The organism is Alcaligenes sp., from assembly GCF_050255915.1.
In the GTDB taxonomy this organism is placed as follows: domain Bacteria; phylum Pseudomonadota; class Gammaproteobacteria; order Burkholderiales; family Burkholderiaceae_B; genus Alcaligenes; species Alcaligenes aquatilis.
Genome location: NZ_JBFWIQ010000012.1, coordinates 57672 through 112204, shown reverse-complemented (window position 1 = coordinate 112204; position 54533 = coordinate 57672). Strand labels below are relative to the sequence as shown.

Here is a 54533-nt window from a genome sequence, read left to right as displayed (position 1 = left end):
GGGTTCGGGCGTGATCAGCTCCCTGCCCTGGGCGCAGGCACTGGCCCGCATCCCTGCCGACTCCCATGTCTCCCCCGGCGATGTGGTGCGTCTGTATGAATACAGCCAATGGCAGGCTTGAGCGCTGCCACTCCAGCCTTGGCTTCGCCATAAAAAAAGCCGCCCTGATCCAGGACGGCTTTTTGTGCTGTTTATTTGATGCTATTTACTGGTGCGACGAAAGCACCACAACCGGCTTACCAGCTTTGTGCCTGATCCAGATCCTGCGGCGTATTGATATTGAAAAAAGCATGTTCCGGTGCATCGCGAAAGTCCACTGCCACCGCAGCTATGCTTTCCAACCAGTTCATGACGCGGCGTTCACCGCTCAGCAGATACTGTTTCAGGCTAGCAGCCTGATCGGTACGCAGCAGCAGACAAAGAGGATGGCTGCGTTCAGCTTGCGCGTAAGCAGCCACGGCGCCCTGCTCTTCTACAGCCTTGATCAAGCGCTTGCTCAGATCCTTTGGCACAAAGGGCAAGTCCACGGGACAGGACAAGGCCCACGGGGTAGAAATCTGATTCAGCACACTGGCCAGTCCGGCCAAGGGGCCCAGATAGCCTTCCAGCTCCAGCGCATCGGGCACCACCCGCCCCCAATGGACATACTGTTCAGGATTGCGATTGGCACTGATCAAGATAGTCCCCACCTGCGGGCGCAGGCGACGTACCAGATGCTGAACCAAAGGCTGGCCCTGTAAAAGCAGCAAGCCTTTATCGACCTGGCCCGACAAATCAAAACGCCGGGCCTGTCCGCCTGCCAGCACAATACCGCTGATGTCCTGTGTGCTTATCATCCGCCGATGTAACTCATTTCTATACGGTCACGACTCGTGGTGTGCTCACCCCGAATCTCGGAATATCGGTCTTGCCGCCCCGTCCAAACACCGTGCATATAGGCGGCTAACTGGTCGTCGGAAGCACCCGAGCGCAATTGCGCCCGCACATCATAACCTTGAGAGGCAAACAGACACAGAAACAGACGTCCTTCCGGGGAAAGACGCATGCGTGAACAGTCCCCACAGAAGGGTTGCGTCACGCTGGTAATCACGCCCACTTCTCCTGTGCCATCCTTGAAACGCCAGCGGCTGGCTACTTCGCCACGGTATTGGGCCGCTACCGGCTCCAGCGCGAAACGGGACTGGATACGCTCCACAATCTGCGCACCGCTGACGACCTCTTCCAGATTCCAGCCATTGCTGGTGCCCACGTCCATATATTCAATAAAGCGCAAAATCTGGCCGGAGCCTTTAAAGTGCTCGACCATGGGCAGAATCTGATCGTCGTTCAGGCCTTTACGCACCACCATATTGACCTTCACCGGGCTCAAACCTGCCGCCTGCGCCTTGGCAATGCCATCCAGCACGGTGGACACGGACACGCCGCTGTCGCTGAGTTGCGTAAAGCGGGCATCGTCCAAGGCATCCAGGCTGACAGTGACACGATTCAAGCCCGCGTCTTTCAACACCTGAGCTTTGCGACCCAACAAGGTGCCATTGGTGGTCAAAGTCAGCTCTACCGGATCACCTTCCGGTGTGCGCAGCTTGGCCAGCATGGCAATCAGCACTTCAATATTGCGACGCAAGAGCGGCTCGCCACCTGTCAGGCGCAGCTTGCGCACGCCCAGGGAAACCGCCTGCCGTGCCACGCGCTCGATCTCTTCAAAGCTGAGCAGGGAAGAATGAGGCAGGAACTCGTAGTCCGTGCCAAACACTTCCCTGGGCATACAGTAGGTACAGCGAAAATTGCACTTGTCGGTCAGAGAAATACGCAGATCGTGAAACGGACGGTGGCGCTTGTCCAACGGTTGCTCAGACACCGCCGCCATGCGCACGGTGGGACGGCGCGCAGGTTCAGCAGCACTCGTTTGAATCCCCTGTTCAATGCCTGACAGTACAAGCCCCGATCCAGCAGGCGCCGCGTCAGTCCGCCCCGACGACAAAGCCCCGACGCCTGGAGGAGCCGCTTTTTGATGTGGCCCGGTCGAACCCCCGCCTTCAGGCGGGGATTCAAACGTTGGCCCATGATCATCGCTCATGGTGTTCTCTTTCGTTCAAGGACAGGGTTGGCCCCGTCTCATGGTGTATGTGTGTTTTCGTCAAGCAAAGGGGTCTAACGCCAGAGCATGTCGGCGGCCTGGCCGAATGCCTGTTCCAGCGTCATGATCTGCCCTAAACCACGTGGGTCATAACCCACCAGATCTTGCATGAATTGACTATACGCGGAACCGCCAATCACGTTCATCAGTTGCTGCATAGGAGCCTTATCCAGCGCTTCTTGCTCGACCGCGATGAAGTAACGCTCCTGCGCCAGGGGAATAAACTCCAGCCCGCATCGGCTGGCCGCTGTTTCCACACCCAGGCCAGTATCGGCCATGCCACTGGCAACATGGGCTGCCACCGCCATATGCGTCAATTCTGTTGTTTCAAAGCCCAGGACCGCATTCGTGTTTACCCCTAACTGACTCAACAAGAGGGTCGCCAGAAAGCGTGTACTGGAACCCATCTGACGGTTCACAAAGCGCACATCGGGCCGTAGCAAATCCGCCATGCCCGTGATGTTCTTGGGGTTGCCCTTTTCCACAAACAAGCCCGTTCGGCGCGTGGACAGGAAAATCAGCCGGTGACGCGCCGGTGACAGCCATTGCCCATAACGGCGCATGGCAGCCACCTCGAACTCGCCTACCGGAACCTGGAAACCAGCCAGATCACAGTCTCCACGCTCCAGCGAAGCCAAGGCTTCAATCGCCGTGCGATAGCGCAGTTCCAACGGCAAGCCCTCGTGTTCGTTGGCAAAGCGCATCAAGCCTTCAATCGCAAATCCGTGACTGGCCTGAAAGCGCAAACGGTCCAGAGGCTGAGCATACAAGCGACCCAGCTCCTCTTCCAGTTCGGAGGCCATGCTCTCCAGGGTCGGCGTCAGACGCGCATCCAGACGCCGGTTTGCCCATAGCAAACGCTGGGCAAACTCGGTCAGCTTGGTGCCTTTACGCCGGGACGTTTCCAGCAAGGCGGCATCAAACTGTTGTTCGGCATTGCGCAACAAGCCCCAAGCATGTCTGTAAGAAAACTGGCATTCCTTGCTGGCTCCCGCCAAGTGCCCCAGTCGCTCGATGGCACCCAACAGACGCAGCACATCCCCCATGAGGAGTTCCACGCCGTCTGCATTTTCCAGAATCCATTCAGAGCGCAGCCGGGCTTTGAATTTCTGTTTGGTCATGTGTTTTTGTCGACCAGTGTATTTTCGTATTTATGTTTTGTGCTGCATGTACCAAACATTATATATGCGAAATATTGCTTATTGAAGTTATGGACTTAAGTGGTTAGATTACAAGGGAAAACACTGTCAAATAATATGCACGGCTGTGCATAAAAAAACATGGAGGCGCAGGCTCCCTACTCGGGCACCGCGCACACAGGACATGCAAACAACCCCTCATCACCAGGAGCAGGACCAGTCCGGCCTGACGCCTGAAGAGGTCACCTTACAGGCCGTGCAGGAGCACGCCGGCCAGAAAGGTAACCTATTGCCTATTTTGCACACGATTCAGGACCGGATTGCCTGTATTCCCGAGTCCGTGGTGCCGGTGCTGGCCGAACAACTGGCTCTATCCCGGGCGGAAATCCATGGCGTTATCTCTTTTTACGCCCACTTTCGCACCCAGCCTCACGCGACTCATACCCTGGAAATCTGCCGGGCTGAAGCCTGTCAGGCGCGGGGCGGGCTGGAACTGACGGCTCATGCCCGTCGCCGCCTGAACTGCGACTTCCACGAAAACAGCGACGACGGCCAGTACACACTGGAGCCCGTCTACTGCCTGGGCCTGTGCGCCCAATCCCCCGCTGTCATGCTGGACGGCGTTCCCCATGCCCGCGTCACCCCCGAAAAACTGGACGCCCTGCTAAGCAGTCAGGAGGCCCAGTCATGAGCACCATCACCGTTTACATTCCGCGCGACACCGCGGCGGTCGCCATGGGCGCCCATGAGATTGCCCAGCAACTGGCGGCCCAGGCTCAGGAGCGCGGTCTGGACATACAGATCGTGCGCAATGGCTCGCGCGGCTTGCTCTGGCTGGAACCTCTGGTGGAAGTACAAACGGCAGCAGGCCGCGTCGCTTATGGCCCTGTCCAGACTGAAGATTTGCCCGGTCTGTTTGACGCCGGTTTCCTGCAAGGTGGTACACATAAGTTGTGCCACGGCCTGACGGACGCCATCCCCTACCTGAAGAACCAGGAACGCCTGACATTTGCCCGCGTGGGCATTATTGATCCGGTCAGTGTGGCCGATTATCAGGCCTGTGGTGGCTTTGAGGGTTTGAGCAAAGCACTGGCCATGGAGCCGGCCGCTATTGTGAAAGAAGTGACCGACTCCGGCCTGCGTGGTCGTGGCGGTGCGGCTTTCCCCACCGGCATCAAATGGAACACGGTACTGAACACTCCGGCGCAGCAGAAATACATTGTCTGTAATGCCGACGAAGGCGACTCGGGCACCTTCTCTGACCGCATGCTGATGGAAGGCGACCCACTGTGCCTGATTGAAGGCATGACGATTGCCGGTCTGGCCGTGGGCGCAACCTATGGCTACATCTACGTGCGCTCCGAATATCCGCTGGCCGTGCAAGCGCTGAACGAAGCCATTGAGGCAGCGCGCGCGGCGGGCTGGCTGGGCAAGAATATTCAGGGCAGCGGCTACGAGTTCGACCTGGAAGTGCGCAAAGCAGCCGGCGCCTACATCTGTGGCGAAGAAACCGCCCTGCTCGACAGTCTGGAAGGCAAGCGCGGCATGGTGCGTGTGAAGCCACCTCTGCCCGCCATCAAAGGCTTGTTCGGTCAGCCTACCGTGATCAATAACGTGGTGTCGCTGGCTTCCGTGCCGGTGATTCTGGCCAAGGGCGGTGCTTACTACCAGAACTACGGCATGGGCCGTTCGCGTGGCACCTTGGCGTTCCAGTTGACCGGCAATCTGCAAAACGGTGGCCTGGTGGAAAAAGCCTTTGGCGTCACCTTGCGTGAACTGCTGTACGACTACGGTGGCGGCAGCGCCAGCGGTCGTCCCTTGCGTGCCGTTCAGGTCGGTGGCCCCTTGGGCGCTTACCTGCCTGAACACCAGTGGGATGTCCCGCTGGACTACGAAGCCTACATGAAGATCAATGCCATGGTCGGTCACGGTGGTCTGGTGGCCTTTGACGACACAGTGGACATGGCTCACATGGCGCAGTACGCCATGGAGTTCTGTGCCATCGAATCCTGTGGCAAATGCACGCCCTGTCGAATCGGCTCTACGCGTGGCGTGGAGACCATTCAGAAAATCCGCCGCCGTGAAGATATGGACAACCATGTCGAACTGCTGCGCGACCTGTGCGACACCATGTTCTCCGGGTCTTTGTGCGCCTTGGGCGGCATGACCCCGTATCCCGTCCTGTCCGCGCTGGAACACTTTCCCCAGGATTTTGGACTGGCCCCGCAAACCGAGCAGGACCTGGCCAAGGTCTAAGACGGAGATCACCATGAAAGAAACAGTCGCCGTACGCGAACGTGACCTGGGCACCCCAGCCTCGACCCAGACCGAGATGGTCAACCTGACCATTGACGGCAAATTGATTGAAGTGCCCGTTGGCACATCCGTGATGCATGCGGCCGCCTTGGCCGGCATCAATATTCCCAAACTGTGCGCCACCGACTCGCTGGAAGCGTTTGGCTCCTGCCGTCTGTGCCTGGTGGACATTGAAGGCCGTCGCGGCCACCCTGCTTCCTGCACCACCCTGGTGGAAGAAGGCATGGTCGTCCAGACCGAAAACGACACCCTGCACAAGCTGCGCCGCAACGTGATGGAGCTGTACATCTCCGATCACCCGCTGGACTGTCTGACCTGTCCTGCCAACGGCAATTGCGAACTGCAGGATATGGCCGGTGTTGTGGGCCTGCGCAGCGTGCGCTATGGCTTTGAGGGTGCCAACCATCTGGACGACAGCACCGACAACTCCAACCCTTACTTTGCCTACGACTCCAGCAAGTGCATTGTCTGCAACCGCTGTGTGCGCGCCTGTGAGGAAGTTCAGGGCACCTTTGCACTGACCATCGACAAGCGCGGTTTTGAGTCGCGCGTCACCGCCGGCCAGAACGACGATTTCCTGGGCAGCGACTGCGTGTCCTGTGGTGCTTGTGTCCAGGCCTGCCCGACATCCTCCCTGATGGAAAAATCCGTTATCGATCTGGGCCAGCCCGAGCACGCCGTCATCACCACCTGCGCTTACTGCGGTGTCGGTTGCGGCTTCAAGGCCGAGATGAAGGGCGACAAGGTCATTCGCATGACCCCCTGGAAAGACGGCAAGGCCAACCGTGGCCACGCCTGCGTGAAAGGCCGTTTCGCCTGGGGTTACGCCACTCACCAGGACCGTATCCTGAGCCCCATGATACGCAAGAGCATTACCGATCCCTGGCAGGAAGTGTCATGGGACGAGGCCATCAATTACGCCGCGTCCGAGTTCCGTCGCATTCAGGATCAGCACGGTCGTGACGCCGTGGGCGGTATTACGTCCTCGCGTTGCACCAACGAAGAAACCTATCTGGTGCAAAAGCTGGTTCGCGCCGCCTTTGGTACCAATAACGTGGACACCTGCGCCCGCGTGTGTCACTCCCCTACCGGCTACGGCCTGAAGATGACCCTGGGTGAGTCCGCCGGTACACAAACCTTTGACTCGGTGATGCACACCGACGTGGTGATCGTGATGGGTGCCAACCCCAGCGCCGCCCACCCCGTGTTTGCATCGCGCCTGAAACGCCGCCTGCGCCAAGGTGCGCGCCTGATCGTGATCGACCCGCGCCAGACCGAACTGGTCAGCTCACCACACATCCAGGCCGACTACCACCTGCCCCTGCGCCCCGGCACCAACACCGCCATACTGACTGCCATGGCCCACGTTATCGTCACCGAAAATCTGGTGAACGAAACCTATGTGGCCGAGCGCTGCGATACTGCTGCCTTCAATGAATGGCGCAGCTTTGTCAGCCAGCCCCAGAACTCGCCAGAAGCCATGGCCGAGATTTGCGGCGTGTCCGCCGAGGACATCCGTGGCGCAGCCCGTCTGTACGCCACCGGCGGCAACGGCTCGATTTACTACGGCCTGGGCGTGACTGAACACAGCCAAGGTTCCACCACCGTGATGGCCATTGCCAATCTGGCCATGGCCACCGGCAACGTGGGCCGCGAAGGCGTGGGTGTGAACCCGCTGCGTGGTCAGAACAACGTGCAAGGCTCCTGCGATATGGGTTCCTTCCCGCACGAATTCCCTGGCTACCGTCACGTCTCCGACACCAGCGTACGTCAGCAGTTTGAAGAAGCCTGGGGCGTGTCCCTGCAATCCGAACCCGGCCTGCGCATTCCCAATATGTTTGAGGCCGCCTTGAGTGGCAGCTTCAAGGGGCTGTACTGCCAGGGCGAGGACATTGTTCAATCCGACCCGAACACCCAGCACGTAGCCGCCGCCATGGCCGCCATGGAATGTGTGGTAGTGCAGGATCTGTTCCTGAACGAAACCGCCAAATACGCTCACGTATTCCTGCCCGGTTCGTCCTTCCTGGAAAAAGACGGCACCTTCACCAACGCCGAGCGCCGTATTTCGCGTGTACGCAAAGTGATGGAACCCAAGGCAGGCATGGCCGACTGGGAAGTCACCTGCGCCCTGGCCCGTGCGCTGGGCTACCCCATGAGCTACGAGCATCCCGGCCAGATCATGGACGAGATCGCCCGCCTGACACCGACCTTTACCGGCGTGTCCTACGATCGCATCCAGGAACTGGGTGGCAGCGTGCAATGGCCTTGCAACGAGCAAGCGCCTGAAGGCACCCCCACCATGCACATTGACGAGTTCGTGCGCGGCAAAGGCCGCTTTATGCTGACCCAGTATGTGCCTACCGAAGAGCGCAGCAGCCGCAAGTTCCCCTTGCTGCTGACGACCGGCCGCATCCTGTCGCAATACAACGTGGGCGCACAAACCCGCCGTACCGACAACGTGGCCTGGCATGCCGAAGACTTGCTGGAAATTCACCCGGTGGATGCTGAAGATCGTGGCATTCGTAGTGGCGACAAAGTTTCGGTCAAGAGCCGTGCGGGCGAGACTGCCTTGCGTGCGACGGTGACCGAACGGGTACAACCTGGGGTGGTCTATACTACTTTCCACTTTCCCGAGTCGGGCGCCAACGTGGTCACCACCAACAACTCGGACTGGGCAACCAACTGCCCCGAGTACAAGGTGACGGCCGTGCAAATTCAGCGCGTGACCTCCGAGTCGGCCTGGCAAAATCGCTGGAACCGTTTCCACGATATTCAGCAACGTCTCCTGCAAGGCGAGACCGTCCCGGCCGAGGATTTGGCCCAGGCGGATCATAGCCACTCGCATGAGCCTGCCGAGGCCGTCGCGAAAGTATGATGCGTCTAAACAGGCCCTAAGGAGTTGCCCACGTGAACCAGGCAGATTTTCGTGATGCCAGCGCCCCTGCCACCGTATGGCGGCAGGCGCGTACCCCAGCGCAAACACAAGCGGACACCCTGCCCCAAGAGGATCAGGATGCGCTGGCGCGCGAACAGGCCGTTGCCCTGGAATTCAACGGCATCAGCCATAGTGCCTTGTTGTGCAGCCCCAGCGATCTGGAGGATCTGGCTTACGGATTTTCCATGACCGAGGGCATAATCCGTACGGCTGACGATATACGCGGCGTGGATGTGCTGGAAGGCGAGCGCGGCAGTTTGCTGCAAATCGAAATTGCCAGTGCCTGCCAGCATCAGCTCAAGGCGCGTCGCCGTCAGCTCGCTGGCCGTACGGGCTGTGGCCTGTGTGGTCTGGAAAGCCTGGACGAGGTACGCCGCCAGCTACCCCGTCTGGACGCCCCTGAGCACAGCCCCGATGCCGCCGCCATCTTCCAGGCGCTGGATGCCTTGCGCTCCAGCCAGCCTTTGCATCGCCTGACAGGGGCTACCCACGCCGCTGCCTGGTGCAATCTGCAAGGCGATATCCTGGCCGTGCGTGAGGACGTAGGCCGCCACAACGCGCTGGACAAGCTGCTGGGCCACATGCTTCGCAATGATATTGATCCCCGCTCTGGCATGGTGCTGATCTCCAGCCGTGCCAGCTTCGAGATGGTCCAGAAAGCCGCTGCCATGGGCATCAACTTTGTGGTGGCGGTCTCCGCCCCCACCGCCTATGCCGTGCAGATTGCTGATGAACTGGGTGTCATGCTGGCCGCCTTTGCCCGTGACCGCAGCTTCACGCTGTACAGCCATCCCCACTACCTGAATTCTGCCGAGTCCCGCTCGGCCACATCACCATGAATATTGTTCCTTTGATTCCCATGGCCAACCAGATCGGCCAGTTCTTTGAAACCCTGAGCAATCGGGAGCAAGGCCTGCGCGAGATTGCGGAACATATCCAAAAATTCTGGGACCCGCGCATGCGTCGTTCCCTGCTGGACTTTGTAGAGCACAATCCCAGCGGTAAAAGCGAAGACGGCGAGCTTTTGCCTATTGTCTTGCAGGCGGTCGTCGCCCATAAACAGCAGTTGGAGCCACGCAGCTATTAAAGTGGGCGGCTCTGGCGATCCTGAAGATCAGCCACCGCGAACAGCACGCTTTAAGAGCCAACAAACCCAGTTACGGTCAGCCACTGCCAGACTCACCGCAGACACAAAAAAACCCGCCTAAGCGGGTTTTTTCTTTGGGCTAAAACACGAATTAATCGTGCTCTTTAACGCGATACACCAGCACCGTGTTCTTGGCCATATTCAGCACTTTGATGGTTACGCTACCCAACAACAGGCGGGACAGACCACTACGGCCGTGACTACCGATAAAGATCAGATCGCAGCCTTCTTGCTCGGCGACCTGCACAATACCATCGGCCACGTTAAAGTTGGACACGGATTTACCGGTTGCCTTCACACCGGCAGTTTCGGCACGGTCCAGAATCTGTTGCAGGTATTTCTGCGACTGTTCTTTGGCGGTCTTGTCGTAGTCTTCGTCGGTAATGGCATAGGCAGCAGCCATACCATCAAAACCAACGGTGGCCGCAAAAGGCTGCGTCACGTGCAAAGCCAGAACCTCGGCACCCATTTGACGGGCAAAGGTCACGCCTTTATTGGCAGCTTGGGAAGAGAGCTCGGAACCGTCAGTTGGAATCAGAATTTTCTTGAACATGGCATAACCCCTTTGAATGGAGACAGATAGCTTACCGCTGCATACCGACACAGGACAAGCTGGTATAGACCTGAACCTTGAGCCAGGTCAGGATTCGTTCAATGCACGGAACAATACGGCACAGCGAGTACCGGTGCGGCAATAGGCCAAAGTCGGGCCTGGCAAAACCTCAAGCAACTGACCAAAACGGGCAACATCAGCAGCGGTAATAGCGCTACCCACAACCGGCTGATACTCCACCTGCAAGCCTGCTGCCTGGGCCGCCTTCATGACGTCTGCCGACAAAGGCTGGTCGGGACCGCCTTCCAGATCGGGACGATTGATGATGACACTTTTAAAACCAGCATCGGCCACGGCTTGCATGTCCTCTCCCGATAACTGCGGCGCGACGGCCAATTGCTCGGTCAAAAACTGATGGGGGAAGGACATAAAAACTCCTGAAATCGGAATAAGCAAAAAGCACTGAAAGGAAAAATAGTATGTTCCCCCCCGAGAGTACGCAAGCCCCTTTCTCCCTGGCCTTGCCACAATTCAATTACGCCGGCACCTTAGTAATCCATCACGCCGCGCTGGACGATAGGGCAACGGCGCAATCCATCTTTGCCTATCATGTGCTGCACAGCACAGCGACCTGTACGCCAAGCCCGTCGAATAAACAGGAAATGCGTCCACGTCTTACACACGCCCACCAGCCTGCGTATTGCCTGGGAACGGGTACTCAGGCAATACGCAGACTGTATTGATCCAGCCATTGCTGCATTTGAGCTCCTGCCAGCACCTCGTACTCCGCCAAACGTTGCCCCCCTACAGGATCATCCTGCACACTGCGCAAGGATGGATGGCACATCATACTGTCACCATGCTGCATCACCGCCAGCCAGGCCTGGACCAAGGCGCCATAGCGCTCCTTGCCACCCTGAAAGTCGTACACGCCGGTAAAACTGGTATTCAAGGTAACGCCCTTGGCCCTGGCCAGACGCAGCAAGTCCTTGGACCCTAGCCCGGCGATAATCTGCGCCTTGAATCTATCTTTAAACGCAAAACCCGTGGCCAGACGCTCGGCGCCGGTATAGCGCAGCCAGGGCATGGAAGCGGCATAACGGCGCTCCATTTCAGCCAGCAAGGCCTCGCGTATCATGGGCAGTTGATGCACGTGCTGATGCCCATCTATATAGTCCGGCCCCTGCCCCATCACCTCCTCAAAACGATCCAGTTGGCGGGCCACGCTGTCCTTAACCTTCTGGCTATCCAGACGATGCAACAGGCTACGAATAATCACCTGCTTGAGCGGCATGGCATACACGCCCTTCTGGGAGGCAAACTCGGTAAAATTCAGGTGCAAACCTTTTTGCAGCGTGCTCTGGCGCAGTGCCGGTGCGTTTTGCACAAAGCTGTCCCCATCGACCAGGCAGGATGTTCCTGTCAGGCGTCGGGCCTGGGCCAATGTCAGTATGGCCTCGTCCACGGCAGGGGCCATCCCAAAATCATCCGCGCATATACTGATCTGCCTATCCTTGGCCACTGCTCGCTCCGCTTTATGTCTCGTCAAATCATTCTGTTCATTCTAGTCGGCACCTTGGCCGCCTTCACACACTGGGGCATTGTAATCGCCCTGGTGCAAACGCTCAGTCTATCTCCCTTGCTGGCTAATCTTTTTGGCTGGCTGATTGCATTTCTGGTGTCTTTTGGCGGCCATTATTGGCTGACGTTCCGTTCCCAGAATGCCCGTTTTTTGCCGGCTCTGACGCGTTTTTTTCTGGTGTCTGCCGCTGGCTTCGCGGTGAACGAAGCCAGCTATGCGTTTTTGCTGAATCACTCCGGCCTGCGCTATGACGTGCTGCTGGGCCTGATTCTTATCGGCCTGGCTGTGCTGACGTTTCTGGCTGGGCGGCTTTGGGCGTTTCGCCGCACATAAGCGCAAACTCATCATAATCAAAACGCCACAGCGCGATGCGCTGATCGTCATACAGGCGCTGGGCATAGTTGAGCACCTGACTTTGACGCACGGCATCTGGCGAGCCAATCAGCCAAACTACAGCCTTGCTGTCCCGGCATAGCTGCTGATGCAAGGTTTCCCGGTCTATCAAGGTCATCGCCCCACGCTGCGGCTCAAAACGGGCGGCTTCCAGCAACTCTTTACGCCAGCTATCGGTGCGCATGATCTCCGGATCATCCCAGCGTTCCATGACGCTGATGTTCTGCAGACCTGGAACGTAGAAGCCCAGATCGTAGCGGTAGGTATTCAGAAAGACGACCCGGTCCCCCTGTTGATATTCACTCGCCAGCACGCGCCCCAGGGCCTGACTATTAGCCTGTGGTCGCAATATCATCGCGCCCACCGCAACCGCACAAATAGCGACACAAACACCCAGGCTCCAGACCGCAAAGCGCTCTACCTTTGCTGCCCCATCCCACTGGCTACGACGAATCACCCCATCGGCCAGGAAAAAAGCCCAGGGGCCAATCGCAGGCAAGACATAACCCACCAGCTTGGACGTAGGGATAGAAAAGAAAACCAGCACGGTCAGCAAGGCAGACAGCATCAAGCCCCGTACCGGCCCCAAACCATCTGGACTATTAACAGAGCCACGAAGGCGCTTGAATAAAAATGGCGTCCAGCCCAAGGTGGCGACAGGCATCAGGGCAAAGTAGAACCAGAAAGGCTGAGGGTTGTTGAAACCCGTTTCCAGAAAGCGCTGAAAGTGCTGATAGACGATGTAATAGTCAAAAAAACCGGGGTAACGTGCCTGCATGAGCCACATCCAGGGCGTGGCGACCAGCAACAAGACTCCCAGGCCGGTCAAAGAAAACAGACGCAGCAAGGTACGCCACTGTCCTCGACCCAACAGCCAGAACACCAAGATACCGCCGGGGATCAAAATCCCGATCAAGCCTTTTGCCAGGAAGGCCAAACCTGCGGTGGCATACAGCCCCATCAAGGCCCACCGATAGGGACGCCCCTGCTCCATCTGCAAGGCAGCATGGCCGCCCAATAGCACACAGCTACTGATCAAGGCAGCAACCGTCATGTCCAGATTGGCGTAATGGGAGGCTCCAAACAGCAATGGGCTGCTGACCAGAATCAGAGCCGTCCAGCCCGCATGTTGCTGGCTAGCATGGCGCTTCAGAAAGGCATGCATACCAGCAATCAACAAGGCCGCCATCAAGGCAGGCACCAGACGCGCACCCACAAAATTCACGCCCAGCACTTTCAGGCTCAGCGAAGTGAGCCAGTAATGCAGAGGGGGTTTATGGAAAAACGGCAAGCCGTCCAAACGCGGCACCAGATAATCACCGGATTCCAACATGGACAGAGCCACACCGACATAGCGCCCTTCGTCCGGAATCAGCAGGGGATAGACACCTAGGGTCAGCGCAAACCACAGCAGCGCCAGCAGACCCACAGCCAGGCTAGAGAGGGTGCCCAGGTTTCGTACGCCTTGCCCCAGCCAGTAGGCTGGGCCACGCGCGCGCCCAAGAGGCAAGGTTACGCCAGAAGGGGGAAAAGAATTCTCGATACTCATCGACTGTCGCCAAACCAAAAGGGTTAGGCAGCCACCTTCGTGGCTGTCAAAACAATTCAGAATATCGATGTAGCGTCCAATGACACTTGAAAGCAGAACGGCAATTAAACGACTGGATCAGTCCTGTTGCCGAGCCTGACTTTGGGTGCTGCCTTGATCCTGACTGTGAGCGGGTTCCTGATCCGGAGCCAAGCCTTGCCCCCGGCGACGATGCACCAAATACAAAGGTCGGTTCTTGACCTCGGCAAAGATGCTGGCGACATACTCACCTACCACGCCCAGCGAGAGCATATTCACACCCGCAAAGAACAGCACTACGGTGATCAAGGTGGTCCAGCCCCGTACGGCGTCTCCATAAATCAAATGCTTGAAGATAATGAACAAACCGTAGCTGAAAGACAGCATCGCCAGCACCGCACCCAACAAACTCAACAAACGTAGCGGCCAGGTGGTAAATGCCGTCAAACCATCCACTGCAAAGCGTAGTAGTTTGGCGGGGCGGAATCGACTGACCCCATACAAACGCTCGGCGGGGGAGTAGTAAATAGGCTCGGACGGAAAACCCACCCAGGCAAACAAGCCTTTCATGAAACGACTGCGCTCGGGCAAGGCCATCAGGGCATCGACCACACAACGATCCATCAAGCGAAAATCGCCCGCATCACGAGGTACGCGTAGGCCATTGGATGTACGCATCAACTTGTAGAACACACTGGTGCCCACACGCTTTAGCCAAACTTCGTCCTCGCGGGTTTCCCGTACGGCATAGACCATTTCCAGCCCGGTAGACCAACGCTCCAGCATGGTTTCAATCAAGGCAGGAGGATGCTGCAAATCCGCATCCATACACACGACCACCTGCCCGCGACTGGCTTCCAAGCCTGCCGTCAACGCCGCTTCTTTACCGAAGTTGCGTGATAACTGCAGATAAACCAATTGGGGGTAAGTTTGACGCAATTGCTCTATGACCAAAGGCGTTGCGTCAGTGCTGCCATCGTCAACGAAAATGATTTCAAAAGCCGGAACCAGTTCACGCAACGTTGCCACCAGAACGGGCAACAGTGCGGGCAAGTTTTCTGCTTCATTCAAACCCGGGATAACGCAAGAAAGTGTCTGCGCCTGTCTCTTTGTAATCATTATTCCTTGAGCACCATGCTGTAACAAAATTGAGGGCTAGCCAACAAAAAGTAATCGTAGCCTGCCAGCCCGACTCGTGCAATTTACCCTACGCGCTGCTTGCCTTAGCAAAAAAACGCCGCTCAAGATCATCAAGTCCTCTAAAAACCACCTTTCAAGGAAAAAACACCTGAAACACAACATCCATACTCTGAAACTTGGACTCAGTGTAGGAAGGCAGGCGTTGAATCTGCGTGAAATCCGACGTGAACATATCCCGCATCCGAGCGTTTTCTTTCCGGCTTGACCCCGGTGAGCCCTACCAATAAGATAGATAAAATATATATCTTTAAATTAAAAATATTATGACTCTCAACGCTTTGTGTACCCGCCAGGAAATTCATGACCTGGTCTGGGACTTTTACGATCGCATCCGCATGGACGAAGTCCTTGGCCCGATTTTCTCCGAGCGCATCAAGGATTGGGATACACACCTGGGTGTAATGGAAGAGTTCTGGTCGTCCCTGCTGCTCAAGACCGATGGCTTCAATGGCAACCCCATGGCCAAGCACTTGTCGCTCCAGCACATTCAGGCCAGCCACTTTGAACAATGGCTGCGTCTGTTCAAGGAAACCTGTCAGGAACGCGAAAATCAGGCTATGGCCAAGCTAGCGCTGGAGTACGCCCAGCGTATCGCCCGTAGCTTCTGGTTTGGCTACCAATTCCAGCACAACCCCACCAAAGTAGCCAGCGAACTGCAACTGCCCTGATCATGCGCCTGACCAACCTTACCGACTACGCTCTGCGTCAATTGATGTATCTGGGCCAGAACGAAGACAGGCTTTGCACCATCGCGGAAATTGCCCAGTACCACCAGATTTCCCAAGCCCACCTGATGAAAGTCACCCACCTGCTGTCCAAAGGCGGCTGGATTCAGACGCAGCGCGGGAAAAATGGCGGGATGCGGCTGGCGCGTGCTCCTGAAGATATCAATCTGGGCGAGCTGGTGCGCTATACAGAAACCGATCTGGCCGTGGTGGAGTGCTTGGGCAGTGGCACCCATTGCATCCTGAGCGGTCGCTGCAATCTAAGCAATATCCTTAAACAGGCACTGGTCCAGTTCCTGAGTTATCTGGACAACTACACGTTGCGCGACATTATTGTTCCCGGCAGCAGCCTGGAACAGACCATTTCCTGGCCCACCAAGTCGATGCACTCCGCCTGATAGCAAACGGACGGATAGCAAACGGACGGATAGCAAACGGACGGATAGCAAACGGACGGATAGCAAACGGACGGATAGCAAACGGCCCCGGATTTCAAAGAATCCGGGGCCGTTTGTCGATGGTCTGACTCAGGCCTTACGCCGGAAAAATCAGCTCGCTGCGTACGGTACTCGAGTGAGCACGCACGGCGTCCAGCAACTCCTGTTCTGGTACACGATCCAGATCTGTCATGGCATAACCCAGCTCACCTTGTGTTTGCAACTGCTGACGAGTGATGTTGATGCCGTGTTGGGCCAAAATATTGTTCAAGCCCCCCATTGCACCAGGAACATTGCGATGGACATGCAACAAACGCACGGCGCCTTGAATATCGTAGTACGACACTTCCGGAAAGTTCACTGCGCCCTTGGTGGCACCGCTACGCAAGTAACTAACCAATTTCTCGGCCACTTCACGGCCAATATTTTCCTGCGACTCCTGGGTGCTACCGCCAATATGCGGCGTCAGAATCACATTGGGCATGCCGATCAACGGACTCTTTAAAGGCTCGTCCACACTTTTCGGCTCAGTGGGGAAAACATCCAATGCCGCACCTGCCAAATGACCACTGACCAGGGCCTGATGCAAGGCATCAATGTCCACCACTGTGCCGCGCGACGCGTTGATCAGGATGGAACCTGGCTTCATGGCCGCGATCGTCTCGGCATTCATGATGTTATGCGTGCCCTGCCCGCCTGGGACGTGCAAGGTCACCACATCGGACTCGGCCAGCATTTGTTTGAGGCTGCCGTAGACACGGGCATTGCTCAGCGGCAGTTTGGATTCCACATCATGGTAGAGCACGCGCATACCCAGCGCTTCAGCCAAGGTACCGACCTGAGAACCAATATTGCCGTAGCCAATCACACCCAAAGTCTTGCCACGGATCTCGAAAGCGCCATCGGCACTCTTGTCCCAGAAACCCTGGTGTACGCGCAGGTTCTTCTCGGGGATACGACGCAGCAACAAGATGGCCTCACCCAGCACCAGCTCGGCAACCGAGCGGGTGTTGGAGAACGGCGCATTAAAGACTGGTACGCCGTGGTTCTGGGCCTGGTCCAGATCCACCTGGTTGGTACCAATACAAAAACATCCCAGCACTTTAAGCTGGTCTGCGTGCTCCAGCACCCGGCTGTCAAACTGGGTACGGGAACGAATTCCGACCACTTCGGCGCCTTTGACAGCGTCCAGCAGCTCCTGACCCGACAAGGCTCCCTTGTAGGTCTGAATATCGGTCAAACCAGCAGCCTCAAAAACTTCACGGGCGCTAGGATGAATGTTCTCAAACAGGACAATGCGACTCATGATGGTTCCAGTCATTTAAATAGTATCTAAATGGTACTATTTTTTTAGCCCACCGGATCGAGCATCAACAATAGCAGCAGGGGATTCAAGTCTGACTGGCAGACCAGGACGATGAATCCAAAGCCAAATACAAAAACCCAGGCTCAGAAAACAACATCCAAGACCTGGGTCATTCAAAGGCAGCTCAAGCCCTTAAAAGCGCTTGCTGCCTGCACAGACTGCTATCAAGAACCAAATGGCACCGGACGTGGTGTGTTGTCACGCGAAGGGGGCAAGATGGGCAGTACGATTTCAGGCTGTTTGCCCGTCAGCGTTTTCAAAAACGCGACGATCTGGGCATTTTCCTCTGCAGAGAAACTGCGACCCAACTGCAAACGACCCATTATATCCACGGCTTCGGTCAAGGTATTTACCGCACCATCGTGGAAGTAGGGGTAGGTCAGCTCGACGTTACGCAAGGTAGGAACCTTGAAGTTGAAACGGTCGGCATCTTTACCCGTCACAGCCGCACGGCCTTCGGCAGGATTGGTGGTTTGGTAGGGCTCGATCAGCCCCATTTTCTGAAAGGACGTACCACCCAGGTTGGGACCGTTGTGGCAAGCTACGCAACCACTACCCTTGAACAGTTGATAGCCGGCCAATTCCTGATCAGTAATGGCTTTCTTATCGCCTTTTAGCCACAGATCAAAGCGCGAATCAGGCGTCACCAAGGTTTCCTCAAACGCGGCAATCGCGGAGGTGACTTCATCAATACCGAAATCGGCCTTGCCAAAGACTTGCTTGAACTCGGCCTTGTACTCGGGAATGGAGCTCAGGAACTCCATGGCCAGTTCGTGCGTAAACGCCATTTCCTTGGGATTGGCAATGGGGCCGCCAGCCTGCTCTTTCAGGTCGCTAGCACGGCCATCCCAGAACTGGGCCAGATTCAGGCTGGAGTTCAAGACAGTGGGCGAGTTGATGGGGCCTTCCTGCCAGCGATCACCGATGGAGGTACGGATATTGTCCGTGCCGCCCATGCTCAGGTTGTGACAGGAATTACATGAGATAAAGCCCGAACGGGACAAGCGGGGTTCAAACCACAGCTTTTTACCCAGTTCAACACGTGCCGGGTCGCTGACAACAGCAGCGGGAATCGGCTGTACAGGTTCATTTTGCTGGGCTTGCGCGACGCTGCCAAGCAGTAAGCCGGTGGCTAGAGCCGAGAGAGTGAACAGGCGTAATTTCATAACAACTTCCTTATGGGATGACAGAGCTTCCTGCCAGTGAGGTCCGGGTAGGACCCATAACCCTGCTGGCCTTATGGATATCGTAAGGAATGCCATTTCATTACACATTGATACATCGCAAGGAAATAATCTTTCCAGAGATGCTTAGGGAACTTTCAGAGGAAAGTGCAACTAAGCCGCCACGTTCTCTATAGCGCCTTGACGAAAGGCAAAAAAAATGCCGCCTGCGATCAAGCAGGCGGCACCTCAGATTTGTTGCAAATTGTGTTTTTTACACGCCCAAATAGCGCGTCCACAAAGTGCGATCGGCCCCCAATGCGTCGGAGTTCCCCTGCCAGACCAATTTGCCACGTTCCAAAATGATGTGGTGATCGGACAAGGCCATCAAACGCTCGACATATTTGTCGATCAGCAAGATGGTCTGCCCCTCTTCACGCAAGACGGCCAGACAGTTCCAGATTTCCTCACGCACCTTGGGCGCCAGGCCCTCGGAGGCTTCGTCCAGAATCAGCAGCTTGGGGTTGGTAACCAGGGCACGACCGATGGCCAGCATCTGCTGCTCCCCCCCTGAGAGCTGATTACCCATATTGGAGGCGCGTTCACGCAAGCGCGGGAAAAACTCATAGACACGCTCGGGCGTCCAGGTTTTGCTGGCTTGCGGGTTGCGGTTGCAAGCAAACGCCGTCAGGTGCTCGGCCACCGTCAGGTTGGGAAAGCACTGGCGCCCTTCGGGCACAATGGCAATCCCGGCACGGGCAATACGATCCGGATTCCAGCCCGCAATAGACTGGCCGTCGAACTTCACATCCCCACCGCGCACCGGCAACTGGCCCAGAATGGTTTTCAGCAAGGTGGTCTTGCCCATGCCATTGCGGCCCAACACCGTCACCACCTGTCCGCTGCGAATGGACAGATCTACCCCGAACAGCACTTGGCTGGCGCCATAGCCGCTTTGTAATTGAGTTGTTTCAAGCATGGCTTTCCACCTTGGTTGGCACTGGCGTGTCATCGTCACCCAGATAAGCTTGACGCACAGCCTCGTTATCACGGATTTCGGCAGCCGTACCCGTGGCAATAATGTGACCTGCCACCAGCACAGAAATCCGGTCAGCCAGACGGAAAACGGCTTCCATATCATGCTCGACCAGCAACATGGTGGCTTTGCCACGCATGGTTTCAATCAGTTCAGTCAGACGCAGTGTTTCATCCGGCCCCATCCCGGCCATAGGTTCGTCCAGCAAAAGAACGTGCGGCCGGCTGGCCAACGCTAGGGCGAACTCGACCTTGCGCTGCTCACCATGTGGCAAAACACCAGCCTGAGTGTGCAGCAGCGATGCATTAATGGCGCATTCGGCGGCCAACTCACGGGCCTGCTCATACAACTCGGTTTCCGCCTGACGAGCACGCCAGAAGCGGAAACTGCTGCCACTGCATGCCTGCAAAGCCAATACCAGATTATCCAGCACCGTGTAGTTCTTGAAGATATTGGTGATCTGGAAGGAGCGCGCCAGACCGGCGGCAACACGCTCGTGACCCGACAAGGACGTCACGTCACGCCCGCCCAGCAAGAGCTGGCCCGAATCCGGACTCAAGGTGCCCGACAACAAATGAATCAAAGTGGATTTACCCGCACCGTTCGGGCCGATCAAACCATGGATTTCACCGGGCACCAGGTCCAAAGACACATCATTGGTCGCCTGCAAGGCGCCAAAGCGCTTCATCAGACCACGGGCCTGCAAGGCGGCCGAGCCACTGCCTGCCTTGGAGGTGGCTGCTATCGTATTTGTCATGTTTGCTCCTTGGCGGTAGTAGCTGGATCAGCGACCGAGCGGATACGTACCAGTCCGGCCAATCCCTTGGGAGCAAAGAACACCACCAGCAGCAATAAAATACCCAAAGGCATGTGCCAGTACTCGGTCCAGTTGCGCAGCAACTCTTCCAGCACCAGCATCACAAACGCCCCCAGCGCACCGCCATACAACAGACCAATCCCCCCCACCAGCACCATGATGATCAGGTCCGCTGATTGGGTCCAATTCATCAGGCTAGGCGAGACAAACAGGTTATGGTTGGCCAACAAAGCCCCAGCCAGCCCCATGATGGCACCACTCAAGGTGTAGGCCGTTAGGCGAATGCGGTAGACGGGGTAGCCCAAGGTCGTCATGCGACTTTCGTTTTCACGCGTGCCCATCAAGGCCTGTCCGAAACGAGCATTAACCAGACGGTTGATCAGGAACAGAACCGCCAGTAACAGAGCCAGAACCAGGTAGTAAAAGCTCAGTTCATTGCCCAAATCAATACCGGGCAAAGAGGAATGGTTGTACATGTTCAAACCGTCCTCGCCACCGTACTGCCGCAAGGAGATGAACAGATAAAAGATCATCTGCGCAAACGCCAGCGTAATCATGATGAAGTACACACCACGAGTACGCAGCGACACGGCACCAGTCAGGAAAGCCAGCAAACCGGAAATCAGCATGGCGGCTGGCCAGGTGATCAGGCCGCTTTGCACACCTTCAGTGGCCAAAATGCCCACGGTATAGGCCCCGGCGCCAAAGAAAGCAGCATGCCCCAGAGCCACCATCCCGCCATAACCGAGCACCAGATTCAAGGCAGTCGCTGCCATGGCATAGATGAAGATACGGCGTACAAAGGAAATATAAAACTCAAGCCCGTACAGCGGTGCAATCAAGGGGAAAGCCAACAAGGCCACCAGCGCCAGGACCGATAAAATACGCGAAGTAGACATACATTAACCTCGCGCCGGGAACAAGCCCGAAGGACGGAAAACAAGAACAACAGCCATCAGAACATAGATCGAAATGGCAGCAATCGTAGGACCGACACTGGATGCCACATCCGCCGGGAAGACGTTACGCAGCAACATCGGCAGGAAGGCACGGCCAGCAGTATCAACCATACCCACCAGCAAGGCACCTACAAACGCACCACGAATCGAACCAATGCCGCCGATCACGATGCACACCAGGACCAGGATCAGGATGTCCTCGCCCATACCGATCTGAACCGCTGTAATCGGCCCGAGCAAGGCACCGGCCAGCGCAGCCAAAGCGGCTCCCAGAGTAAATACCCCTAAGAACAGGATAGGCACGCGAACCCCCATCAGGGTCGCCATTTGTCGGTTGGATGCACCTGCCCGCACGAGCACCCCGGCTCGGGTTTTGGTCACGAAGGCATACAGAGCCAGTGCCACCACCAGACCGACCGCAATAATCATCAGACGGAAGGCGGGATAGAGGAAATCAGGCAAGAGTTCGACCGGCCCGGACAACAAGGCAGGCATATTCAACATAACGGGGGTTGGGCCCCAAATCATTTTGACCACATCATTGGCGATCAAAATAACGGCGTAGGTTCCCAATACCTGAGCCAGGTGATCACGAGTGACCAGCTTGCGCAGAATGAGAATTTCCAAGGCAATACCGACCAGGGCTGTCACTGCCACCGCCACCACAATGGCGGCGGTAAAGGACCCTGTACGCTGCATGGTTTCCGCGGCCACATAGGCTCCCGCCATATAGAGGGAGCCGTGGGCCAGGTTCATGATATCCATAATGCCAAAGACCAATGTCAGGCCGGCGGCAATCAGAAACAACATCAAACCAAACTGCAAACCATTCAGCAATTGCTCGCTAATCAGAATGAGCGACATGCTTTTACCACCTGTGAATCTTAATTAAGTTTGCAATCTTTGGCGTAGACATCCTGGTAGGAGTCAAACACCTTGCTGACCATACGGTTTACAAGACGTCCGTCCTGATCCTTGACCACCTCACGTAGGTAGTAAGCCTGAATGGGGAAATTGTTGTTGCCGTAGGTAAAGGGGCCACGAACCGAGTTGTAGTCGGCCGCTTTCAATGCCTTGAGCACCGCTTCGCGGTCAGACACCTTGCCATCGACCTGTTTGACGGCGGCGTCGATCGCCAAAATCACGTCATAAGCCTGGGCGGCGTAAACCGAGGGGTATCGGCCGTCGTAGGCTTTGCGAAACTCCTCAACAAAGGTCTTGTTGGCCGGAATATCCAGATCTGGTGACCACTGGGCGGTATTGAGCATGCCCAGAATAGGCTCGCCCACGGCGGGGATGATGTCTTCATCACCCGAGAAGGCCGGACCCAGCAAGACCACATCCTTGTTCAGGCCTGCAGCCACGAACTGTTTGATGAAGTTGATGCCCATGGCACCGGGCAGAAAGAAAAACACGGCCTGAGGCTTGGCAGCACGGATTTGTGCCAATTCAGCCGAGTAATCGATCTGGCCCAGCTTGGTGTAGAGCTCATTGTCAACGGGTTTTCCATAACCTCGTTTGAAGCCGTTCAAGTGGTCTTTGCCGGCTGGATAATCAGGGGCAATGATGAACATTTTTTCGTAATTGCGATCCGCCGCCACTTTACCGGCAGCCTCGTCAAAGGCGTCGTTCTGGTAGGACACGCCAAAGAAGTACGGATTACAACCAGCGCCGGCCAGTTGGCTGGGGCCCGGGTTGCTGGTCAGGTAAGGCACTTTGGCCGAGAACAAGGCGGGAGCCACTGCCAGGGCGACGTTGGAGCCGACAGGGCCAGTAAAGAAGTCGATCTTGTCGCGTTGAACGAAACGATTGACCAATTGGCGGGCCTGATCCGGATTACCGGCCATATCCTGTGCAATGAACTCGGCAGGAAAGCCGCCCAACTTGCCATCCAATTGCTTGATGGCCAGATTGAAGCCGTCGCGAACCTCGCCCCCAACAGCCGCAAACGGACCGGATGTATCCATTGCCATCCCCACTTTGATGGTATCGGCATGAGCCAGAGAACCACCAAAAGCCGCAGCCAACGCCACGGTCAATGCAATACGTTTCATGTTATCTCCTTGCGCCACCGCGCTTATAGGCTGTCTTTCTTTAAGATGCACAGCAGATCGAAACACCAATTCAACTATGCCAACCATTCATTTATAAATAGTTTAGTTATCAAACAATTTTGCTGACAAGCTGTGGTTTTTACCTACACCCCTTCAATGTCCAGGTCATTCGACAAGAAACAGAGCACCGTACCAACTCCCTGTACGGATAAGCACTATAACGACTGTAGAGATAGCCGTTTATGCACGTTTTCCTTGATTTTGTTAACAATATTGCGCCAGACCCGCTGCTACACTGACGGCTTGCGTCATTATTGGAGATCCCATGCGTATTTCCCATTCTCTGTGTCGCCTTGTCCTTGGCAGCGCCCTGCTCGTTCCCGTCCTGAGCCATGCACAGTCCTCGGAATCCGTGTATCTGGCTGATCTGGCCAAGTCCAACAAGCAAGTGGCCCAGCAATATCAAAACCTGATGCAGGACGTTGCCAAACGCGCCAGCTGGGTAAAAGAATTTGGTACGGCTTCACCGGGTGAGACCGTTTCCCTGGATGGACGCCATTACCAGGTCTTCCAGGGCTGCAAGCCTCATGACTGCACCAGCTCCAGCTACGTTGTCCTGCTGGATGCACAAGCGCAGACCCTCTCCTACGGCGCTTTTGTCGAAAACAAGGAATCGGGCCCAGGTTGGGCCAGCAGCCAGATTCAATGGCTGGGAAATCCCGAGCTTGATCAAATCCGTTTGATGTCGCCTGCCCTGTTCTAAAGCAAACAGCACTTGACCTTGCCCCCGTGGCAAGCCTTAAGCTGGCTCCATTGTTTTTATCAAGGAGTCAGCTATGTCCACCTTCTCCGTACCCGACATGACCTGCGGCCACTGTGTACGCAGCATCACCGAAGCCATTCAGGCTGTCGCCCCTCAAGCCACCGTCAGCACGGATCTGGAAAAACACCAGGTTACTGTTCAAGGTCTGGATGGCGCGCAAGCCCTGAAAGTGATTGAAGAAGCGGGTTACACCCCCAGCGCCCTGTAAGCATGCCGCGCCTTTCATGGCGTCAATGCTGCAGAGCGAAAAAGGCCGGTTGATACCGGCCTTTTTCTATCGCGGACTTGGCGGGCACGAGCATACCGGCAATGGCTGCACACCTCTGAGACAATACCGGTCAAGCCTGCCAATATTGGCCGCAAGAATCGGAGTGCTTGCGATGAAAGACCAGCGTATTCTGGCTTCGTAATGAATGATGTCAGGACATATGCCTCATGACTAAAAAGCGTGCTTACGAAACTGAGGATCAGCGCTGGGCAGCCGTGCAAGCGCGGGACTGCGCCGCCGACGGCCAGTTCGTCTATGCGGTACGCACCACAGGCGTGTACTGCCAACCCAGCTCGACAACACGGCTTCCCAAGCGCGAAAACGTCGAGTTCTTTGATTCGGCCCAGGCTGCGGAAGCAGCGGGCTACCGTTACAGTCGTCGCGTCCGTGGCGACCAAACCAGTGCCGCAGCCGAACGAGCCGCGATCGTGGCGCGCGCCTGCCGCCTGATCGAAACGTCGGAAACACCCCCTTCGCTGGAGCAACTGGCCACCGCAGTAGGTAAGAGCCCCTTTCATTTCCACCGACTGTTCAAAGCGGAAACCGGCCTGACGCCCAAGGCATACAGCTCGGCCTATCGCGCTCGCAGACTGCGCGAGGAACTGAGCAGCCCCAACGCCTCCATCACGAACGCAATCTACGACAGCGGATTCAACTCCAACAGCCGCTTTTATGAAACCTCTGGACAGTTGTTGGGCATGCGCGCGCGCGAGTACCGGGCCGGTGGTGCCGGTGCGCTTATCCGTTTCGCGGTGGGCCAGTGTTCGCAGGGAGCCATTCTGGTCGCCCAGAGCCAACGCGGCATCTGCGCCATCCTGCTAGGCGAGGACCCCGAACAACTGGTGCGCGATCTGCAAGACCAGTTTCCCAAAGCCGAGCTTATCGGCAGCGACGGGGATTTCGAGCAATTGATCGCCCAAGTCGTGGGCTTTATCGAAACCCCTTCAATTGGTTTGCACCTACCGTTGGATGTACAGGGCACGGCCTTCCAGGAGCGTGTCTGGCGCGCCTTATGCGAGATCCCACCCGGCACCACCGTCAGTTACACCGAGATCGCCGAACGCATCGGCGCTCCCAAAGCGGTGCGCGCTGTGGCGCAGGCCTGCGCCAACAATCACATAGCCGTCGCCATCCCATGCCATCGCGTCGTGCGGCGCAATGGCGACCTGGCCGGCTACCGCTGGGGTATAGACCGTAAACGTGAACTACTGCGTCGTGAAGTACAAGACTGATAGTCGGCTGCCTGCCCCATCATCAATAACGGGTTTTGAAGGCAAGAAACGGAGTTCCCCGTCAGGCCAGGATACATACGATATGAGCTCCCAATAGAAATACAGGAGATTTCACTCATGGCTTTGCTTGATGGAAAGGTTGCCCTTGTTACCGGAGCATCCTCTGGTATTGGACGCGCCATCGCATTGATGTTTGCTGAGCAGGGAGCGGCACTTGTTCTTACGGCAAGGCGCAGCGCTCTGCTTGAGGCCGTCGCCAAGGAAATCCGGCAGTCTGGCGGCCGCGCTGAGTTTGTGGCGGGGGACATTACACAGGCTCAAACCCATGAGCAGTTGATCGAAGCCGCGACCAGCAAATTTGGCGGTCTGGATATTGCAATCAATAACGCCGGTATTGTCGGTGCCCTCAAGCCGCTGGCTGAGATGACGCTGGAAGAATGGCAAGCCACACTGGACACCAATCTTGGAGCAGCCTTTTTGGGTGCGCGTAGCCAGATTCCGGCCATGCTCAAGCGCGGTGGCGGTTCGATTGTTTTCACATCGAGCTTTGTAGGCACCAGTGTTGGCCTGCCCGGCATGAGCGCCTATGGAGCCGCTAAGGCGGCACTCATGGGATTGGTCAAAGGCATTACTGCAGACTATGCGGCCAACGGCGTACGAGCCAATGCCCTTTTACCGGGCGGAACCGATACAGACATCGCCGGAGACCAGAGCACCAAAGAATGGGCGGCTGGGCTGCACGCCATGAAACGAATCGCCAAACCTGAAGAAATTGCATCTGCTGCGCTTTTTCTTGCCAGCCCCATGTCCAGTTTTGTTACCGGCTCCGCCCTGTTTGCGGATGGCGGCAATGCGGCTGTGAAATGACAAGGCGGTGCTTCCTGACAACAGAGGAAGCACCGCACGGATTTCAGGTAGCCGAAGGCTTAGCCCAACTGCCCTAAAACCGGGAACGTCTTGAGCACCCAGATAGCAAAACGCGCCAGTTCACCTGTGGCCATAGCCCAGCCCATCACAATCAAAACCAGACCCGCGCCCCAGCGCACATAGCGCCCGATCTTCCTGATTTGCGTCATGCGTTGCAAAAAAGGCGTCACAAAGCAGGCAGCCAGGATAAAAGGGACGCCCAGGCCCAAGGCGTAAACGGACAGCAGAATACTGGCTTTACCTGCGCTGGCCGTGCTGGCCCCCATCATCAGAATGCCAGCCAGAATCGGGCCGATACACGGCGTCCAGCCAAAGCCGAAGGCTAGGCCCATCACCGTTGCACCGCCAGGACCCGCCGCCTTGCCGGACTCAAAGCGATAGTAGCGTTGCAGGCTCATGGGCATGCGCAGTACACCCATCACACTCAAACCTGCTAGCGCTACCATGACGCCCGCCGCCACATTCAGCTCATAACGGTACGCCATCAACAACTGGCCCAGATACGACAGGCTGGCCCCCAAGGCGATGAACACCAGCGAAAAACCGGCGACAAAGCAAACGCTGCGCCCCAGTAGCTGGCTACGTTTGACCTGCGTATACACCTGTCCGTCCCCAGCCAGATAGGACAAATAGCCGGGGACCAGTGGCAAAACGCAGGGGGATAGAAACGAAGCCATCCCCGCCAAAAACGCCGTTGTCAGAGCGATCAAGCCCAAATCCAAAGACACTATTTCCATATCAAGGGGCCGTGGCAGGTTCCGCTGCAGGCGTGGCCGGCATACGCATACGTTCGCGCGCCAGTTGCAAGCCTTGATTCACTACCTTGGCGGTTTCCGAATCTGGCGGGAACTGCGCCAACAAACGCTGCCAATAATCGATCGCTGCCGGGTATTGCTCGTTATGCAAGGCAGCCGCTCCAGCCAGCATCAAACCCAAAGGTTCTTCGGGGTACAGATCCAGCGACCGCTTGACCAGGCGGCCTGGCAAGCCATCCAAGGTGTCGATACCTGCCAACAGCATGGACTCGGCATACTCGGCAAGCGCAGCCGGATCTCCGTCCACGACCGGCATGGCTTTGGCATAAGCTTCTGCCGCTTGCTGGTGACGGCCGTAATAGCGATGCGAACGGGCCATCATCAACCAGGCACCAGGATCATCCGGATTGTCTTTGAGACGCTGCTCCAGACGGGCCACCATGGCCTCAATATCCACGGGCTGGGCGTTGGCCTGCTGCTGCACGGCAGCCGGGTCCAGCATCACCGGATTACCCAGATAAAAATACAAGGCGATGGCGGCAAGCGGAATACTCAGCATCAAGGTCCAAGCCAGCCTGGGTGCACCGGTTTGTTGCACTGCTTCCGTTTTCAGGCCCTCGTTCTCCTCCAGTACACGTTGGCGCAAATCCATCTGCGCCTGCTCGAAATCCTGAGCAGACAACACACCCGCCTGCTTGTCTCGCTCAATCTCTTTGAGCTGCTCGCGCAAAATCGCCAGATTGGCCTGTTTGTGTTCCACCACTCGCTGCAAGGCCGGTTTGCGCTTGACGCTTAACATCAAATACAGCGCACACACCAAGACCAGCAGTGCGGCCACGATATAAAAAACAATAGTCACGATTGTTCATCCCGAGAAGAACCTTGCAAAAGCGCATCGGCTTGACGACGCTGCTCATCGGTCAGGGCCGTGTCATCACCGGCACGGTGTCGACGGCGCAAGGTAAAGGCATAAACCAGAAAACCGATCAACAGCAACAGGGCAGGCCCCAACCAAAGCATCACCGTGCTGGCTTTGAAAGGCGGGCGATACAAGATGAAATCACCGTAGCGGTCCACCATGTATGTACGGATTTGATCCGGGGTACGGCCCTGGCCCAGCTGTTCCATGATCTGGTGGCGCAAGTCCACGGCCAGCTCGGCACGCGAAGCCGCAATAGACTCGTTCTGGCACACCAGACAACGCAGTTCAGCCGCAATTTCCAGCATCACCGACTCCTGCGCGCCTTGCGCCCCCGACTGGGCTTGGGCAGACGGTAGAAAAAGCCACACACTGGCAACCAGTGCCGCCATCCATTGACGCATCATCATGGCTGCTGCTCCAAACGACGAATTAAGGGCAACAAGGTTTCCTCCATGGACTCACGCGACACGGGGCCTATGTGCTTGAAGCGCACAATGCCCTGCTTGTCGATCACAAAGGTTTCCGGCACACCATACACACCGAAATCAATGCCCACACGCCCGTCCCGATCCATAACGGAAACCTCGTAAGAGTTGCCATTGCGCAGCAACCACTCACGGCTTTCCTCGGGTACATCCTTGTAGTTCAGACCCACAACCGGCACCTTGTGCTTGGTGGACAGCTCCTTGATAAAAGGATGCTCTGTCAAACACGGATAGCACCAGGAGGCCCACACGTTCAACAGCCAGACGCGGCCTTTCATTTGCTCCCCCGAAAAACTGGCTTCAGGCTTGTGCAATTGAGGCAGGCTGAACGCCGGGGCCGGTTTATCGACCAAGGGCGAAGGCACCTCGCTGGGTTTCAAGGTCAAACCAATACCCAGAAACACCAACAACAGCACAAAGCCGATCAAAGGGACGGTAAAACGGTTCATGCCTGCACCTGCTTGTGCGTATTCATGGCCTTGTTCTGTACAGCGGTACGAGTTTGCTTGACACGATAGCGTCGATCACTGATCGCCAGTGCGCCACCCAAGGCCATCAGCAAACAACCCAGCCAGATAAAGTCCACCAGCGGTTTGTAGTACAGACGTACACTCCAGACGCCTTGGTCATACTTATCGCCCAGCGCCACGTAAATATGACGCAAGCCATTGGTATTGATCGCCGATTCCGTCATGGGCAAGGCCGAGGACAGGTAAGTGCGATTTTCCGGGTACAAGGTAGCGACCACCTTGCCGTCCCGCAACAGCTCCACCGTGCCACGCTCGGCGGAGTAATTCGGACCGGGCACAATATGTACGCCTTGGAAACGTGCGTCATACGCGCCGACCTGCGCGGTCTGTCCAGGCTGCAACAGAACGTCGGTTTCTGTTTCGTAATGACTGACCATGGTCACGCCCAGAACAAAAACCGCCACCCCCATATGCGCCAGATGCTGTCCCAGCCAGCTACGTGGTTGCGAGAACACGCCTGAACGCGTGGCGCGCACACGCTTGACCACATCGAACAAGCTGCCCAGCACGATCCACACGGCCAATCCCGCCCCCAAGGCGGCAGTGCCCTGCCATTGCCCATACAGCAACGGAATAGCGGCACCCAACACGACGCTGAACACAATCACCAAGGCCAGTTGGCGCACCAGATCCAGAACGTTGGCTCGTTTCCAGTTCGCCAGCACACCAAAGACAATCAAGACCAAAGCCGGGATCATCAAAGGGACAAACACCTTATTGAAATAAGGCGGGCCTACCGAGATTTTGCCCAGGCCCAAGGAATCCATGATCAGCGGGTACAAGGTTCCTAGCAAGACTGTACCTGTCACCACCACCAGCAAAACATTATTGACCAGCAGCAAGGATTCACGCGACACCACGGCAAACTGCCCGCCTGCCCCGACACGCGGTGCGCGCCAGGCAAACAGAATCAGGGAGCTACCAACAATGACGGCAAACAGACTCAGAATGAACACACCACGGGCCGGGTCTGTCGCAAACGCATGCACCGACGTCAGCACACCGGAGCGCACCAGGAAGGCGCCCAAGATGGACAAGGAGAAGGTGCTGATTGCCAGCAATACGGTCCAGTTCTTGAAGCTGCCACGTTTCTCCGTGACCGCCAAAGAGTGAATCAAGGCAGTACCCGCCAACCAGGGCACAAAGGAGGAGTTCTCCACCGGATCCCAGAACCACCAGCCGCCCCACCCCAGCTCGTAATAGGCCCACCAGCTACCGACCGCAATCCCCAAGGTCAGGAACAACCAGGCCGAGGTTGTCCAGGGACGCGACCAACGTGCCCAACTCGCATCCAGACGGCCTGCCAGCAAAGCAGCAATCGCAAAGGCAAAGGCCACCGAAAAACCCACATAGCCCATATACAGCAAGGGCGGGTGAATAATCAGACCAATATCCTGCAAGAGCGTGTTCAGGTCCAAACCTTCAGCCGGCACCGGGAACATGCGCTCAAAGGGGTTGGAACTGAGCAGGACAAACAACAGGAAACCGGCAGTGATCAGCCCCAATACACCCAGCACCCGAGCCAGCATGGCTTCAGGCAAGGAGCGCGAGTAAACACTGACGGCAAAAGCCCAGCCTGTTTGCATGAACATCCACAGCAAGAGCGAGCCTTCGTGCCCGCCCCATACTGCGGCAATGCGGTAGAACAAAGGCAGCTTGGTGCTGGAGTTCTGCGCCACATAGGCGACCGAAAAATCAAAGCTGACAAAAGACCAGGCCAGACACAGCAAGCTGAACGCCACCAGACCGAATTGCCAGCGCGCTGCCGGGCGCGCAAAGGCCATCCAGGCCAGATTGCCGCGCCAGGCGCCGTACAAGGACACAATGCCTTGGGCCAGCGCCAGCACAAAGGTAAGAATCAGGGCAAAGTGCCCAAGCTCCGGGATCATGGCTGGGCTCCTTGTTTGGCACGCTCGGCCTGCTCCATGGCATGCATGGCCTCGGGCGGCATGTAGTTTTCATCGTGCTTGGCCAGCACTTCTTCCGCTACAAAATGGCCCTGCTCGTTCAGGCGGCCTTGGGCCACCACGCCTTTCCCCTCTTGAAACAGATCCGGCAAAATTCCGGTATAGCTGACGGGCACCTGGGCCGCACCGTCTGTCACCACAAAATTCACAGCCATACCTTGGGCTCCACCACGGCGAATACTGTCCATCTGCACAATGCCGCCCACCCGGAAAGTCCGGTTTTCAGGGCTTTGCCCCTGGCTAACCTCAGTAGGGGTGAAAAAGAACACCAGACTGCTTTGAAAGGCGTTCAGGACCAAAGCCGTTGCCGCTCCCAGTACCACTAAAGCGCCCAGAATCAGGGCAAGACGATTCTGTCGCTTAGTCATGACGCTGCTCTCCCAGAGCGCGCTCATCACGCACCCGTTGCCAGGCGCGTGCCCGTCCTGCCCGTACGCTGAGCACTTCGCCCAGCAACAATACGGTACAGGCCAGCACCGAGCCCCATACGTACACGGCGTAGCCGCCCATAGCGAAAAAATCGCCCACACTCGACCAATGCATCATCAGCCCTCCGTCAAGTTGCGAACCCAGGCGGTATGCGCCTCACGTTCAAGAATCAAATTGCGCACCCGATACAGTGCGATGGCAATGCTGTAGCACCACATGGCCAGACTCATCAGCAACATGCCCGTCAGCATGACGGTCGCCATGGAAGGCGAGCTGGTCAGCGATACCGAAGCCCCCTGATGCAAGGTGTTCCACCATTGCACCGAGAAATAGATAACGGGCACATTGACCACCCCGACCAAGGCCAGAATGGAGGCGGCTTTATCCGCGCGGCGCGGGTCGTCGATCGCCCCGCGCAAACCCATGAAACCCATATACAGAAACAGCAGCAACAATTCGGACGTCAGACGGGCATCCCAGACCCACCAGGCGCCCCACATAGGCTTGCCCCACAGCGCACCAGTCACCAAGGACAAAACCGTACAGATCGCCCCGGTCGGTGCCAGTGCAGCGGCCATCATGGCTGCCGTACGGCTATTGAAAACCAGGCTGATCAAGGACCAGAAACCCATGGCCAGGTAAATCAGCATGGACATCCAGGACACCGGTACATGCAGAAAAATAATGCGGTAACCCTCGCCTTGCTGGAAATCCGTCGGGGCCAGGAAAAAGCCCACATAAGCCCCTGCCACGAACAGCAACAGGGCCAATGCAGCGGCCCACGGCACAATGCGTCCGGCCAGGACATAAAAGTTTTGAGGGGCGGCGTAACGATACAAAAAGTTCATGGAATTTACTCAAGAGCAAGGCGCAACGCCGCTGCCGTAGCAAGTGGCGCAAAGAACAAAGCCAACAGTAAAAAAGCGGCCAGAACGGACAGATGCGCTTGTGCACCCAACCCGGCCTGAACCGCTTGCACCGCCCCCGCCCCAAAGACCAGAACGGGAACGTAAAAGGGCAAAATCAATAGAGCCAGCAAGACACCTGCTGAACGCAAACCCAGCACCAAGGCCGCGCCAATCGCCCCCAACAAGGTCAGGACGGGCAGCCCCAGCGCCAGGGACACCATCAACACACCCAGACTGGACGTAGGCAGACTGAATTGCAGCCCCAGAATGGGAGCCAACAACAGCAACGGCACGCCAGTCAAAAAGGTATGCGCCAACACCTTGCCCAAAACCCAGAGGCTAAGCGGCAAATGGGAAAACAGAACCTGCTCCAACGCGCCGTCCTGCTCGTCCTGTTCAAACAGGCGGCTTAATGACAGCAGCGTGGCCAGCAAGGCCGACACCCACAGCACACCCGGGGCCATCTTGGACAACAAGGCCGCATCTGCTCCCACGCCCAAAGGGAACAGGCTGCACACCACCAGAAAGAAAACCAGGGGAATCAGCACATCGCCGGGCCGACGCATCGCCAAGCGCCACTCGCGCTTCATCAAGGCTAAAAAGAGATTCAACATGCCTGCCCCAGATCCAGGTGCTGCACCTCCAAATCCCAGGGCAAGGTCTGGTGACTGGTCAGAATGACAGCGCCCTGTTTGTGCAAATGCTGTGCAATCAACTCGCCCAGAAACTTCTGACCGGCACTATCCAGCGCGGTCAGTTGCTCGTCCAGAATCCATAAGGGACGGTTGCTGAGCGCCAGACGCACCAAAAACACACGGCGGCGTTGCCCTGCCGACAACTGCCTTACCGGCACTCGACGGTAAGCCAGCAAACTGCCTGCCAGCAGCGCCTGATCACAGGCGTCCCGCTCCAAAGGAACACGATCCTGCATAAGCAGGCTATCCAGGTTTTCTTGCACCGATAAGCTGCCATTCAAGCCGGGGGCATGGCCGCCGTACACAAGCTGTTGCCGGTAATCGCTATCGTTGCTTTGCACAGGTCGGTCGCGCCAGATCAGTTGGCCTTCATCGGCCTGGGCGATATTGGCCAAGATACGCAGCAAGCTGGTTTTGCCGCTACCATTGGGCCCACTGACCAAAAGGCATTGGCCAGCGTCAAGCCTTAGGCTCAGCTCGGAGAACACACGACGCTGGCCCCGTTTACAGGTCAGCGAAACAGCGTCAAGCACAGCACCTCCTTATCAAGAAAGCAGACAGAGCGAAGCCGCCCATCGAAAAAGGCGGCTTGCTTAGCTCGCTAAGTAATGACGAGCCTCTTTCAAGACAGGGGATACCTGACTTAGTTCCGCAATAACCGTCAGAAACTCAAGCTTATTGATCTAGGCCAATCCTGACCCGAGTTGCCATTTTTGCTAATATGCCGCCATAGCACTTTCTTCACGTGATTGATCATGAATACTTCAATTAATCTGGTTCCCCAGCCGCTAAGCCCAGAGGCGTTTGAGCCTTATGGCTGGATGTTAGGGAAAGGCTTGGCTACTGCACCTGCGACGGCTGCTTTCAGCAATGCCGCCACAGACTTTTGGCACGAACATGCGTTTGACACAGGTCAAAACAAGCAGACCGAAGTGTTATGGGTGAATTACCGTATTCAGGATCCCACCATCACAACCCTGGAAAATCACCTGCTGACGCAACAGGCACTGATCCCGCTGACTGGCGAAGTGATCCATATCGTGGCCGAAAGCACAGCCGAAGGCGGCCCGGATTTATCCACCCTGCAAGCCTTCCGCATTGCTCAAGGGCAAGGTGTGTGCATGCGGCCCGGTTGCTGGCACAGCAGCCGTGTTGCCCAGGGTGAAGTGACCTGTTTGATGTTGACACGCATGTCAACCACAGTCGATCTGGTCGCCCATTTGAACGAGGGCAAACCGGCTGTAGAAAGCGAGCTGCGCCCTCTGGAGCAAAGTGTGCTGGTGTCGCTATAAGGTGCCTGCAGTAGCGCATCACAATCGCTCTGTCCGACACCTACTTTAAAACGTCGATGCCGCGCCGTATTTCAGCGCCAGCTCAATAAAGGCGCGCATGGCAGCGGACTGGTAAGCGCCCTTGCGCTGCATCAAAATAGCCCGCCGTTGTGGCGGGGCCGGTTCCAGACTCACCGCCACCAAATACTCGCTATTGCTGGCAATCGCAGCAGGCAGCAAGGTCGCCAGACCCGTGCGCCGCACCACCTCGATCACGGCATTGAGGGAGTTCGACTCCATCGATACCTTCAAGTCCAGATCATGCTGTCGGCAATAACGTTCGATCTGTTCACGTGTGGCAAATTCCGGCGTTAGCAACACCAAGGACTCACGCGTCAAGGTGTCTCTATCAATGCTGCGTCGCTCGGCCAAAGGGTGGGTACGACTCATGACCAACGCCAAGGTCTCCACCAATAATGGCTGGAACTCCACCGCAGTTGACGTGGGCTTTTCAAAAGCAATACCAATATCCAACTCGTCCTCGACCAGTTGCGTTTCCACGCGCTCCTGCAACATTTCCTGCACCACCAGGCGCACATTGGGATAGCGCCGGTAAAAGGCCTCCACCAAAGGACCAATCAGGTAAGAAGTAAACGTCGGTGCCACCGCCACACGCAAGGAGCCTCGACTCAAGTCACTGACATCATGCAAGGCCCGCCGTCCTTCTTCCAGATCCTGCAAGGCTTGGCGGGCATAACGCAGATAGACCTCACCCGCATCCGTTAAACGCACCAGCCGCCCAGTACGATCAAACAGTTGCACGCCCAGATGTTCCTCCAGCTGACGCACCTGTTGTGACAAGGCCGGCTGAGACACGTGCAAGGCACGCGCAGCGCGGGTAAAGCTTTGATACTGGGCAACCGCCAGAAAGTAATTAAGATGGCGCAAAAGCATACAGGGCCTTTCTATAAGTAAACCCAATGGAAAGCATCAGAATTCGGTATTTTACCTTATGACCATGAAGCGTTAATCTTCTATCCAAGCCGAACTACAAGGACAAGGATGAAAGACATTATCGACGGTTTCCTGAAATTCCAACGGGAAGCCTATCCCAAGCGCGCCAAGCTCTTCAAAAATCTGGCCACACAACAAAACCCCCGCGCTTTGTTTATCTCTTGCTCCGATAGCCGTCTGGTCCCAGAGCTGGTGACACAACGTGAACCCGGTGATCTGTTCGTGATTCGTAACGCTGGCAACATCGTTCCCTCCTACGGCCCGGAACCCGGTGGGGTGACCGCCTCGGTGGAATATGCCGTGTCCGCCCTGCGCGTGTCCGATATCGTGATCTGTGGTCACTCGGACTGTGGCGCCATGACCGCGATTGCTTCCTGTCAGTGCCTGGACCACATGCCCGCCGTGGAGCACTGGCTGCGCTATGCCGACTCGGCACGTCTGGTAAACGAAGCCCGCACCCACGCCAACGAGCAGGAACGTATTGCTTCCATGGTGCGTGAAAACGTGGTGGCCCAACTGGCCAATATCCAGACCCACCCTTCGGTGCGTCTGGCCATGTCCGAAGGCCGCTTGACCTTGCATGGCTGGGTCTACGACATTGAGTCGGGCACCATCGACGCCTATGACGGTGGCAGCATGAAGTTTGTGTCCTTGGCAGACAACCCGGATGTATGTGTTGCGCCCTTAAGACGCGGCTAAGCCCTCCCAGGTTTGAATAGAAAACGCCATGCTTTTGCATGGCGTTTTTAATTGCTCCTTGCCAGCCTTTTAGCCAAGCGCAGCACACTATGGCTACATGTTGATCAGCCCAACAAGGAGTCCAAGGACTGATTCAGCATTTCCAAAGGGGTCCCAACCGCAGGTAGCGGCGTCACTTCTCGACCATCCACAAACAATAAGGTCGGATAGGATTGCACGCCCAAGGCTCGCGCCAACGCGAAGTCCGCCAAGGCTTGCTCCCGACCTGAACCGTCAGTCAAATGGCGTCGAACCATCTCCACATCCAGACCACCAGCAGCGGCAATCCCCAGGCAGACCTCCTGATCCGACAAGCTGCGTCCGTTCACATAGAAGGCCTGCTGTAACTCGTGTACCCAATGAATGGCCCGCTCCGAGTCTTGCGCACGCAACACAGCCAAGGCAGTTGCCGCATCCAGAGAGTCCATAACCGTAGTCCCTTCCTCTGCCAAAGCTTGATAAGCAGCCCCAAACCTCGCCCCTGTCATTTGCGTGATGCGCTTGTTGGACTCGGAAATATAAGGGTAGCGGGACATGGGAGCAGCCCGATCACCCACGAACAAGCCCCCTGAAACGGCGGTAAACGGTATTCGGTGCTTGTTGGCCACCTCGAACTCGACCATGCGTTCGGCAAAACCCCAGCACCAACCGCAATACACATCCTGCACATACACAATCGAGCGGGCGGGTAAATTGAACGTGTTCATGGCATTCCTTCAAAATGGTGTGGCTTCCCGGAATGGGAGAGAAAAGGCACTCCTGATCCTGGCCTCCAGACATGAAACGACGCAGAGGATGAAAAGCCGAGAACTCCACTTTATTGAATAAACGTCAGGAAATAAACTTCGTTTCCTGCTGGGTGGCCGTCTCGCGCGGCTCGTTATTTCAAGCGATCTACAGCAACAAAGCCCCCACCGCGCTGAGACCGATAAGACAAGATCTCCAAACCGTAAGACAAGCCCAGGCTTCTGAACCCAAACCAGCTCCTGTGATGAGATGACACGACTTTCAATGCTCTCTTGAGAGCCCGGCCGGCTTTACCTTCCCGGCAAAATCCTTTTATAGTGTGGCTTCGACTCATTTCCCCTGAGGTATTCGTCCAATGCGCCACTAATGCCGCCGTCCCCTAGACGGCCAGTCTCCACCCACCCCCATCACGCAGGGGGAGTTCTTGGCATTAATGAAAGCATCTCGTATGACGAATCCTTATCTGACGCTGGAAGGCGTCTCCTATACCTTGCCGCAAGGCAAGACTCTGTTTTCCCAACTGAACGAAACCTTCGACTCGCGGCGCACAGGCCTGGTCGGACGCAATGGCGTGGGCAAAACCATTCTGGCTCAAATCCTGGCTGGGCAACTCCAACCCAGCAGCGGCCGTTGCCTGCGATCGGGAAAAGTCCATTATCTGGCGCAGCAAGTGGCGTCCGTCAGTGGCTTGCGCGTCGCTGATCTGGCGGGCGTAGGCCCAACCCTGGACGCACTGGCCCGGATTGAAGCTGGCAGTAGTGCCGTGGAAGACTTCAATCTGATCGAAGACCGTTGGGATATTCGGCAGCAATTGCAAGAAGCGCTGGAGCGCAATGGTTTAGGGCATCTCAATGCCGAGACACCTGCCGAAACGTTAAGCGGCGGCCAGGCTATGCGAGTATCGCTGATCAATGCCTTGCTGTCTCAGGCCGATTTCCTGATTCTGGATGAACCCAGCAACCACCTGGATCGCAACAACCGGCTTGCCTTGATCGAGCAATTACGACACTGGCCCCACGGCCTGCTGCTCATCAGCCATGACCGCCAACTGCTGGACACAATGGAGCGCATTGTGGAGCTATCTTCCCTGGGGCTGCGTAGCTATGGCGGCAATTACAGCCACTACGCCGAACAGAAAGCCCTGGAACAGCAAAGCGCCATGAACCAACTGGAGCACCGCAAGCTGGAACGTCAGCGCGCGCAAAGCACCATGCAAGAGCAACGCCAACGGCAAGAGCGTAGACAGGCACGCGGGAATCAACAAGGCAAGCAAGCCAATCAGGCCAAAATCCTGCTGGACAGGCAAAAGGGCCGCAGTGAAGCCACCACCGGCAAACTGCACCAGCAACACGTGACGGCTCAAAAGCAGTTAGCACAACGCATACAGGAAGCCGCCGAATTGATTGAGCAGGACAGCACCATCAATCTGCACGCCCTACCCTTGATGCCGCTGACCCGTCAGCGCGTTGTGGAACTGGATGAGGTGAAACTCCCCTATGTCCCGGCCGACCAAACCCCAGTCACGCTGCTACTAAACGGCCAGCAACGGGTAGGGGTCATAGGCCCGAACGGCTGCGGGAAATCCACGCTGCTCAAGGTCATTGCAGGCCAAGTGGAACCGCTTGCTGGACACTGCAAAGTCGTGCCACAACATGTTTATCTGGATCAGGGCTTGGCCGATCTGGATCCACAGCAAACCGTGCTGGAACAGATACAGGCCGTCAACCGCAAAAGCAGCGAGGGTGACTTACGCATGCGTCTGGCACAACTGGGACTGGATGCCCAAAAAACCATCGGCCCCAGCGGTGCCTTGAGCGGTGGCGAGCGGCTAAAAGCCGCTCTGGCCTGCGTGCTGTACGCTGATCCCCCACCACAACTGCTGCTTCTGGATGAACCTAGCAACCACCTGGACCTGCCGTCCACCTTGGCCCTGGAAACCATGTTGAACAGCTACCAGGGCACGCTGATGGTGGTTTCGCACGACGATGCCTTCATGAACAATCTTGGGCTGACGAAGCGCCTGGAATTTAGTGAGGAAGGTTGGAGCTTGCGGCCTTGGTAGCAAGCACAAACACCAGTGACTCGCCCCCGCTATCTTGGCTGCGACCACTGAGGGCGGTGGATCCGAGGGCCGAATTCAGCAGCAATTGCCCACTAACAACAAGGTCTTGAAGCTACTGTGCTTAGCGAATTGAAATATCACGATCAAACTCACTGCCTCTATGCGAGAAACCTGACGCTTTCCAAAGCATCAAAGCCGCGTGATTTTTGACGCACCCTTACAAAGCCTGCTTAAGGCTCCCAAGTAGTTCCTGCGCCAAACGTTCTGCTTCCTCTCCCCTTGTGTCACAGCGATCCGCCACCTCACCGACATAAGCCAGACGCGCATACTCCAAAGTCTAGGCTGGCTCCGTAGACAGCTTCTCGTACAAGGACTTTGCGCCTACTGGCAAACCCCAAAGCTCCTAACGCGTCGCTGAATAGGAAACCGGACGCACCGGCCCTTTATAAAGCCCAAAGGCCAGACCCGCAATAATGGCGCTGATAGACAGGGCCTCCACAAAGCTAACCTGCTCGCCCAGTATCAGCATGGAACTACCCAGCCCAAACACCGGGATCAACAAAGACAAAGGCGCCACCGTGGAAACCGGGTACAGCTTGAGCAAGGAATTCCAGCCCCAGTAAGAAAAATGCGTCGCCAGATAGACCTGAAACAGAATCGACATGACCGAAATCAGGTTGATCGCCTCTGGCAAGGTGGTGAAAGGCTCGGCCCCATGCAGCCAGTACGAGACGATAAATAGCGGGATAGACGGGAACAAGCTGGCCCACACCATGAACGAGAAAATCTCCTTCACACCAGAGAGCTTGATGATCACATTCCCGATACTCCAGGACACGGCACTGAGCACGACCAGCACCAGCCCAAAGGTGGCATCCCCACCACCTTGCGACAAGAGGATCCCCACCAGCCCCACAAACGCGATCACGGCTCCCAGCAACTGCGTGGCTCGCAAGCGCTCCTTGAACAGCAAGGCGCCCCAGCCCATGGTAAAGAAGGCGCTAAGCTGAATCAGCAGCGAGGCCACGCCCGGATGGACACCCACCTCAATGCCATAGTTGATAATCCCCCACATGCCCAGGCCAAAGATAAAGCCATAAATGACGACATAGCGGAATGGAATATTCGGCTTGGGGATAAAGAACACCAACGGCAAAGCCGCCAAGGTAAAGCGTATCCCCGTCAGCAGAAAAGGCTCCATGGATAGCAGCCCCAGCTTGGTGATCGGGAAATTCACTCCCCAAACCAGCGTGACCAAAATGGCAAGAATCAGGTGTTTTTTTTGCATGTCCGACAGCTCCAGACAAGACCGGGGGTTCGAATCCCCGAGTCGTTAAATGTCTGGTGATCTTACGAAGGCCTGCCCTTTCACACCTTTAAAAGCGGGTCAGTTTTTGGCAAAATTGGGCCATGAGTATTTCTCTGAATGACTACCCTCTGGAAAACTCGAACTGGGATGTGGAAGTCAGCCTGCGCGCCTTCACATCAGGATCGATTTTTCCCAACCACGTGCACCAGTGCGGGCAACTGGCTTATGCGGCGTCGGGGGTCCTGTCGATGTTCACGGAGAAAGGAAATTGGGTAGTGCCCAGCAAACGGGCGCTGTGGGTACCTCCGGGTGTGGCGCATGAAATGCACATGCGCGGTGATGTCACCATGGTGAACACTTATCTGACACCCCAAGCCATCGAGCAGGCGCAACTGCCGGATAATTGCCAGGTGTTCGGCGTCTCCCCCCTGCTGCGGCACCTGTTCAGCGCGGCCATGGAGCTACCGGCTGAACGGACTGACTGCGGACGTACTCATCACGTCATTGGGTTGCTGGTGGAAGAAATCCGGCTGATGCCCAGACTGGGCCTGAGTGCTCCCCTGCCCTCTGACAGCAGATTAGGGGCCGCATGCCAGCGCTTTCTGGATAATCCGACCCAGAACATCTCTACAGACGAAATGGCCGCCTGGGCCATGCTAAGCCGCCGCACCTTCACCCGCCGCTTCAAGGAGCATATGGGCATGACCTACCTGGCCTGGCGGCAGCAAATGTGCCTGCTGGTGTCAATTACTCGTTTGGGGAATGGGGAGCCGATAACCCGAGTGGCCTCGGATCTGGGCTTTAGCAGCCCCAGCGCGTTTTCTACTATTTTTCGTCGTGCATTAGGGCAGCCGCCCAGTCAGTATCTGGCGACGAGCAGGGAAACGCCGGTTTATTGAGCGGATGTGTTGCTTGAGCAAGCAGCAGGAAGATGATCAGGCGATTGCTTGAAAGCAAAACACCCGATGAGTTTCATCGGGTGTTCAGTCCATAAGGTGCTGACGAATACTGCCCAGTGGGCAGGGCTCACATTACTGTGTTTCGTAATGCGGCGAACGGGGGCCATAAAGTATGCCGCCAGGCTGGCCTGCGCTAAGCAGCGCCTGGTTTGTCATCCCGGCCACCTGATAGCCACGATCCGACAAGGTGTTGATCACCTGATCGACCACAGCCTGAATCAACATGCCCAGAATCCCACCACCACTACCACCCGCATAGCTGACCAACTTCTGTCCGCTCCACAGCTTGGTACCCGTGCGCAGATCTACCAAGTCGGCCTCAATACTAACTGTGACCGTACTGGCCAGCACGACGTACTGCGCACCGTACTCTTTCACCGTCATATATAGTGCCGAGTCTGCGCCAAATATCTCGCGCAATTTGGGTGCTGGCACATCGTGGATATCTGTTGGTGTGACCAACCCGTTCTGCCTAAACGTTTCTTCCATCACCGCGACAGGCAGGATGTAGTAACCGGACTCTGCCAATGGCATGGTCGCTTGCGACAGCACCGCCGAAGTGGCAGCCACATCCACAGAATCGTTAAGCGGCGGAAGCACCAGAATAGAAGCAGGTTTGCTTTCACGAAATGCCGAGTAGTCAACTTCGGCCTGTGGAGCAGCACACCCTACCAAAGTCATCGCCAGGGATAGCATTGCTACCCGCATCAAATTATTGATCATGGAATAACCTTTTATTGAGCTTGGGCGGGTACATCTGCTTGCGCCGTGGTGTGGCGCAACAAGAAGTTCATGAATGGCGACGACTCCGGGAAAGCATTCTTTTCGCCTTCCCATTGCTCCACGGCCTTCGCTCCATCACCCAGCTTCAAATAGAGCAAGCCCAAATGTGCTCGAAAACCGGGCGGCAAGGCCTGGTCAGTCGCACGCGCCGACTCTACATTCTCTTCAAGAGTTTGGACTTGTGCTGCATAGTCCTCACCCTCTTCTTGCAGATACGCATACACCATAGGCTGGTAAGAGTCCCAGCTATACAGGCTTTTGGGTTGTGCGCAGGCCGTCAGCACACCGACTGACAGGCAGATACCCGCCCAGCGCAGACCACGCCACAGGCGCGGACACCGTGGGGCCTTGTTGGAAAACATAAGTGAACTCATGGCCGCCTCTTATTTGCCAGCAGGCTTCCAGGCGCCTCGTTCAATGCCTTCGATCAAGTGATCAACCGCTTCACGAATAGCCAGATCTAGGACTTTCCCGTTCAGGGTGGAGTCGTAGCCGGCAGTGCCACCAAAGCCAATGACTTCCCGGTTCGACAAAACGTATTCACCCGCACCCGAAGCAGAGAAAACCACTTCCGATGTGCTGACATCGACCACATTCAGATCAACCTTGGCATAGGCCGTCTGTTCCTTGCCGCGCCCGAGAATCCCGAACAACTGCTGGTCCCCAGTCACTTTGCGGCCAAACGCCGTCACGTCGCCCGTCACAACGTAACGCGCTCCCTTGATCTGACTGGCTTGTTTATTGAAACCCGCCTCTTGAGCAATCTCGGACAGGTTGTCACGATCCAGCACCTGGAAACGGCCTGTTTGCTGCAAATGGCTAGTCAGGATTGTTTTGGCTTGTCCTCCCAAACGATCCACGCCGTCGGAAAACACACCACGCAAGTAGTTGGTACGGTTATCAAACTTACCAATGGAAATCGGGCTACGCTCACCTTGGTAGGTAGCACGAGTGGCTGCGGCTGCCGTTGTTGGAACAACTACACTTTGTGAGCGCTCGGTAGCGCATCCTGCGATTACAGCAGACAGGCTGAGCACCACGCCCACCTTGATCAAACCATTCAGCATCGTATCTCCAAGTACGTAGGTCATAGCACATACCAACGCTATGCATTAGAACAAGCGAGCCGACACTATAACAAAAAGATACACTTTGGGCTTTGCGTTTTCCCTAGGGGAAAACGCCTTCGATTCTTTATGGGCAGATACCGGGCATCATGTTGGCCACTGATCATATTGGTGGTGATGCAAAGTGCTGTTTTCAGACATCAATGAACAAAAAACGCTTGGAAGGCCAATATGTATGGCAAGCCCTTGATTTCAAAAGGTCTAACCATACACACGGCACTACCAAGCGTTCCTGACTTCTGAAAAATCCTTAGACGTTGAACAGGAAGTTCAGCACGTCACCATCTTTCACTACATATTCCTTACCTTCAGCGCGCATCTTGCCCGCTTCCTTGGCGCCTTGCTCACCTTTGCAAGCGACAAAGTCCTCAAAGGCGATGGTCTGTGCACGAATGAAACCACGCTCGAAATCAGTGTGGATCACGCCAGCGGCTTGAGGGGCCGTGTCACCCACGCGGATCGTCCAGGCGCGAACTTCTTTGACGCCTGCAGTGAAGTAGGTTTGCAGACCCAGCAGGCTGTAGGCGGCGCGGATAACACGGTTCAGGCCGGGCTCTTCCATGCCCAGGTCGGACAGAAATTCGAGCTTGTCGGCGTCGTCCAGTTCAGCGATTTCAGCTTCTACGGCAGCACAGACGGCCACCACTGGAGCGCCATCAGCCGCAGCGTAGTTCTGCACGGCTTCCAGGTGCGGGTTGTTGGTAAAGCCATCTTCTTTCACGTTAGCCACGTACATAGTGGGCTTGGCGGTGATGAAGCCATAGGATTTAATCTGGTGCAGCTCGTCTTCGTCCAACTTCAGCGAACGCACGGACTTGCCTTCGCCCAGCGCTTTCTCGATACGTTCGAGCAAGGCTACCAGCTTGGCAGCGTCTTTATCGCCTGAGCGAGCCAGCTTCTGATTACGGTGTAAGGCTTTTTCAACCACACCCAGGTCAGCCAGCGCCAATTCGGTGTTGATGATTTCGATATCAGCCAGGGGGTCCACTTTACCGGCTACGTGAATGACGTTCTCATCGGCAAAACAGCGCACTACATGCACGGTAGCGTCGGTTTCGCGGATGTTGGCCAGGAACTGATTACCCAAACCTTCGCCCTTGGAAGCACCAGCAACCAGACCAGCGATGTCTACAAATTCCACCACGGCAGGCAAAATGCGCTCGGGGTTCACAATCTTGGCCAGATCTTGCAAACGCTGATCTGGAACCTCGACCACGCCGACGTTCGGTTCGATGGTGCAGAAAGGGTAGTTTTCAGCCGCAATGCCGGCTTTGGTCAGAGCGTTGAACAGAGTGGATTTACCAACGTTGGGCAAGCCAACGATGCCGCATTGCAGTGCCATGAGTATCCTGAAAATCAAAGAGTTATATAAACGATGCGCTATTGTAGCGCCCTTGGGCGCTACAGAGCCTGCAGACGGATCAGAACAGTCGTGCCGGGGACACAGGATAGCGCCTTGAAACGCGGGCTTGCTTAGACAGGAATGCCGTCAAACAGCTTGAGCAGGCCAATAATCAGCAAGACCGGGCCACCATTAAAGATGGCATGAAGTACGATCGAGGCACCAATGCCGCGACGCACTCGCAGCCAGGCCAGTACCAGCCCTGTCAGGCATTGGGGCAACACCAGCAAAGGCAGCAAATACCAGCTCATGCTGTTGAGCTGAAAGTTATACAAATGCAGCGCGCCAAAGGCCAGTGTTGCACCATAAAACACCCAGGGAAAGAAACGCCAATAGCGTCGCATAGACGAAAAGCGCCACGCCCTTCCCTGCAAGGCACCCACCAGTTTGCGCCACCAACGGCTGCCGGCGGGCAAAGCCTGGCGTGGCATGCCGGTATAACGGCTAATCCAGACCGCCAGGCACAAGACCAGCAAACCTTGTATCAACCACCAGCTTGGTCCCTGAAACATCAGAAACACCGCCAGCGGAACAACTGTCAGCCATTGTGATGGCCGTCTAAGCACAAAACGAAAAACCAGTTCTTCCACAATAGGTGCCCAGATAATGGCTTGCACCCAGGGAATACGCGTCGGGTCCAGACGATGCTGCGCACCGCCCACACCCGCTACCGAGACAGCAATTGGCCCCAGTACCAGCGCATTAATCAACCAAAGCATGCCCGCCCATTGCAGCAGACGCTTCCAGGGCAAGGGGGCAAACCAGTCCAGATACCAGCCATCGCCCTGCGCTCTGCCAGGCAAGCGTCGGGCGCTGCGTGGGTGACGCAGAAAGTAAAAGAAATCTTTAAGCTCGTCCCGGAAACGCATCTGGCTGCTTGGCGCTGGCTTCATGCGTCAAGCCTTCTGGGGTGCATAAAGCTGGCGGGTCGCCTGCTCAAAGTCGCCACGCAGCAAAGCAGGCATCATGACTCGGCAACGATTCATACCGTCTTCAATCTCACGCAGCTCTTCATTGCGGGGGGTATGCAGAACAAAATTCACCACTTGCTGAGCCAGGCCCAAGGTGCGGGGGTGACCAATGCCTAAGCGCAAGCGCCAGAAATCTGGTGTACCAAAGGCAGACTGGATGTCACGCAGACCATTATGTCCGGCGTGTCCACCGCCTTTTTTTATCTTGACCTGACCCGGCAATAAATCCAGCTCATCGTGCAGAACCAGCACTTGTTCGGGCTTGAGTTTGTAAAAACGCATCAAAGCACCGGCGGCTTGTCCGGACTTGTTCATGAAGGTAATAGGTTTGGCGATGATGACGTTCTCACCTTCAAAACGCGCTTTAGCCACCCAGGCGAAAAAGGACTTTTCCAGGTTGAACGTCGCATGCAGATCATCGGCCAACTGGTCTGCCAACCAAAACCCCGCATTGTGACGGGTGGTTTCATACTCGGGGCCAGGATTACCCAGGCCAACAATCAAACGGATAGGCTCAGACATGAATGTTTTCGCAGAAAGCGCCTACGCCAGCAAGGGCGCAGGCACAAATAACAAACCCCCGCCAGCATACGCTGACAGGGGTTGATTCGCCAAGCTGCAAGCCGACCGAAGCCGGCTGGCAATCTTGATTACTCGGCGCTTTCTTCTGTTTCTTCCGAAGCAGCAGCACCACCGCCAACTGGCAAAGCAGCAGCCAGCAGAGGGTTGGTGTCATTGCCAGCGTAAGTCACGCCACGTGGCAGCTTGATGCTGTCCAGGTGCAGGTTGGCGTTGGCAGTCATGCCGCTCAGGTCCACAGTGATGGACGCAGGCAGGTTAGCTGGCAAGCAGGTGATTTCCAGCTCGGTCAGGATGTGGCTGATGACTTGGCCGCTCAGCTTGACGGCTGGGCACACATCGCCACCTTCAAAGTTCAGAGGAACTTTGGTGGTAATAGCTTGCGAAGCCAGAACGCGTTGGAAATCAACGTGCAGAACTTGCTGTTTGTAGGGGTGCCACTGAACCGAGCGCAACAGCACTTTCTCAGCTTTGCCGTCCAATTCCATGGTCAGGATGGAAGCGTGGAAGGCTTCTTTGCGCAGGTTGTGGTAAATCTCGTTATGATCCAAAGAGATCACGACGGGCTGTTCTTCGCCACCGTAAACAATAGCAGGAACTTGGCCAGCGTGACGCAGGCGGCGGCTCGCACTCGTACCTTGTACATCACGCGACGTAGCGGTGAATTTCATGGAAAACTCCAATTTGCAGGATCATAAGATCACTGCGAAAAAACGGTAGTTGCCTACCTAGTTGACGTACGCCGCGACCAGCGCACGCTAAAAAACTTAGTCAGAGAACAAGGAGCTGACGGACTCGGCGTTCGAGATGCGCAAGATGGTCTCGCCCAACAGAGCTGCACAGGACAGCTGGCGAATCTTGCTGCACTCGCGAGCCTTGGCGGACAAAGGAATGGTGTCCGTCACCACCAGCTCGTTCAACTGGGAATGCGTAATACGTTCGATGGCCTCGCCCGAGAGCACAGGGTGCGTACAGTAGGCGTAAACCGCCTTGGCACCGCGCTCTTTCAGGGCTTCAGCCGCTTTGCACAGCGTACCGGCCGTATCCACCATGTCGTCCATCAAAATGCAGGTGCGTCCGTTGACGTCACCAATGATGTTCATGACTTCGGATACGTTGGCACGTGGGCGGCGCTTGTCGATAATGGCCAGATCCACTTCCAGTTGCTTGGCCAGTGCTCGTGCGCGCACCACACCACCGATGTCAGGCGAGACAACCACCATGTCCTGGTAGTTACAGCGCCAGATATCGCCCAGCAAAATGGGGGAAGCGTAGATATTGTCGACAGGGATATCGAAGAAACCCTGGATTTGGTCAGCGTGCAGATCCATCATCATGACACGATCAACACCGACCACTTGCAACATATTGGCTACGACCTTGGCAGAGATCGACACACGCGCCGAACGGGGGCGTCGATCCTGGCGGGCATAACCAAAGTAAGGGATGGCAGCGGTGATGCGACCGGCCGAAGCGCGGCGCAAGGCATCGACCATCACCATGATTTCCATCAGATTGTCGTTGGTGGGAGCACAGGTGGGTTGCAGAACAAAAACATCGCGACCGCGCACGTTCTCGTTGATTTCAACCATGGCTTCCCCGTCAGAGAAGCGACCCACCGTCATTTTCCCCAGCGACATATCAAGGTGGTTGACGACATCGACAGCAAGGCGAGGATTAGCCGTGCCGGTGAAGATCATGAATCGGTCTTGTGCCATGATGGGAGATAGATTTTGATGCAGGAAAAGCAAAGCTGTTGATCGAGACCCCTACAAGGAAACGACTCAACAGCTTTACATTATCGCAGGCTAGGCCTGAAAGGTGGCTGGGGAAGAAGGATTCGAACCTTCGCATGCTGGAATCAAAATCCAGTGCCTTAACCAGCTTGGCGATTCCCCAAATGCTTACTTAATCCAGTAGCGTAGCGGATGATCTTGCAATCCTGAACAAACCCAAGTTTGTTCGACCAGCAATTTACCACCACTTGTTTCTGCGCTACCAGAAAAATCTATTTTACTGCTATTTCGATCAATTTCAACCTGACCGATCTTGGCGCTTTGCTTGTCTCTGCATTCAACAAACAAACAAGAACCTGAGCCCGTCATTCTAGCATTCAATTTTAAACTTTGCAAACCCTGCTTTAAATTTTTTAAATCAGGGTAAAGACTGAATGCGACTGACTCCAGATTATTTCTACCAAAATAAGGATTATTATCCTTGGCTTGCCAGAATTTTTCTTGCCAATCAGTAAAGAACGTCATTGTGATGGGTTTTTCATCACGTGTCAAGCATTCGGAGCTAAATATTTTCCCCGTGGATATAAATTGCGGTGGACGGATAATGATGTAATCCCGGGGCGGCATCTGAATGGCTTGCAGTTGCTCGCCCACCCCTTGCGCAAAAGCAGCCTGTCCAAAGACAAAAACCGGCACATCAGCACCCAGGGGCAAGCCAATATCCATCAAGGCCTGACGGCTCAGGCCCAGGTTCCATAAACGGTTCAAGGCAATCAAGGTCGTGGCCGCATCGCTGGAGCCACCGCCCATCCCTGCTCCTGAAGGAATGTTCTTGATACAAGAGATGTCTACGCCTTGCCGGGTGCCTGTCGCTTGTTGCAGGGCGCGAGCGGCTTTGATCACCAGATCCTGTTCAGGCTCTACATCACTCAAGGTGCTGTGTGTCCGATGGATCTGCCCGTCGCTGCGTGGCACAAAGCTTAGGTAATCATTCAGATCGACGAAACGAAAGGCGGTTTGCAAAAAGTGATAGCCGTCTTCACGACGCCCGGTAACGTGCAAAAACAGATTGATCTTGGCCGGAGCCGGGACGTTGTAGAGCGCCATTACACAAACCTGCTCGGGCTTTACTGATCCACAACCAAACGCACGCTGATGGAGCGGTTGGCTTCGTGTCGATTCAATTGCAGCAAACGCGGGCCTTGTTCGTCGTAACGCGACAGCGTCACACGCCAGCCGGACTGCTCGAAACTGCTCAGCTTTTGTTGATCGTCTCTGCGCTCGCGTTGAACAGGGGCACTGCCCGTGCGGCCATGCAGCCAGTCACGCAAGCCTGCCACAGGAACGGGACTGCCCAAGACCTGTTCAACCAGGGCATCGGGATGGGAGGCAACTTCCTGACTGCCATCCGTGCGCTCCAGCAGGGCCTGACCTGGCAACACCCAGACACGCGCCAAGGTATTGCCCAAAGGATTGCTCAGGTCCAACATCAGCTTGCGACCATCATCGCGCCAGGAAAAGCCCCCCTGCACAGCCTCCACCTGGGAACTGGAGTGAGTCACGCTCAGCGCAAAGCGACCGGAACGAGACAAAGCGCTTGCCGCTTGGGACGCATCTGCAGCATTGCCAACATCGGGTTTGGGCGGTGTCGCACATGCGCTTAGCAAGGCAAACAGGACCAAGGCCCCTGCCCAGCTCCAGACTCGCTGTTTCAAGATACTCACGGCAGCGGTACTCCCAGACGCTTAATGGTTTCTTTCAACGTTCGGTTTTCGGCGTCCTTGCTCAGAGCAGCCCGAAATACCAGCATGGCATCATCACGACGGCCTTTTACCCACAGCACTTCACCCAGATGGGCGGCAACGTCAGCTTCAGGCAGGCGCTCGTAGGAGCGCTGCAAATACTCCAGTGCCGCTTGCAGATCACCCATACGGAACAGGTACCAACCTACGCTATCCAGAATATAGGGATTGTCCGGCTCCAGCTCCATCGCGCGTTCCAGCAAGTCCTGAGCCTCGTCCATGCGACGATTCTGATCCGCATAGGTGTAGCCCAAGGCGTTATACGCATTGGCATGGTCCGGGCGCAGTTCAATGACACGACGCATCAAGGCTTCAAACTTGTCGTGCTTGGCACGCTGCTCGTACAGCATGGCCAGGTTGTATTTGATCTCAGCGCTATCGGGCAACTCACGATCGGCGCGCTCCAGCACTTCCAGCGCCTGATCGGTACGACCGCTCTCTTGGTAAATAGAGGAATACGTCAAAGCCACGACGACCTGTTCACTCATATCGCGTGGACGAGAGTTTTCCAAGGTAAGACGTGCTTGCGGCAGATTCCCTTGGCGGGCTTGCAGGACGGCTTTATGAATCTGGGCCTGAAAACGCAGCGCCGGTTCTTCTATCAAATCCAATTGACGAATCGCCTCGTTCATATCGCCTTGGGCTTCAGCGATTTGCACCAACGACAAACGCGCTTCGGAAATACTGGCCAAGGCGGTGTTAACGGCATCGTTCAAGGACTGGCGTCGCTGCTGCTGAACCGCAATATATTGCTCCAGCAATTTACGGGCTTGGTCATACTCTTTGGCACGAATATGAATTTCAGCCTGGGTATACAACAGATCAAAATCTTCGGGATTGGCACGCTGCAAGGCCCCCACAATAGCCTGGGCTTCGCCAAACTGCTGGCGCTCAACCAGACGGTTGGCCAGCAATAGTTGCAGCTTGCGGCTGTCCGGGTTGTCTCGCACAAAAACGCGGGCACTTTGCAAAGCAGCCGAAGGATCAACTTTGATACCGTATTCCAGCACGCGCTGCGCGGCCGCTTCAGAATGTGGGTCCAGTTTCAGGGCTTCACGCGCTTCACGTTCCGCACGGTTCACATCACCGGCACTCCAGGCGGTGTCTGCCAAAGCCAGACGAGCGATAGGCAAGGAACGTACGGGCTGCTGCAAGGCCTTGTCCAGCACTTCCAGCGCTAGACGACGATCCACCATTTTGCTGACCATGCTCATGGCCTGCACCACGGCTTGCTCTTTATCCTGGGCACGGGAGATACGCAGCCACAAGGCATCGGCCAAACCTTCAGTCTGACCGCTGGAGGCTTCCAGCGCCAGGGCCGTCGCTTTGGCTTCGGGATCGTTGGGGGCCAGCAAGGCCCACTCTTTGGCCGCACGCAGCGCACGGCCTAAATCACGATCGGCCATGGCGTACTGAAAGGCACTTTGAGCCAGGCGCGGATCGCTGGTATCTCTTGCCAAAGCAAGAAACGTCTGGCTGGCAATATCATATTCACCGCGCGTCGCGGCGATCTCAGCAACCAAAATGCGATACAGAATATCCGGGGTCAAACCGACCAAGGGCAATTGCCCACTACGCAAACGGATGGTGTCTGCTGGCGGCTCCGCCTTGAGGATGGGAAGAGAGGTTTGTGCTTGCGCCGAAACCGCTGCAAGCAACGACATCAGGCCCAGCTTTAGTGCTAAGGTCAGAGCATTCATCCAGAAAAACCCGTGCCCTGATACGCGCGAGAAAACGCCCGATGGCACAATAAAGGAATCAGATTTGTTGATGGTATCACCCCCCCATGCCTGAACTGCCAGAAGTTGAAACAACTCGTCGCGGAATTGCGACGCTTATCCAGGGAAAAAATGTCCGACAATTCCTGGTTCACGAGCCTCGTCTGCGCTGGCCCGTGCCTGCCTGTTTACCGCAATGGATTGAAGGCCAGGCCGTCAACAATTGCACGCGTCGAGGCAAATACTTGTTGTTGCATTTTGAACAAGGCGTCCAGATCATCCATTTAGGCATGTCCGGCTCCTTGCGTCGTGTGGATCAGAACGAAGAACGCCGCAAACATGATCATGCGGAATGGATTTTTGATCAGGCCCGCTTCCTGCTGCACGACCCACGACGGTTTGGTGCGATATTATGGCACGCCCATAGGGACGGCCCTCTGGAAAACCACCCTTTACTACGTACTTTAGGGATCGAACCGTTTGATCCCTTGTTCACCCCGCAATACCTGCACCGCTACTTGCAAGGACGACGCATCGCCATCAAGCAAGCTCTACTGGGCGGCAAGATTGTGGTGGGGGTAGGCAATATTTATGCGTCCGAGTCCCTGTTCCTGGCCGGTATTCACCCCGAGCTGCCTGCCGGTGAGGTCTCCTTGCATCGCTGCGAAAAACTGCATTCGGCCATCTTGAGCACCTTGCAATCTGCCCTGGACTCAGGCGGCAGCACCTTGCGCGATTACGTCAACGCCAGTGGCGAACCGGGTGCCTACTTCGATATTCACGCCAATGTGTATGAGCGTGTGGGCAAACCCTGCACTCGCTGCCAACAGCCTATCAAACGGATAGTCCAAGGCCAACGCGCAACGTATTACTGCTCTCGCTGCCAGCGCCGCTAAGCCTCCTCTCCCCCCTCTCTAAAACACCTGATGCCCAATAAGGCAGGCAGGCGCTCGTCTGCCTGTTTCCCATTAAGCCTGCCCTATTCAGGTATTCACCTATATCTAACTGATTCACCATAAACTAATCTGACGCCATCCCTATCGACTGTGGAGTCATTTTCATGAGCAAGTCCTTCGCCTCGCATAACGACCTGGAAGACAAAGTCGTTGCCTTTGAAAAACTGTCCGACAACGCCTACGCCTATACGGCTGAGGGTGATCCGAATACGGGCATCATCATCGGTGACGAGGCCATTATGGTGATCGACACCCAGGCCACGCCTGTCATGGCTGAAGACGTGATTCGCCGCATCCGTGAAGTCAGCGACAAGCCCATCAAGTATGTCTTGCTGTCGCACTACCACGCCGTACGTGTGTTGGGCGCCTCGGCCTACGACGCCCAGGAAATCCTGGCCAGCCGCGACACCTACGACTTGATTGTGGAGCGCGGCGAGCAAGACAAGGCCAGCGAAATTGGCCGCTTCCCCCGCTTGTTCCGCAATGCCGAGTCCATTCCCCCCGGCCTGACCTGGCCCACCATGACCTTTGAAGGTCACATGACGGTAGACCTGGGCAATCTGGAAGTACACCTGATGCAAGTGGGCCGTGGCCACACCAAGGGCGACACCATTGCCTGGCTGCCCAAGCAGAAAATCCTGTTCGCCGGTGACCTGGTTGAATACCAATCCACCCCTTACGCCGGCGACTGCTACTTCCGCGAATGGCCCCGCACACTGGATCGCCTGGGCGAGTTCAACGCTGAACAAATGGTGCCAGGCCGTGGCCCGGCACTGAAAAATGCCACCGAGGTGCGTCAGGCTCTGGCCGGCACGCGCGCATTTTTGACAGACCTGTACGCCAGCGTGCAGCAAGGCGCGGCAGCCGGTAAAGATCTAAAGACCATTTACCGCGAAACCTACGATTTCATGAAGCCTCGCTACGCAGACTGGGTCATTTTTGATCACTGCATGCCCTTTGACGTGTCTCGTGCCTACGACGAAGTCAACGGTCACGAAGACCCACGCATCTGGACTGCCGAGCGCGATCTGGAAATGTGGAAACAGCTCGAAGGTCAGTAAGACGCAAGGCCAGGGAGAAAGAAAATGGGAGACATTAATTACCAGACCCTGGAGCTGACGCAAGCGCCCCCACCGGCTACCCATGCCCGCCACCCGGTGGTGGTGGTGGGTGCTGGCCCGGTGGGGCTAACCATGGCTCTGGATCTGGCGGCCAAAGGCCACCAGGTCGTGATTCTGGACGACGACACCAGTCTGTCCAAGGGATCACGGGCCATTTGCTTTGCCAAACGCACTCTGGATATCTGGGACCGATTGGGCGTGGGCTCACGCATGATGGACAAAGGTGTGTCCTGGAATGTGGGCAAGGTTTTTTTCCGCAACCAGGAAGTCTGGAGCTTTAATCTGCGGCCCGAAGAAGGCCACCAGCGCCCTGCCTTTATCAATTTGCAGCAGTACTACTGCGAAGGCTATCTATACGAGGCCGTCTGCGCCCAGCCCCTGATCGAGCTGCGTTCCGGCCATAAAGTGCTGAACGTGGTGAACCAGGCAGAAGGCGTGCATCTGGACGTAGAAACCCAGCAAGGCAATTACACCCTGGAAGCAGAATGGCTACTGGCCTGCGACGGCTCGCGCTCGGCCATTCGCCGTGCCTTGGGTGAAAGCAGCAGCGGACGCGTGTTCAAGGACCGTTTCCTGATTGCAGATGTGCGCATGCAGGCCGACTTCCCCGCTGAACGCTGGTTCTGGTTTGACCCGCCCTTCCATCCCAATCAATCTGTTCTGCTGCACAGCCAGCCGGACAATGTCTGGCGCATCGACTTCCAATTGGGCTGGGATGCCGACCCGGTTGAAGCCGTCAAACCCGAAAACGTGCTGCCCCGCATTCGCGCT

Annotated in this window: 60 protein-coding genes and 1 tRNA gene (2 of these 61 cut by a window edge); 21 read left to right on the top strand and 40 right to left on the bottom strand. The window is 56.3% G+C overall.

Features of this window, described 5'->3' with window-relative positions; all coding sequences use genetic code 11:
• Positions 1-121, top strand: the final stretch of a protein-coding gene (locus tag AB7E06_RS15255; protein WP_376913428.1) for a molybdopterin molybdotransferase MoeA. It extends 1085 nt beyond the left edge of the window; the window shows 121 of its 1206 coding nt (coding positions 1086-1206); its start codon lies beyond the left edge, outside the window; its stop codon occupies positions 119-121.
• 115 nt (positions 122-236) lie between these two features.
• Here the strand turns inward: AB7E06_RS15255 and mobA are convergent, their stop codons facing one another.
• The 3 genes from mobA to AB7E06_RS15240 all read right to left on the bottom strand — a co-directional run bounded on the left by mobA (position 237) and on the right by AB7E06_RS15240 (position 3258).
• Positions 237-836, bottom strand: coding sequence for a molybdenum cofactor guanylyltransferase MobA (gene mobA, locus AB7E06_RS15250; RefSeq protein WP_376913426.1), 600 nt, complete (start codon positions 834-836; stop codon positions 237-239).
• Entirely contained in the window at positions 833-1867 is a 1035-nt protein-coding gene (gene moaA, locus AB7E06_RS15245) for a GTP 3',8-cyclase MoaA (RefSeq protein ID WP_249494420.1), read from the bottom strand. Before moaA ends, mobA begins: the two co-directional genes overlap by 4 nt.
• A 284-nt stretch (positions 1868-2151) precedes the next feature.
• Positions 2152-3258, bottom strand: a complete 1107-nt coding sequence (locus AB7E06_RS15240; RefSeq protein WP_427957483.1) for a substrate-binding domain-containing protein — start codon at positions 3256-3258, stop codon at positions 2152-2154.
• 202 nt (positions 3259-3460) lie between these two features.
• On the opposite strand from AB7E06_RS15240, the gene AB7E06_RS15235 reads away from it, so the two are divergent.
• The 5 genes from AB7E06_RS15235 to AB7E06_RS15215 are packed head-to-tail and all read left to right on the top strand — an operon-like array spanning position 3461 to position 9614.
• Positions 3461-3967 (top strand): formate dehydrogenase subunit gamma, encoded by a 507-nt coding sequence (locus AB7E06_RS15235; protein ID WP_094195656.1) that lies wholly within the window; start codon positions 3461-3463, stop codon positions 3965-3967.
• Positions 3964-5532, top strand: coding sequence for a formate dehydrogenase beta subunit (locus AB7E06_RS15230; RefSeq protein ID WP_395029086.1), 1569 nt, complete (start codon positions 3964-3966; stop codon positions 5530-5532). The genes AB7E06_RS15235 and AB7E06_RS15230 overlap by 4 nt, the downstream gene beginning before the upstream one ends.
• 13 nt (positions 5533-5545) lie before the next feature.
• Entirely contained in the window at positions 5546-8467 is a 2922-nt protein-coding gene (gene fdhF, locus AB7E06_RS15225) for a formate dehydrogenase subunit alpha (protein WP_094195654.1), read from the top strand.
• 32 nt (positions 8468-8499) lie between these two features.
• Complete coding sequence (gene fdhD, locus AB7E06_RS15220) at positions 8500-9366, top strand: formate dehydrogenase accessory sulfurtransferase FdhD (protein WP_395029090.1); 867 nt, start codon at positions 8500-8502, stop codon at positions 9364-9366.
• Positions 9363-9614 carry a formate dehydrogenase subunit delta gene (locus tag AB7E06_RS15215; protein WP_230019022.1) on the top strand — a complete coding sequence of 84 codons (252 nt, stop codon included), beginning with the start codon at positions 9363-9365 and terminating at the stop codon, positions 9612-9614. The genes fdhD and AB7E06_RS15215 overlap by 4 nt, the downstream gene beginning before the upstream one ends.
• A 151-nt stretch (positions 9615-9765) precedes the next feature.
• Here the strand turns inward: AB7E06_RS15215 and AB7E06_RS15210 are convergent, their stop codons facing one another.
• Complete coding sequence (locus AB7E06_RS15210) at positions 9766-10227, bottom strand: universal stress protein (RefSeq protein ID WP_094195651.1); 462 nt, start codon at positions 10225-10227, stop codon at positions 9766-9768.
• Between the two features lie 87 nt (positions 10228-10314).
• Positions 10315-10656: a TIGR01244 family sulfur transferase gene (locus AB7E06_RS15205; RefSeq protein WP_094195650.1), complete on the bottom strand. Its 342-nt coding sequence runs from the start codon at positions 10654-10656 to the stop codon at positions 10315-10317.
• Between the two features lie 50 nt (positions 10657-10706).
• Between AB7E06_RS15205 and AB7E06_RS15200 the strand changes: the two genes are divergently transcribed.
• Positions 10707-10970 carry a hypothetical protein gene (locus AB7E06_RS15200; protein ID WP_395029092.1) on the top strand — a complete coding sequence of 88 codons (264 nt, stop codon included), beginning with the start codon at positions 10707-10709 and terminating at the stop codon, positions 10968-10970.
• Here AB7E06_RS15200 and AB7E06_RS15195 read toward each other — a convergent pair.
• Entirely contained in the window at positions 10946-11704 is a 759-nt protein-coding gene (locus AB7E06_RS15195) for a ChbG/HpnK family deacetylase (protein WP_395029094.1), read from the bottom strand. The two genes, AB7E06_RS15200 and AB7E06_RS15195, sit on opposite strands and share 25 nt — an antisense overlap.
• Positions 11705-11764: 60 nt before the next feature.
• Between AB7E06_RS15195 and AB7E06_RS15190 the strand changes: the two genes are divergently transcribed.
• Positions 11765-12142, top strand: a complete 378-nt coding sequence (locus tag AB7E06_RS15190; protein WP_094195648.1) for a GtrA family protein — start codon at positions 11765-11767, stop codon at positions 12140-12142.
• Here AB7E06_RS15190 and AB7E06_RS15185 read toward each other — a convergent pair.
• Both AB7E06_RS15185 and AB7E06_RS15180 read right to left on the bottom strand, forming a co-directional pair.
• Complete coding sequence (locus tag AB7E06_RS15185; RefSeq protein WP_395029096.1) at positions 12081-13751, bottom strand: ArnT family glycosyltransferase; 1671 nt, start codon at positions 13749-13751, stop codon at positions 12081-12083. The genes AB7E06_RS15190 and AB7E06_RS15185 overlap by 62 nt on opposite strands.
• A gap of 117 nt (positions 13752-13868) precedes the next feature.
• Positions 13869-14888 (bottom strand): glycosyltransferase family 2 protein, encoded by a 1020-nt coding sequence (locus AB7E06_RS15180; protein WP_094195647.1) that lies wholly within the window; start codon positions 14886-14888, stop codon positions 13869-13871.
• Positions 14889-15232: 344 nt separating this feature from the next.
• Here AB7E06_RS15180 and AB7E06_RS15175 point away from each other — a divergent pair, with 344 nt between their 5' ends.
• On the top strand, positions 15233-15637 hold the full coding sequence (locus AB7E06_RS15175) for a group III truncated hemoglobin (protein ID WP_094195646.1): 405 nt from the start codon (positions 15233-15235) through the stop codon (positions 15635-15637).
• Positions 15638-15639: 2 nt separating this feature from the next.
• Complete coding sequence (locus AB7E06_RS15170) at positions 15640-16092, top strand: RrF2 family transcriptional regulator (RefSeq protein ID WP_395029098.1); 453 nt, start codon at positions 15640-15642, stop codon at positions 16090-16092.
• A 136-nt stretch (positions 16093-16228) separates the two neighbouring features.
• On the opposite strand, the gene serA is transcribed toward AB7E06_RS15170, so the two are convergent.
• The 7 genes from serA to AB7E06_RS15135 form a co-directional block, all read right to left on the bottom strand.
• Complete coding sequence (gene serA, locus AB7E06_RS15165; RefSeq protein ID WP_094195644.1) at positions 16229-17437, bottom strand: phosphoglycerate dehydrogenase; 1209 nt, start codon at positions 17435-17437, stop codon at positions 16229-16231.
• Between the two features lie 224 nt (positions 17438-17661).
• Entirely contained in the window at positions 17662-18663 is a 1002-nt protein-coding gene (locus AB7E06_RS15160; protein ID WP_121738100.1) for a cytochrome-c peroxidase, read from the bottom strand.
• A 271-nt stretch (positions 18664-18934) separates the two neighbouring features.
• Positions 18935-19639, bottom strand: a complete 705-nt coding sequence (locus tag AB7E06_RS15155; RefSeq protein WP_094195642.1) for an ABC transporter ATP-binding protein — start codon at positions 19637-19639, stop codon at positions 18935-18937.
• Positions 19632-20453: an ABC transporter ATP-binding protein gene (locus tag AB7E06_RS15150; protein ID WP_094195641.1), complete on the bottom strand. Its 822-nt coding sequence runs from the start codon at positions 20451-20453 to the stop codon at positions 19632-19634. The genes AB7E06_RS15155 and AB7E06_RS15150 overlap by 8 nt, the downstream gene beginning before the upstream one ends.
• The gene (locus tag AB7E06_RS15145; RefSeq protein WP_094195640.1) at positions 20450-21412 is read right to left on the bottom strand and encodes a branched-chain amino acid ABC transporter permease; all 963 of its coding nucleotides are present in this window, start codon (positions 21410-21412) and stop codon (positions 20450-20452) included. The genes AB7E06_RS15150 and AB7E06_RS15145 overlap by 4 nt, the downstream gene beginning before the upstream one ends.
• Positions 21413-21415: 3 nt before the next feature.
• Positions 21416-22336, bottom strand: coding sequence for a branched-chain amino acid ABC transporter permease (locus tag AB7E06_RS15140; RefSeq protein WP_094195639.1), 921 nt, complete (start codon positions 22334-22336; stop codon positions 21416-21418).
• A gap of 20 nt (positions 22337-22356) precedes the next feature.
• Positions 22357-23526, bottom strand: a complete 1170-nt coding sequence (locus AB7E06_RS15135) for an ABC transporter substrate-binding protein (RefSeq protein ID WP_094195638.1) — start codon at positions 23524-23526, stop codon at positions 22357-22359.
• 325 nt (positions 23527-23851) lie between these two features.
• Between AB7E06_RS15135 and AB7E06_RS15130 the strand changes: the two genes are divergently transcribed.
• From AB7E06_RS15130 to AB7E06_RS15115, 4 genes are all read left to right on the top strand, one after another.
• Entirely contained in the window at positions 23852-24289 is a 438-nt protein-coding gene (locus tag AB7E06_RS15130; protein WP_427957473.1) for an Ivy family c-type lysozyme inhibitor, read from the top strand.
• A gap of 73 nt (positions 24290-24362) precedes the next feature.
• Positions 24363-24557 (top strand): heavy-metal-associated domain-containing protein, encoded by a 195-nt coding sequence (locus tag AB7E06_RS15125; protein ID WP_022983238.1) that lies wholly within the window; start codon positions 24363-24365, stop codon positions 24555-24557.
• Positions 24558-24784: 227 nt separating this feature from the next.
• Entirely contained in the window at positions 24785-25849 is a 1065-nt protein-coding gene (ada, locus tag AB7E06_RS15120; RefSeq protein ID WP_427957471.1) for a bifunctional DNA-binding transcriptional regulator/O6-methylguanine-DNA methyltransferase Ada, read from the top strand.
• Between the two features lie 117 nt (positions 25850-25966).
• Positions 25967-26716 (top strand): SDR family oxidoreductase, encoded by a 750-nt coding sequence (locus AB7E06_RS15115; protein WP_427957469.1) that lies wholly within the window; start codon positions 25967-25969, stop codon positions 26714-26716.
• 59 nt (positions 26717-26775) lie between these two features.
• Here AB7E06_RS15115 and AB7E06_RS15110 read toward each other — a convergent pair whose 3' ends face one another.
• Genes AB7E06_RS15110 through ccmA form a run of 10 tightly spaced genes read right to left on the bottom strand, consistent with a single transcriptional unit; the run spans position 26776 to position 34000 of the window.
• Complete coding sequence (locus tag AB7E06_RS15110) at positions 26776-27513, bottom strand: cytochrome c biogenesis CcdA family protein (RefSeq protein ID WP_094195634.1); 738 nt, start codon at positions 27511-27513, stop codon at positions 26776-26778.
• Between the two features lies 1 nt (position 27514).
• A complete protein-coding gene (gene ccmI / locus AB7E06_RS15105) occupies positions 27515-28390 on the bottom strand; it encodes a c-type cytochrome biogenesis protein CcmI (RefSeq protein WP_094195633.1) in 876 nt (291 codons plus the stop codon).
• Positions 28387-28860 carry a cytochrome c-type biogenesis protein gene (locus tag AB7E06_RS15100; protein ID WP_395029106.1) on the bottom strand — a complete coding sequence of 158 codons (474 nt, stop codon included), beginning with the start codon at positions 28858-28860 and terminating at the stop codon, positions 28387-28389. Before AB7E06_RS15100 ends, ccmI begins: the two co-directional genes overlap by 4 nt.
• Positions 28857-29387, bottom strand: a complete 531-nt coding sequence (locus AB7E06_RS15095; protein ID WP_094195631.1) for a DsbE family thiol:disulfide interchange protein — start codon at positions 29385-29387, stop codon at positions 28857-28859. The genes AB7E06_RS15100 and AB7E06_RS15095 overlap by 4 nt, the downstream gene beginning before the upstream one ends.
• The gene (locus tag AB7E06_RS15090; protein WP_230019016.1) at positions 29384-31357 is read right to left on the bottom strand and encodes a heme lyase CcmF/NrfE family subunit; all 1974 of its coding nucleotides are present in this window, start codon (positions 31355-31357) and stop codon (positions 29384-29386) included. The genes AB7E06_RS15095 and AB7E06_RS15090 overlap by 4 nt, the downstream gene beginning before the upstream one ends.
• The gene (gene ccmE, locus AB7E06_RS15085; RefSeq protein ID WP_094195629.1) at positions 31354-31803 is read right to left on the bottom strand and encodes a cytochrome c maturation protein CcmE; all 450 of its coding nucleotides are present in this window, start codon (positions 31801-31803) and stop codon (positions 31354-31356) included. Before ccmE ends, AB7E06_RS15090 begins: the two co-directional genes overlap by 4 nt.
• The gene (gene ccmD / locus AB7E06_RS15080; protein WP_230019015.1) at positions 31796-31981 is read right to left on the bottom strand and encodes a heme exporter protein CcmD; all 186 of its coding nucleotides are present in this window, start codon (positions 31979-31981) and stop codon (positions 31796-31798) included. The genes ccmE and ccmD overlap by 8 nt, the downstream gene beginning before the upstream one ends.
• The gene (gene ccmC, locus AB7E06_RS15075; protein ID WP_094195628.1) at positions 31981-32712 is read right to left on the bottom strand and encodes a heme ABC transporter permease CcmC; all 732 of its coding nucleotides are present in this window, start codon (positions 32710-32712) and stop codon (positions 31981-31983) included. The genes ccmD and ccmC overlap by 1 nt, the downstream gene beginning before the upstream one ends.
• A 5-nt stretch (positions 32713-32717) precedes the next feature.
• A complete protein-coding gene (gene ccmB / locus AB7E06_RS15070) occupies positions 32718-33386 on the bottom strand; it encodes a heme exporter protein CcmB (RefSeq protein WP_094195627.1) in 669 nt (222 codons plus the stop codon).
• Complete coding sequence (gene ccmA / locus AB7E06_RS15065; RefSeq protein WP_108728103.1) at positions 33380-34000, bottom strand: cytochrome c biogenesis heme-transporting ATPase CcmA; 621 nt, start codon at positions 33998-34000, stop codon at positions 33380-33382. The genes ccmB and ccmA overlap by 7 nt, the downstream gene beginning before the upstream one ends.
• A 222-nt stretch (positions 34001-34222) precedes the next feature.
• Between ccmA and AB7E06_RS15060 the strand changes: the two genes are divergently transcribed.
• Entirely contained in the window at positions 34223-34759 is a 537-nt protein-coding gene (locus AB7E06_RS15060) for an ureidoglycolate lyase (protein ID WP_094195625.1), read from the top strand.
• A gap of 45 nt (positions 34760-34804) precedes the next feature.
• On the opposite strand, the gene cynR is transcribed toward AB7E06_RS15060, so the two are convergent.
• Positions 34805-35692: a transcriptional regulator CynR gene (gene cynR, locus AB7E06_RS15055; protein WP_094195624.1), complete on the bottom strand. Its 888-nt coding sequence runs from the start codon at positions 35690-35692 to the stop codon at positions 34805-34807.
• A gap of 108 nt (positions 35693-35800) precedes the next feature.
• On the opposite strand from cynR, the gene AB7E06_RS15050 reads away from it, so the two are divergent.
• Positions 35801-36451 carry a carbonic anhydrase gene (locus AB7E06_RS15050; RefSeq protein ID WP_094195623.1) on the top strand — a complete coding sequence of 217 codons (651 nt, stop codon included), beginning with the start codon at positions 35801-35803 and terminating at the stop codon, positions 36449-36451.
• A gap of 104 nt (positions 36452-36555) precedes the next feature.
• Here the strand turns inward: AB7E06_RS15050 and AB7E06_RS15045 are convergent, their stop codons facing one another.
• Complete coding sequence (locus AB7E06_RS15045) at positions 36556-37197, bottom strand: DsbA family protein (protein ID WP_094195622.1); 642 nt, start codon at positions 37195-37197, stop codon at positions 36556-36558.
• A gap of 488 nt (positions 37198-37685) precedes the next feature.
• On the opposite strand from AB7E06_RS15045, the gene AB7E06_RS15040 reads away from it, so the two are divergent.
• Positions 37686-39299 (top strand): ABC-F family ATP-binding cassette domain-containing protein, encoded by a 1614-nt coding sequence (locus tag AB7E06_RS15040; RefSeq protein ID WP_427957462.1) that lies wholly within the window; start codon positions 37686-37688, stop codon positions 39297-39299.
• 403 nt (positions 39300-39702) lie between these two features.
• On the opposite strand, the gene AB7E06_RS15035 is transcribed toward AB7E06_RS15040, so the two are convergent.
• Complete coding sequence (locus tag AB7E06_RS15035) at positions 39703-40587, bottom strand: EamA family transporter (RefSeq protein WP_094195620.1); 885 nt, start codon at positions 40585-40587, stop codon at positions 39703-39705.
• 122 nt (positions 40588-40709) lie between these two features.
• Here AB7E06_RS15035 and AB7E06_RS15030 point away from each other — a divergent pair, with 122 nt between their 5' ends.
• Entirely contained in the window at positions 40710-41507 is a 798-nt protein-coding gene (locus AB7E06_RS15030; RefSeq protein ID WP_108728111.1) for an AraC family transcriptional regulator, read from the top strand.
• Positions 41508-41639: 132 nt separating this feature from the next.
• On the opposite strand, the gene AB7E06_RS15025 is transcribed toward AB7E06_RS15030, so the two are convergent.
• From AB7E06_RS15025 to AB7E06_RS14970, 12 genes are all read right to left on the bottom strand, one after another.
• Positions 41640-42290: a DUF799 domain-containing protein gene (locus AB7E06_RS15025; protein WP_427957460.1), complete on the bottom strand. Its 651-nt coding sequence runs from the start codon at positions 42288-42290 to the stop codon at positions 41640-41642.
• 11 nt (positions 42291-42301) lie between these two features.
• Positions 42302-42724, bottom strand: a complete 423-nt coding sequence (locus AB7E06_RS15020) for a DUF4810 domain-containing protein (protein WP_230019009.1) — start codon at positions 42722-42724, stop codon at positions 42302-42304.
• A gap of 9 nt (positions 42725-42733) precedes the next feature.
• A complete protein-coding gene (locus AB7E06_RS15015; RefSeq protein ID WP_094195616.1) occupies positions 42734-43417 on the bottom strand; it encodes a CsgG/HfaB family protein in 684 nt (227 codons plus the stop codon).
• 310 nt (positions 43418-43727) lie between these two features.
• Positions 43728-44819 carry a redox-regulated ATPase YchF gene (ychF, locus tag AB7E06_RS15010; RefSeq protein WP_094195615.1) on the bottom strand — a complete coding sequence of 364 codons (1092 nt, stop codon included), beginning with the start codon at positions 44817-44819 and terminating at the stop codon, positions 43728-43730.
• A 131-nt stretch (positions 44820-44950) separates the two neighbouring features.
• Positions 44951-45772 carry a CPBP family glutamic-type intramembrane protease gene (locus AB7E06_RS15005; protein WP_094195614.1) on the bottom strand — a complete coding sequence of 274 codons (822 nt, stop codon included), beginning with the start codon at positions 45770-45772 and terminating at the stop codon, positions 44951-44953.
• A 3-nt stretch (positions 45773-45775) separates the two neighbouring features.
• Positions 45776-46372 (bottom strand): aminoacyl-tRNA hydrolase, encoded by a 597-nt coding sequence (gene pth, locus AB7E06_RS15000; RefSeq protein ID WP_094195613.1) that lies wholly within the window; start codon positions 46370-46372, stop codon positions 45776-45778.
• Between the two features lie 128 nt (positions 46373-46500).
• Positions 46501-47100 carry a 50S ribosomal protein L25/general stress protein Ctc gene (locus AB7E06_RS14995; protein WP_094195612.1) on the bottom strand — a complete coding sequence of 200 codons (600 nt, stop codon included), beginning with the start codon at positions 47098-47100 and terminating at the stop codon, positions 46501-46503.
• Positions 47101-47196: 96 nt separating this feature from the next.
• Complete coding sequence (locus tag AB7E06_RS14990) at positions 47197-48147, bottom strand: ribose-phosphate pyrophosphokinase (RefSeq protein ID WP_162496912.1); 951 nt, start codon at positions 48145-48147, stop codon at positions 47197-47199.
• Positions 48148-48251: 104 nt separating this feature from the next.
• A tRNA-Gln gene (locus AB7E06_RS14985) sits at positions 48252-48328 on the bottom strand.
• A gap of 5 nt (positions 48329-48333) precedes the next feature.
• Complete coding sequence (gene ispE, locus AB7E06_RS14980; RefSeq protein WP_094195610.1) at positions 48334-49272, bottom strand: 4-(cytidine 5'-diphospho)-2-C-methyl-D-erythritol kinase; 939 nt, start codon at positions 49270-49272, stop codon at positions 48334-48336.
• Between the two features lie 20 nt (positions 49273-49292).
• Positions 49293-49889, bottom strand: coding sequence for an outer membrane lipoprotein LolB (locus AB7E06_RS14975; RefSeq protein WP_321267713.1), 597 nt, complete (start codon positions 49887-49889; stop codon positions 49293-49295).
• Positions 49886-51631, bottom strand: coding sequence for a tetratricopeptide repeat protein (locus tag AB7E06_RS14970; RefSeq protein ID WP_238988589.1), 1746 nt, complete (start codon positions 51629-51631; stop codon positions 49886-49888). Before AB7E06_RS14970 ends, AB7E06_RS14975 begins: the two co-directional genes overlap by 4 nt.
• Before the next feature lie 122 nt (positions 51632-51753).
• Between AB7E06_RS14970 and mutM the strand changes: the two genes are divergently transcribed.
• From mutM to AB7E06_RS14955, 3 genes are all read left to right on the top strand, one after another.
• Complete coding sequence (gene mutM, locus AB7E06_RS14965) at positions 51754-52581, top strand: bifunctional DNA-formamidopyrimidine glycosylase/DNA-(apurinic or apyrimidinic site) lyase (protein ID WP_094195607.1); 828 nt, start codon at positions 51754-51756, stop codon at positions 52579-52581.
• Between the two features lie 164 nt (positions 52582-52745).
• Positions 52746-53702: an MBL fold metallo-hydrolase gene (locus AB7E06_RS14960; RefSeq protein ID WP_094195606.1), complete on the top strand. Its 957-nt coding sequence runs from the start codon at positions 52746-52748 to the stop codon at positions 53700-53702.
• A gap of 24 nt (positions 53703-53726) precedes the next feature.
• Positions 53727-54533 carry the 5' portion of an FAD-dependent oxidoreductase gene (locus AB7E06_RS14955; RefSeq protein ID WP_125277090.1) on the top strand. The gene runs 867 nt beyond the window's last position, so 807 of the gene's 1674 nt are visible here — the first part of the coding sequence; its start codon is at positions 53727-53729; its stop codon lies beyond the right edge, outside the window.

Excerpts from the sequence above, each read along its gene's own strand:
- AB7E06_RS15200 (WP_395029092.1), top strand. The coding sequence starts at position 10,707 with ATGTTCCCCCCCGAGAGTACGCAAGCCCCTTTCTCCCTGGCCTTGCCA.
- AB7E06_RS15005 (WP_094195614.1), bottom strand. The coding sequence starts at position 45,772 with ATGAAGCCAGCGCCAAGCAGCCAGATGCGTTTCCGGGACGAGCTTAAA.
- mobA (WP_376913426.1), bottom strand. The coding sequence starts at position 836 with ATGATAAGCACACAGGACATCAGCGGTATTGTGCTGGCAGGCGGACAG.
- ccmE (WP_094195629.1), bottom strand. The coding sequence starts at position 31,803 with ATGACTAAGCGACAGAATCGTCTTGCCCTGATTCTGGGCGCTTTAGTG.
- AB7E06_RS15025 (WP_427957460.1), bottom strand. The coding sequence starts at position 42,290 with ATGATCAATAATTTGATGCGGGTAGCAATGCTATCCCTGGCGATGACT.
- AB7E06_RS15040 (WP_427957462.1), top strand. The coding sequence starts at position 37,686 with ATGACGAATCCTTATCTGACGCTGGAAGGCGTCTCCTATACCTTGCCG.
- serA (WP_094195644.1), bottom strand. The coding sequence starts at position 17,437 with ATGAGTCGCATTGTCCTGTTTGAGAACATTCATCCTAGCGCCCGTGAA.
- AB7E06_RS15140 (WP_094195639.1), bottom strand. The coding sequence starts at position 22,336 with ATGTCGCTCATTCTGATTAGCGAGCAATTGCTGAATGGTTTGCAGTTT.
- AB7E06_RS15195 (WP_395029094.1), bottom strand. The coding sequence starts at position 11,704 with ATGGCCCCTGCCGTGGACGAGGCCATACTGACATTGGCCCAGGCCCGA.
- AB7E06_RS15020 (WP_230019009.1), bottom strand. The coding sequence starts at position 42,724 with ATGAGTTCACTTATGTTTTCCAACAAGGCCCCACGGTGTCCGCGCCTG.
- AB7E06_RS15230 (WP_395029086.1), top strand. The coding sequence starts at position 3,964 with ATGAGCACCATCACCGTTTACATTCCGCGCGACACCGCGGCGGTCGCC.
- fdhF (WP_094195654.1), top strand. The coding sequence starts at position 5,546 with ATGAAAGAAACAGTCGCCGTACGCGAACGTGACCTGGGCACCCCAGCC.
- AB7E06_RS15110 (WP_094195634.1), bottom strand. The coding sequence starts at position 27,513 with ATGGAAATAGTGTCTTTGGATTTGGGCTTGATCGCTCTGACAACGGCG.
- AB7E06_RS15115 (WP_427957469.1), top strand. The coding sequence starts at position 25,967 with ATGGCTTTGCTTGATGGAAAGGTTGCCCTTGTTACCGGAGCATCCTCT.
- AB7E06_RS14970 (WP_238988589.1), bottom strand. The coding sequence starts at position 51,631 with ATGTCGTTGCTTGCAGCGGTTTCGGCGCAAGCACAAACCTCTCTTCCC.
- AB7E06_RS15145 (WP_094195640.1), bottom strand. The coding sequence starts at position 21,412 with ATGTCTACTTCGCGTATTTTATCGGTCCTGGCGCTGGTGGCCTTGTTG.
- AB7E06_RS15235 (WP_094195656.1), top strand. The coding sequence starts at position 3,461 with ATGCAAACAACCCCTCATCACCAGGAGCAGGACCAGTCCGGCCTGACG.
- AB7E06_RS15015 (WP_094195616.1), bottom strand. The coding sequence starts at position 43,417 with ATGCTGAATGGTTTGATCAAGGTGGGCGTGGTGCTCAGCCTGTCTGCT.
- AB7E06_RS15215 (WP_230019022.1), top strand. The coding sequence starts at position 9,363 with ATGAATATTGTTCCTTTGATTCCCATGGCCAACCAGATCGGCCAGTTC.
- AB7E06_RS15170 (WP_395029098.1), top strand. The coding sequence starts at position 15,640 with ATGCGCCTGACCAACCTTACCGACTACGCTCTGCGTCAATTGATGTAT.
- ccmC (WP_094195628.1), bottom strand. The coding sequence starts at position 32,712 with ATGAACTTTTTGTATCGTTACGCCGCCCCTCAAAACTTTTATGTCCTG.
- AB7E06_RS15035 (WP_094195620.1), bottom strand. The coding sequence starts at position 40,587 with ATGCAAAAAAAACACCTGATTCTTGCCATTTTGGTCACGCTGGTTTGG.
- pth (WP_094195613.1), bottom strand. The coding sequence starts at position 46,372 with ATGTCTGAGCCTATCCGTTTGATTGTTGGCCTGGGTAATCCTGGCCCC.
- AB7E06_RS15060 (WP_094195625.1), top strand. The coding sequence starts at position 34,223 with ATGAATACTTCAATTAATCTGGTTCCCCAGCCGCTAAGCCCAGAGGCG.
- ccmB (WP_094195627.1), bottom strand. The coding sequence starts at position 33,386 with ATGTTGAATCTCTTTTTAGCCTTGATGAAGCGCGAGTGGCGCTTGGCG.
- mutM (WP_094195607.1), top strand. The coding sequence starts at position 51,754 with ATGCCTGAACTGCCAGAAGTTGAAACAACTCGTCGCGGAATTGCGACG.
- AB7E06_RS15125 (WP_022983238.1), top strand. The coding sequence starts at position 24,363 with ATGTCCACCTTCTCCGTACCCGACATGACCTGCGGCCACTGTGTACGC.
- AB7E06_RS15160 (WP_121738100.1), bottom strand. The coding sequence starts at position 18,663 with ATGAAATTACGCCTGTTCACTCTCTCGGCTCTAGCCACCGGCTTACTG.
- AB7E06_RS14995 (WP_094195612.1), bottom strand. The coding sequence starts at position 47,100 with ATGAAATTCACCGCTACGTCGCGTGATGTACAAGGTACGAGTGCGAGC.
- AB7E06_RS15095 (WP_094195631.1), bottom strand. The coding sequence starts at position 29,387 with ATGAACCGTTTTACCGTCCCTTTGATCGGCTTTGTGCTGTTGTTGGTG.
- AB7E06_RS15135 (WP_094195638.1), bottom strand. The coding sequence starts at position 23,526 with ATGAAACGTATTGCATTGACCGTGGCGTTGGCTGCGGCTTTTGGTGGT.
- AB7E06_RS15100 (WP_395029106.1), bottom strand. The coding sequence starts at position 28,860 with ATGATGATGCGTCAATGGATGGCGGCACTGGTTGCCAGTGTGTGGCTT.
- AB7E06_RS15185 (WP_395029096.1), bottom strand. The coding sequence starts at position 13,751 with ATGAGTATCGAGAATTCTTTTCCCCCTTCTGGCGTAACCTTGCCTCTT.
- ychF (WP_094195615.1), bottom strand. The coding sequence starts at position 44,819 with ATGGCACTGCAATGCGGCATCGTTGGCTTGCCCAACGTTGGTAAATCC.
- AB7E06_RS15190 (WP_094195648.1), top strand. The coding sequence starts at position 11,765 with ATGTCTCGTCAAATCATTCTGTTCATTCTAGTCGGCACCTTGGCCGCC.
- AB7E06_RS15155 (WP_094195642.1), bottom strand. The coding sequence starts at position 19,639 with ATGCTTGAAACAACTCAATTACAAAGCGGCTATGGCGCCAGCCAAGTG.
- AB7E06_RS14990 (WP_162496912.1), bottom strand. The coding sequence starts at position 48,147 with ATGGCACAAGACCGATTCATGATCTTCACCGGCACGGCTAATCCTCGC.
- AB7E06_RS15180 (WP_094195647.1), bottom strand. The coding sequence starts at position 14,888 with ATGATTACAAAGAGACAGGCGCAGACACTTTCTTGCGTTATCCCGGGT.
- AB7E06_RS15045 (WP_094195622.1), bottom strand. The coding sequence starts at position 37,197 with ATGAACACGTTCAATTTACCCGCCCGCTCGATTGTGTATGTGCAGGAT.
- ccmD (WP_230019015.1), bottom strand. The coding sequence starts at position 31,981 with ATGATGCATTGGTCGAGTGTGGGCGATTTTTTCGCTATGGGCGGCTAC.
- AB7E06_RS15205 (WP_094195650.1), bottom strand. The coding sequence starts at position 10,656 with ATGTCCTTCCCCCATCAGTTTTTGACCGAGCAATTGGCCGTCGCGCCG.
- ada (WP_427957471.1), top strand. The coding sequence starts at position 24,785 with ATGACTAAAAAGCGTGCTTACGAAACTGAGGATCAGCGCTGGGCAGCC.
- moaA (WP_249494420.1), bottom strand. The coding sequence starts at position 1,867 with ATGGCGGCGGTGTCTGAGCAACCGTTGGACAAGCGCCACCGTCCGTTT.
- AB7E06_RS15130 (WP_427957473.1), top strand. The coding sequence starts at position 23,852 with ATGCGTATTTCCCATTCTCTGTGTCGCCTTGTCCTTGGCAGCGCCCTG.
- AB7E06_RS14960 (WP_094195606.1), top strand. The coding sequence starts at position 52,746 with ATGAGCAAGTCCTTCGCCTCGCATAACGACCTGGAAGACAAAGTCGTT.
- cynR (WP_094195624.1), bottom strand. The coding sequence starts at position 35,692 with ATGCTTTTGCGCCATCTTAATTACTTTCTGGCGGTTGCCCAGTATCAA.
- ispE (WP_094195610.1), bottom strand. The coding sequence starts at position 49,272 with ATGGCGCTCTACAACGTCCCGGCTCCGGCCAAGATCAATCTGTTTTTG.
- AB7E06_RS15210 (WP_094195651.1), bottom strand. The coding sequence starts at position 10,227 with ATGTTCAAGAAAATTCTGATTCCAACTGACGGTTCCGAGCTCTCTTCC.
- AB7E06_RS15240 (WP_427957483.1), bottom strand. The coding sequence starts at position 3,258 with ATGACCAAACAGAAATTCAAAGCCCGGCTGCGCTCTGAATGGATTCTG.
- AB7E06_RS15090 (WP_230019016.1), bottom strand. The coding sequence starts at position 31,357 with ATGATCCCGGAGCTTGGGCACTTTGCCCTGATTCTTACCTTTGTGCTG.
- AB7E06_RS15030 (WP_108728111.1), top strand. The coding sequence starts at position 40,710 with ATGAGTATTTCTCTGAATGACTACCCTCTGGAAAACTCGAACTGGGAT.
- AB7E06_RS15175 (WP_094195646.1), top strand. The coding sequence starts at position 15,233 with ATGACTCTCAACGCTTTGTGTACCCGCCAGGAAATTCATGACCTGGTC.
- AB7E06_RS15050 (WP_094195623.1), top strand. The coding sequence starts at position 35,801 with ATGAAAGACATTATCGACGGTTTCCTGAAATTCCAACGGGAAGCCTAT.
- AB7E06_RS15150 (WP_094195641.1), bottom strand. The coding sequence starts at position 20,453 with ATGACAAATACGATAGCAGCCACCTCCAAGGCAGGCAGTGGCTCGGCC.